Below are 54,182 nucleotides of genomic sequence, written 5' to 3'. Positions count from 1 at the left end.
TCCGGCCCGGCGCCATCCGGCCCGGCGCCATCCGGCCCGGCGCCATCCGGCCCGGCGCCATCCGGCCCGGCGCCATCCGGCCCGGCGCCATCCGGCCCGGCGCCATCCGGCACGTCGGGGGCGGCCTCGGCGTCCAGCCACGCCACGCGCGGGAACCGCTCGGCGAACCCCGGCGCGACCTCCAGCAGCGCCCCGGCCCGCCCGTGCCACCACTGCGCCTCCGACAGGCCCGTCGCCCGCACCGCCTGCCGCGACTCCGCCACCGTCTGCGCCGCGCCCCGCACCACGCTCGACAACGCCGCCACCGCACGCCGCACCTCCCGCGCGTCCAGCCCGGTCACGGCGAGCACCCCCAGCAGCGCCTCCAGCACCCCGTACTCGTTGGGCCCCAGCACCGGACGCGCCTGCGACACCTGCAGCACCCACGGATGCCGCAGATAGAACGCCCAGCCGTCCTCCGCCCACGCCACCAGCGCCGCCCGCCACCCCGCCGACACCTCGTACGACGCGGGCAGCTCCGCGAGCGCCCGGTCGTACATCAGGTCCACCAGCTCGGCCTTGCCCGGCACGTAGGTGTACAGCGACATCGCCGTCCGGCCGAGCCGCTCGCCGACCGCGCGCATCGACAGCGCCGCCATCCCCTCGGCGTCGGCGACCGCGATCGCCGCGTCCACGATGGCCTCCACGCTCAGCCCGGGCCGCGGTCCCGGCCGCGGCACCGGCGGCGCGGGCTCCGGCCGCCGCCACAGCAGGTCCATCGAGCGGCGCGGGTCGCCCTGCCCCGCGAACACGGTCACCGTACAACTCCGTATGCCGTAAACTGATTCGTTCCACGATCTCTTTACGCCATAAGCTATCAAGCCGATGCGAGGACGACGCATGCCCCTCCCGCCCACCACCGGCACCCCCACCACCCCGGCCGGCACCGACTCCGCCAGCACCGACTCCGACTCCGGCAGCGCCGGACGCGGCGCCGCGGCCGCCGACCGGCACGACGTCATCCAGGTCCGCGGCGCCCGCGAGAACAACCTCGCCGGCGTCGACCTGGACATCCCCAAACGCCGCCTCACCGTCTTCACCGGCGTGTCCGGCTCGGGCAAGTCGTCGCTGGTGTTCGGCACCATCGCCGCCGAGTCACGGCGGCTGATCAACGAGACCTACACCGCGTTCCTGCAGTCGTTCATGGGCAGCCCCGCCCGCCCCGACGTCGACGCGCTGCGCAACCTGTCCGCGGCGATCGTCGTCGACCAGGAGCCGATGGGCGCCAACTCGCGCTCCACCGTCGGCACCGCCACCGACGCGCACGCCATGCTGCGGATCGTCTTCTCCCGCCTCGGCGTGCCGAGTGCCGGGACGTCCTCGGCCTACAGCTTCAACAGCGCCGAGGGCATGTGCCCCGAATGCGAGGGCCTCGGCCGCACCACCGCCATCGACCTCGACCAGCTCCTCGACCGCGACCTGTCGCTCAATGAGGGCGCCGTCACCGTCCCGAACTTCGCCGTCGGATCCTGGTACTGGAAGGTGCTGGCCGGCTCCGGGTTCGTCGACCCCGACGTCAAGCTGCGCGACTACACCCCCGCCCAGTGGGACGACCTCCTGCACAAGCCCGCCACCAAGGTCCCCAACAGCGGCCTCAACACCACCTACGAGGGCCTGCTGGTGAAGGTGCGGCGGCTCTACCTCGGCAAGGACCGCGACTCCCTGCAGCCGCACATCCGCGCGTTCGTCGACCGCGCCGTCACCTTCAGCACCTGCCCCGCCTGCGGCGGCGCCCGCCTCAACCCCGCCGCGCTCGCCTCCCGCGTCGGCGGGCTCACCATCGCCGACTGCGCCGCCATGCAGATCAGCGACCTCGCCGGGTTCGTCGCGAAGATCGACGACGAGTCCGTCGCGCCGCTGGTCGCCACCCTGCGCGAGGCCCTCGACTCGCTGGTGGAGATCGGCCTGGGCTACCTCAGCCTGGACCGCGAGTCCCCCAGCCTGTCGGGCGGCGAGGCGCAGCGGGTGAAGATGGTGCGCCACCTCGGCTCCTCCCTCACCGACGTCACCTACGTCTTCGACGAACCCACCGCCGGCCTGCACCCCCGCGACATCGCCCGGATGAACGACCTGCTGCTGCGGCTGCGCGACAAGGGCAACACCGTCCTGGTCGTCGAGCACAAGCCCGAGACGATCGCGATCGCCGACCATGTCGTCGACCTCGGCCCCGGCGCCGGAACCGCCGGCGGGCACGTCTGCTTCGCCGGCGACGTCGCCGGGCTGCGCGCCTCCGGCACCCTCACCGGACGCCACCTGGACCACCGCGCCCGGCTCCGCGAACACCCCCGCACCCCCACCGGGCACCTGCCGATCCGCGGCGCCGACCTGCACAACCTCAAGGGCGTCGACGTCGACGTCCCGCTCGGCGTGCTCACCGTCGTCACCGGCGTCGCCGGATCCGGCAAGAGCTCCCTGATCCACGGGGTGCTGCCCGGACGCGACGGCGTCGTCGTGGTCGACCAGTCCGCCATCCGCGGGTCCCGGCGCAGCAACCCCGCCACCTACACCGGCCTGCTCGACCACGTCCGCGCCGCGTTCGCCAAGGCCAACGGCGTCAAGGCCGCGCTGTTCAGCGCCAACTCCGAAGGCGCCTGCCCCGCCTGCAAGGGCATCGGCCTGATCTACACCGACCTGGCGATGATGGCGGGCGTCGCCGCCGTCTGCGAGAAATGCGAAGGGCGCCGCTACACCGCCGAGGTCCTCACCCACACCCTGCGCGGCAAGGACATCAGCCAGGTCCTGGCGATGCCCGTCGAGCAGGCCCTCGGCTTCTTCCCCACCGGCCAGGCCCACGCGATCCTGGACCGGCTCGCCGCCGTCGGCCTCGGCTACCTCACCCTCGGCCAGCCCCTCACCACCCTGTCCGGCGGGGAACGCCAGCGCCTCAAACTCGCCGTGCACATGGCCGGCAAGGCCGCCGTCTACGTGCTGGACGAACCCACCACCGGCCTGCACCTGGCCGACGTCGACCAGCTCCTCGGCCTGCTGGACCGCCTCGTCGACGACGGCGAGTCGGTCATCGTGATCGAGCACCACCAGGCCGTCATGGCCCACGCCGACCACATCATCGACCTCGGCCCCGGCGCCGGAGCCGACGGCGGACGCGTGGTGTTCACCGGCACCCCCGCCGACCTGGTCGCCACCGCCGACACCCTCACCGCCCGCCACCTGCGCGCCTACATCGGACGCGACTGACGCGGGCGCGCGGCCCTGCGGCGAGCCGGGCGGAGGCGGTCGCGCCGCCCCGCGCCCGGCCCGCCGTCAGCGGCCCGCCGCCAGCATCCGCAGGTAGTGCGGATTGGTCATCACCCCGAGCACGTTGCCGAACGGGTCGACGACCGACGCGGTCGCGAACCCCGTGCCCTCCCCGCGCGCCGTGACCTTCTCGTGGACGCGCGCGCCCATCGACACCAGCCGCTCCACCGCGCCCTCCAGATCGTCGACGTGCCAGTACGCCACCGCCCCGCCCGGCTCGCCCGCCCCCGCCGCGCCGGGCCGGAACCGCGTGTCGATCAGCCCCAGCTCCTGCTGGTGGTCCCCGATCCGGAACTCCAGGTAGACCGCCCGCCCGTCCGGGCCCGGGACGCGGAAGTACGGGCGCGCCCCGAGCAGCTCGGCGTACCACTCGCCGGCCGCCTCCACGTCGTCCGCGAAGAAGCTGATCGTCGCAAGTCCGCGCAGCATGCCGTTCCTCCGTCCACCAGGAGACCGGACGTCCTCCGGTCCCGACGGCCACGACACTAGGACCGCATTAGGTCAGTGAACGTCCTAATGGGACGGCAGGATGGAACCCATGCGCGACCCCTCCGGACGGCTGCTGCGGCTGCTGTCCCTGCTGCAGACACCCCGCGACTGGACCGGCGCCGAACTCGCCGACCGCCTCGGCGTCACCGGACGCACCGTCCGCCGCGACATCGACCGGCTGCGCACCCTCGGCTACCCCGTCCGCGCCGTGCACGGCAGCACCGGCGGCTACCGGCTCACCGCCGGCACCGCGATGCCACCGCTGCTGCTGGATGACGACGAGGCGACCGCCATCGCGATCGGCCTGCGCACCGCCGGCGCCGTCACCGGCATCGAGGACGCCTCCCAGCGCGCCCTGGCCAAACTCGAGCAGGTCCTGCCGAAACGGCTGCGGCACCGCGTCACCGCCCTCGCGCAGGCAGCCGTCCCGCTCCCGCCCCACGGCGACGCGCCGCCGACCCCGCCGTCCTGGCGCTGCTCGCCGGCGCCTGCGTCGCCGGCGAGAACGTCCGCTTCGCCTACACCGCCGCCGACGGCACCGAGACCCGCCGGCACGCCCAGCCGCACCGCCTCGTCACCGCCGCACGCCGCTGGTACCTGGTCGCCCACGACGAGGACCGCGCGGACTGGCGCACCTTCCGCGCCGACCGCATCACCGGCCCGCAGCGCACCGGCGTCCGCGCCCCGGCCCGGCCCCTGCCCGGCGGCGCCGACGCCACGTCCTGGGCGATGGACACCCTCGCCGGCGGATCCGGGACGATCCGCGCCCGACTGCTGCTGCACGCCCCCGCCGAGGAGGCCGCCCGGCACGTCACCGCCTGGCACGGCGTCCTGGAACCGGTCGACGAGCGCACCTGCCGACTGCACACCCGATCGGACTCCCTGCGGTACCTGGCGCACCGCATCGCCCTCCTGGACGTCGACTACACCCTGCTCGACCCGCCCGAACTGGCCGCCCACCTCACCGCCATCGCCGACCGCGCCGCACGCGCGGCCCGGCCCTTCACCGATCCCCCGCCCCGGTGACGAGGCGCGCGGTTCAGGCGCGGGAGGTGTCGCCGAGCGCCTCCAGCAGCATGCGCAGCCGCCCGGCCAGGTCCTCGCGGTCGGACGGGCCGAGCGAGGCCAGCAGCCGCGCCTCGTTCTCCACGTGCGCGCCGACCGCCTCGTCCACGACCGCCAGGCCGTGCGGGGTGAGCCGGATCAGCACCGACCGCCGGTCCGCGGCGTCGCGGACCCGCTCCACCAGCCCCTTGGCCTCCATCCGGTCGATCCGGTTGGTGATCGCCCCCGAGGTGACCATCGCCGCCTTCAGCAGCGCGCCCGCGGTCAGCTCGTAGGGGGCGCCCGACCGCCGCAGCGTGGCGAGGACGTCGAACTCCCAGTTCTCCAGCCCCCGCGCGGCGAAGAACGCGCGCAGCTCCCGGTGCAGCAGCATCTGCAGGCGGGAGATCCGGCCGATGATCCCCATCGGCCACACGTCCAGGTCGGGCCGCTCCCGCGCCCACTGCGCGAGGATGTCGTCCACCGCGTCCGCCATCGCCGCCTCCTTATCTCAACGTTGAGAATATCAACCGGAGGCAGAGCGCGACGGGAACCCGACACCCGCCCGGGACGCGCCGGTCAGCCGCCCCGGGCGGCCTCGCCGACGAACTCCCGGACGATCGCGGCGAACCGGTCCGGCCTGTCGAGGGGGACGAGAGTGCGGGTGCCGTCCACCTCCACCAGCCGCCCGCGCGGCAGCAGCTCCGCCAGGCGGCGCCCGTGCTCGGGCGGCATCACCCGGTCGCCGCTCGCCCACACCACCAGCGCGGGCCCGCCGAATCCGCGCAGCGCCTCCGCGGCGGCGGGCAGCGGGTTGCCGGCCGCGACCGCGCGCAGCAGCGCGACGGTGTCGCGGCGTACGTCGCGGCGCGTCCGGACCGGCTCGGTCCACCGCGCGGCGGTCGCGTCGCCGCGCGCGGTCAGCCACCCGAACGCGATCGGCAGCCGCCGCACCGCCCGCAGCCGCATCTGCTGCATGAACAGGCCGAACAGCCACGGAGGCAGCCGCCCGGACAGCACCAGCGTCCGGCCGGTGAGCCGCGCGGGCAGGTTGTCGAACGCCTCGCAGGACACCAGCACGGCCCGCGCCGCCCACGCCGCGCCGTCCCGCAGCACCAGCTGGACGAGCGCGCCGCCGGTGTCGCTGCCGACGAGCGTGACCTCTCGCAGGCCGAGCCGGTCGACGAACTCGGCGACCAGCCGCGCGACCCCCTCCAGCGACAGGTCGGCGCCGGGACGCATCGCGCGGCGGTGCGCGCCGAGCGGCAGCGTCGGCGCGACGCACCGGTGGTCGCGCGACAGCTCGGCGACCGCCCCGTCCCACAGCGAGGCGTCCATCATCAGCCCGTGCAGCAGCACCAGCACCGGGCCCTCGCCGGCGTCGGTGTACTCGATCGTCCCGGCTTCCAGCTCGACCGTCGCCATCCCGCTCACCGCGCGGCGCCCGGCGCGACGGGCAGGTGGCGGTTCAGGAACTCCAGCTCGGCCTCGACGACCCGCTCGTGCTGCTCCAGGAACGGCGCGTAGTGCGTGCCGGGGACGCGGACCAGCTCCGCGCGGGGCATCCGGTGCGCGGCGCGGATCGCCGCGGGCGGGTAGGCCGCCGTGTCCTGCTCGCACACCACCACCAGCGCCGGGCACCGCACGCGCGGCGCCGCGCGCCCGGGCTCGTAGAGCGCGAACCGCAGTGCCGACCGGGCGGCGATCTCCTGCCGCCAGCCGCCGTACCGGCCGTCCGGGTCCAGCGCCCGCGCGGTGTCCAGGGAGTCGGGCGTGGACAGCACCCCGACCTGCCCGGGCGGCGCCGCGAGCGGCACCGTCCGGGGCGCGCGGCCCGCCAGCGCGCCGGCGGCGTCGGCGATGCCTATGGCGGCCAGGCGCAGCAGCGCGGCCGGCGTCTGGTGACGCGTGGCGCTGCGCGAGGCCGCCCACCCGCCGACCGCGGGGGTCTGCGCGACCACCGCGGCGAGGCCGGGCTCGCGCGCCGCGACGCGCAGCAGGTGGCCGCCCGACAGCGAGAACCCCCACGCGGCGACCGCGCGGGGGTCCACGCCGGGGAGCGACCGCGCGCGGGCGATCGCGGCCCGCCAGTCCGCCAGCTGCTCCCCCACCCGCGCGACCTGGCGCGGCTGCCCGCCGCTCTCCCCCAGGTGCCGGTAGTCGAAGGCCAGGACGCCGAACCCGGCCCGCGCGAACCGCTCCGCGAACCGGTCGGTGCCCGGCTCCTTGGTGACCCCGAAACCGCCGGCCATGACCACGCAGGAGCCGTTCGCGCTCGGATAGTGCCAGGCGGCGCACCGCGCGCCGCCGCTGTCGAACCGGATCTTCTCGCGCCGCACGGACGTCTGCATGACTGCCTCCGGAGGGACGGATTCGCTCCCCACAAGTGAACCACGTGGTTCGCAAACCCGTCCATCGCCCCCGGGGCAGGGCGCTCAGGTGACCGCGACCAGCAATTCCTCCCCGCTGGAGGTCCGCAGGCCGTCCGTCCGTCCGGCGAAGTAGCGCTCGTTGAGCATCGCCGCCGACACGTGCCGCGCCCGCTCGAACCCGGCCTCCAGGGCCATCGCCGTGATCTCCCGCGGTGCAAAGAAGCTGATGAACGGCGTCCCCGACGAGCGGGCGCCGTCCTCGGCGGCCCGCCGCGCCGGGCGCTCAGGCGCATCGATCAGCTCCAGCGGCGGCTGGAACGTCATGACCAGCGTGGAGCCGGGCGCCAGCGACGACAGCAGCCGCAGCGTCGCCGCGTTCGCCTCCCTGGTCAGGTACATCGACACCCCCGCCGAGGCCACCACCGCCGGCGCGCCCGGGTCGAACCCGGCCGCCACCAGCCGCTCCCACCACGACTCCGCCTCGAAGTCGACCGGGACCAGGCGCAGCCCGTCCGGCACCCCGTACCCGAGCTCGGCCAGCCTGCGGCGCTTCCACTCCTGCGGACCCGGCCGGTCCACCTCGAACACCCGCAGGCGGGCGGCCGCCTCCGGGCGGCGCTGGACGAAGGTGTCCAGCCCGGCGCCCAGGACGACGTACTGCCCGACGCCCCGGGCCGCCTCCTCGGCGACCAGGTCCTCAACGAAACGGGCCCGGGCCACGATCCCCGCCCGGTACAGGGAGGTGCCGTCCGGATCCATGTCCGGCCGCCCGCGCCAGCCGTCACCGGGCGCGACCAGCCGCAGCCCGACCTCGTCCTCGATCACGTGCGGGGGCGGATCCACCTGGACGTGCAGGGCCCGCCACAGCGCGACCCGCACCGCCGTGTGCTCCGGCTCCACCTTCTCCTCGACGCTCACGCGGCTCCCTCGCTCACTTGCCCGGGGCCTGCAGCGTCCACAGCCGCCCGTCGGGGTCCCGGACGGTCATCTCCCGCGTCCCGTAGTGCGTGTCCTCGAACGGCGACACCACCTCCACGCCCGCGCCGGGGCGGAACGCCTCCGCGTCCGGCACCCGCAGCACCATCCGCGCCTGCGGCTCCCGGTCCTCGGGGACCTCGGCGATGAAGACGTAGGGGCCGTCGCCGTTGCGGAACTGCCCGGAGCCGTGATCGGTCTCGAACTCCAGCTCGAACCCCAGCGACCGGAAGAACCCGGCCGCCTTCCCCCAGTTGTGCGTCTCCAGGAACACGGCCTCGAAGCCCTCGGTGCTCATGTCAGTCCTCCTCCTCGCCTTCGCCTGCCCGCCGTCGCCCGCCGCCGTCCTCGTCGAGGTAGGCACGCAGCGCCTCCGCGACCAGCGCCGACAGCGACAGCTCCGCCTCGATGGCGCGATGCTTGACCTGCTTGATCAGCCCGATCGGCAGGTACACGTTGAACTGCTTGACGTCCTCGTCGCCCACGGCGAGCATGCTAGCACTCTAGCTTGCTCGCCGCTCGATCGCGCCTTCTGCAGGCGCCGCGGGGTGCCGGGGCGGTCAGGAGCTGACGGCCTTCTTGTACAGACGGGTCGCCAGCGGGACGAACACCACCAGCAGGACCGCGATCCAGAGCAGCGACGCCGGCACGGCGTGCCGGATGGGCCAGACGTCCGCGGTCTTCAGCGCGGAGCTGGTGTTGCCGAACAGCTCGCGCGCCGCCTGCGTGAAGGTCGACACGGGGTTCCACTCGGCGACGACGCGCAGCGGCGCGGGCAGCCCGGAGCTGTCGAGGAAGGCGTTGGACACGAACACCAGCGGGAACGAGACCATCGTGGCGATGTTGTTGAAGCTCTCCGGCGTCCGCAGGGCCAGCGCCACGGTCGCGGTCACCCACGAGAACGCGTAGGCGAACAGCATCAGCAGCCCGAACCCGAGCGCCGCCTCGGCGGGCGAGGTGTGCACCCGCCAGCCGACGGCCAGCCCCACCGCGGCCATCACCACCAGCCCGGCCAGGTTCATCAGCAGGTCGCTGACCGTCTGCCCGATCAGCACCGCCGACGGCGCCATCGGCAGCGAGCGGAACCGGTCGAAGATGCCCTTCCGCAGGTCCAGCGTGAGGGTGTACCCGGTGATCTGCGCGCTCATGATCACCGCCTGGACGAAGACGCCGGGCAGCAGGAACTCCCGGTACGGCATCCCCGGCACGCGGATGGCGCTGCCGAAGACGTAGGCGAACAGCAGCACCAGCACGACCGGGAGCATGACCACGCCGCCGAGCATGTCCGGCGACCGGCGGATCTTCAGGGCGTTGCGCTTGGCGATGGTCCAGCCGTCGGCGACGGGCATGATGACCGCGTTCATCGAAGGGCCTCCTCGGCCTGCCCGGCCTGCCCGGCCTGCTCGCCGGCGCCGGGCGGCCGGTGCCCGGTCAGCGTGAGATAGACGTCGTCGAGGGTCGGGCGCCGCAGCCCGACGTCCCGCACCCGCACGCCGTCCTCGGCGAGGCGGCCGAGGACGCGGCGCAGCGCCTCGGGGCCGTCGGTGACCGGGACGGTGATCCGCAGGGACTCCGGCGCGGTCCGCATCGCGCCGACGGCGACCCAGGCGAGCGCCTGCCGGGCCGGCTCCAGCTCGTCGGCGCGGGTCACGGTCAGCTCGATGCGGTTGCCGCCGACCCGGTCCTTGAGCTCGTCGGCGGTGCCGCGGGCGAGGGCGCGCCCGTGGTCGACCACCATGACCTGGTCGGCGAGGCGGTCCGCCTCCTCCATGTACTGGGTGGTCAGCAGCAGCGTGCCGCCTCCCGCGACGAGGCCGGAGATGGTGTCCCACAGCGCGGCGCGGGCACGGGGGTCAAGGCCGGTGCTCGGCTCGTCCAGGAACAGCACCGGCGGGTCGGCGACCAGCGCGCCCGCCAGGTCGATGCGGCGGCGCATGCCGCCGGAGTAGCCCTTCACCGGACGGTCCGCGGCGTCGGCCAGGTCGAACCGCTCCAGCAGCTCGCGTGCGCGGGCCTTGCTGCGCTTGGCGCCCAGGTGGTACAGGCGCCCGACCATCTCCAGGTTCTCGGCGCCGGTCAGGTGCTCGTCGACGGCGGCGTACTGCCCGGACAGCCCGATGTGGGCGCGCAGCCGCCGGGCATCCTCGACCACGTCGTATCCGGCGACGGTGGCGCGGCCGGCGTCGGGGCGCACCAGCGTGGTCAGCACCCGCACCGCGGTGGTCTTGCCGGCGCCGTTCGGGCCGAGCAGGGCGAGCACCGTCCCCCGCGGGACCGTGAAGCTCAGCCCGTCCAGGGCCGTCACCCCGCCGTATCTCTTGACCAGCCCTTCGGCGGTGATCGCGTCGCTCATGAGGGGTCTCCTTGCTGGTCTTCGGGGTCAGGACCGGTGGACGTCGATGTCGCCCCAGTTGGTGTGCGCGTGCACCTCCACGACCGCGTCGGCGGTGTCGGGGCCGTCCGCCGCGGTGAGGGTGTTGCGCACGACGCCGTTCTTGGAGTGCAGGTCCAGCCAGGCGGCGGTGCCCTCGGCGATCCCGACGCCGACCTTGCCGTGGCCGGTCTCCAGCCGGACGGTGCCGCTCACCGCCTCGCCGATCCGGATCCGGCCGTGCGCGGTCCTGGCGGTGAGCCCGGCCAGCGTGCGGCCCACGGTGACGTCGCCGGTGCCGGTCTTCACCTGCAGGTCCCCGGCCGCCTCGCCGAGCGTGACCGCACCGGTGGAGGCCTTCACGGTGCCGGTGCCGTCGACGGCACCGATCCGGATCGCGCCGGTCGAGGTGACCGCCTCGACCGGGCCGGTCACCCGGTCCACGGTGATGTCGCCGGTGGAGGTCTTGGCCTCCAGCGGCCCCGTCTCCTCCAGGCGCACGTCCCCGATCGAGGTGCGCAGGACGGTCTCGCCGAGCGTCCCGGTGGCGACGATCTCCGCGGCGACCTTGGCCTCCAGGCGGGATCCGGCGGGCAGGTCGACGGTCACCTCGATCGAGCCGCGCCAGGGCAGCACGTACGCCAGCGCCTTGGGCTTGGGCCCCTTGACCAGCAGCCGCCCGCCGGAGAACTCCACGACCGTCCGCTCGGCGGCCTGCACGCTCGCCTCGGTGGACGGGTCGCTCGGCCGCACCTCCACCACGGTGTCGGCGCGGTCGCTCGCGTTGATCAGGATCCGGCCGCTGTAGACGTCGATGTCGGCGGTGATCGGCTCGGGGGTGTCGAAAGCAGGCATGGCGGAGCCCTCCTCATGGGTCCGGTCCGGCATCCCGGCCTGGCGCCGGGCGATGAGAGAAGAAGCGAGGCCGAGGGCGCTAACGCACCCAGCCGGTGTAGCTGCGCCCGCTCTGGGGCTGCTGCGCCCGGTCGGTGGGCCGGCCGCCCGCGCCGGGCTCGAACGCGGCGGAGACGGCGCGGACCAGCCAGGCGTTGACCGAGATCCCCTGCCGGCCCGCCGCCTCCTCCACCCGCAGCTTGAGGTGCTCGGGCAGGCGCAGCGTCATCCGCGCCGTACCGCCCTCCTCCCCGGACGCCGGGACGGCCTCCGGGGCAGGTGCCGCCGCCGGAGCCGGCGCGCCGGCGGGGCTCTCCGGCGACGGCCCCGGCGGCGGGGTCACCACGAACGCCGGATCGCCCCCGCGCAGCCGCACGTCGACCGAGCCCGGTGCGAGATCGCGGGTGATCTCGTCCGCCGCGGCCGACAGCGCCTCCAGGAGCGCGAGCCGCGCGGCCGATTCGAGCGCGCCGGTGAGCCGCTCGGCCAGCGCCCGCGCGTCCGGCCCTCCCGCTTCGGCGGCGACGGCGAGCTGACGGCGCAGGTTCTCGACGTACGGCATCAAGTCCATGCCACAACTATGACGCCATAGTGACGTCAGGTCAAGCCAAAGTGACGTCATATCTCCGGATGCGTGACGCCATTGGTGACATCATCTGCTGCTCAGCCCTTGCCGAAGTGCACTGCGGGGAAGGCGCCCGCCGCGCCGAGAGCCGCGGTGAACCCGCCGGCCAGCTCGGTGAGACGCGCGGTGGCGACCGGACCGAGGTGGTCGTAGGGGGCGGCGTCGAGGCGGTCGGTGAGCATCTCCGCCTCCGACCGCAGGGCCGCGCCGGACTCGGTGAGGTCTCCCGCCTCGTCCAGCAGCCCGCGCCGGCGCAGCCGGTCCCGGGCGGCGGCCCACTGCTCCGCCGACCACCCGCGCGTCCGCATGAACAGCGCCGACGTCGGCGCCGTGCCGGTCGCGTTGTGCAGGACCAGCGCCTCGATCCCCGAAAGGCCCGCGACCGCCAGGGCGGCCAGGTGACCGTCGCCCCGGTGCTCACGCAGCAGCGTCGCGGCATGCCACAGCGCCAGATGCGGCTCTTCGGGCACGGGCAGGTCGGCGTTCGCGGAGTACAGAGGCCGCGCCTCCCGATGGCCCGCCTCGGCCGCGCGCAGCGCTAGCTCCGCCGCCTCGGCCATCTCCTTGGAGACGAGGGCGTCCCGCCCGAGCAGGCGCCGCAGCGTGCGGTCCGCGCCGCGCAACCGGGCCGCGAGCACCGCCCCCGGAGCGGCGACGTCCCACGCGGCGGGGATGTGGCGCCGGACATGCTCGTGGTTGAAGTTGTAGAACGTCGCGGTGACGGTGCCCGCGTCGGCCGTTCCGAGCGGGGCCGCGCGGCCCGCGTAGTACGCCATCGGCCCGCGTTCGAGCCCGAGCGCCGCGTACTCGTCCTGCGGTTCCGGCGCGAAGTACACGCAGGCGTGCAAGGGGCTGACGGCGGCGTGGCAGCGGCGGCCCGCGCCGCCCTTGAGGGAGGTCATGTCGTGGCTTTCATGTCGATGAACGGGTGGAGGCGTCCGGTCGGCGGGTGTCAGGTTCGCTTCGCGGGCCGGGCGTCGTCGTCCTCGTCGGCGAGCACGGCCGCGGTCAGCGTGAGGTGCAGGGTCAGGACCTCGGCCGCGGCGTCGGCGTCGCGGGCCAGCGCCGTCTCCTCCAGCCGGCGGTGCTCGGCGATGCCGTCCCGGTCGGGGTTGTGGTACGCCGACCAGCGCCGGGCCAGCTCGCTCGCGGTCCACAGCCGGTCGAACGTGTCCATCAGGACGGGGTTGCCGCAGCCGTCCAGCAAGGTGCGGTGGAAGACGCGGTGGGCTTCGGACCACTCCTCGGTGTAGTACTCGCCCTCGTCCGGCAGGTAGGGCGGAGTGCGGGCCAGGCGGTGGTGGGCGGCGCGCACCCGGGCCTCCCAGTCGACGTCGCCGCGCTCGATGGACATGCGCAGCACGACCGGCTCGACGGCCCGGCGGGCCTCGGCGATCTCCTGCCAGCGGCGGTCGGAGAAGGCCGGGACGGCGAAGCCGCGGTTGGGCAGCCGGTCGGCGAGGCCCTCGCCGACCAGCCGCACGAGCGCCTCGCGCACCACGGCCAGGCTCACGCCCTGCCGCTTGGCGAGGTCGTGCGGTTTGAGGGCGTCGCCGGGGGCGTGCTCGCCCCGCATGATCGCGTCCCGGAGGCGCGCGTGGACCTGCTCGGAGAGCATCTGCTTCCCCGATCCGCTCTCCGGCGAGGACGGGGTGTGGGCTGTCTGGGGCATGCCGCCAGCATAGACGACGATCCGACAAATAATCGATTTTCCGTGTTACTGTCGATTTGCGGGGTGAGACCGGGGACCGCCGGCGCCGCACGACGACGCCACGGGCCTCCGTCATCCGCCACCCCGCAGGCACAACCTGAAAGGGAAGATTCGATGAGCGCCAACGACCCCTTCGCCCGCCTCCCCGAGGCGGCCGCCTTCTCCGTGACCAGCAGCACCGTCGGCGACGGCGCGGCCTGGCCGGCGGAGCAACTGGCCTCCGGCGTCCCCGGCGGCCGGGACGTCTCCCCGCACCTGTCGTGGAGCGGCGCGCCGGAAGGCACCCGCAGCTACGCCGTCACCGTCTACGACCCCGACGCCCCCACCGGGTCCGGGTTCTGGCACTGGGCCGTCGCCGACATCCCCGCCACCGTCACCGAACTGCCCGAAGGCGCCGGCGACGACACCGGCTCCGGCCTGCCCGACGGCGCGTTCCAGCTGCCCAACGACGCCCGCGCGGCCCGCTACATCGGCGCCGCCCCGCCGCCCGGGCACGGCCCGCACCGCTACTTCGTCGTGGTGCACGCCCTCGACGTCGACTCCATCGGCGTCCCCGAAGACGCGACCCCGGCCCTGCTCGGCTTCACCATGAGCGGCCACATCCTCGGCCGCGCGGTCCTGACCGCCACCGCCGAGACCGCCGCCTGACCGGCACCGACGGCCCTGGCCCGTGATCGCGGGCCAGGGCCGTCCCGGGCCTCAGGCGACGTGTTCGTTTCCCGTGAACATGTCGATCAGGCCGTGCGGCGCGCTGTCGCCGAACATGAGCCCGTGGAGACGGCCCGCGTCGGCGGCCTCCGCGGCGCTGCGCGGGAAGAGCGCCTGCTCGTACCCGGTGAGCGCCGCCTCGACGTCATCGGGGTGTGCGGCGATGGCCTTTCCGAGCTCGGCACCGTCGTGCATGGCCAGGTTGGCGCCCTCACCGGACGGGACCATGAGGTGGGCGGCGTCGCCGACCAGCGTCGCCCCCGGCACGCGCTCCCACCGGTGATCGTCGGGCAGGGCATAGAGCGGACGCAGGACCGGCGCGGTGTCGCCATCGGTGATCAATGCGGTGAGCTCAGGCGCCCAGCCGTCGAACTCGCGCGCGATCCGCGCGGCGGCCGCGCCGGGATCGGTGAAGTCGATGCCGGCGAACCAGTCCCGAGGCTTGCGGAGCGCCACGTAGGTGTGGAGGGTATCGCCGCTCTCCCGGTGGGCCTGGATCCCCTTCCCCGGCGCGAGCGCGAACATCGCCCCGCCCCCGACCGCCTTGGCGGCGGCGGGGTGCCGGGTGTCGGCGTCGAACAGGTACGTCTCGACGAACGACATACCGCTGTACTCGGGCGCGGCGCCGGACAGCAGCGGCCGGACCCGCGACCACGCCCCGTCCGCGCCGACCAGCAGGCTCGTGACGACGGTGGCGCCGTCGGCGAAGGCCACCTCGTGGCGGCCGTCCCCGAGGGTCCGGACGCCGGAGACCTTGCGGTCCCAGCGGACGGTGCCGGCCGGAAGCGCGTCCAGCAGGAGCTTCCGCAGCTCGCCGCGCTGGACCTCGGGCCGGCCGCCGGTGCCGTCGTCGGGTTCGTCGAGCAGGACGGTCCCGTCCGGCGCCAGGGCGCGCGCCGCCTCGCGGCCCTCCAGGACGAGGCCGCGGAACTCCTCGATCAGGCCTGCCGCCCGCAGGGCCGGTTGGCCGTTGTGCTCATGGATGTCGAGCAGCCCGCCCTGCGCGCGCGCCGTCGGGGACGGCTCCGCCTCATAGACCGTGGACGGGATGCCGTGGACGTGCAGGACGCGGGCGAGCGTGAGGCCGCCGAGCCCGGCGCCGATGATCGTGACATGCGTCGTCATGGTGATCTCCTTCGCTTGCGAGGCCGGTGCGGCCCCTCTGGTACGCCGTTCCAATGGAACAACGCTCCATGATGGAACGATGTTCCAGACGTGGCAGGATGGCTGCATGGCAACACGGACACGCCGGTCACAGCGGCGCACGGACGCGCTCTCCCGCGAGCGCATCGTCGAGGCGGCCGTCGAACTGCTCGACACCTCCGGCGAGAGCGGGCTGACGTTCCGGGCCCTGACCGAGCGCCTCGCCACCGGCCCCGGAGCGATCTACTGGCACGTGGCGAACAAGACCGAGCTCCTTGACGCCGTCACCGACGCCGTCGTCGCCGCCGCTCTGGCCGTCCGGCCGTCCGAGTCCCCGGGCTCGCCGCAGGACGAGGTCCGCGCCGTCGCGCTCGGCCTGTTCGAGGCGGCCGAGGAGCACCCCTGGCTCGCCGCGCAGCTCGCCACGCAGCTCTCCCGCAACCCGTCCGGCACGGTGGCACCGCGGATCTTCGAAAGCCTCGGCCGGCAGGTCCGCGCGCTGGGCGTGCCCGAAGGCCACTGGTTCACGGCGACCTCGGCGCTGATGCACTACGTCCTGGGCGCCGCCGGCCAGAACGCCGCGAACACCGGAAGCGCCCGCGCCCTCGGCCCCGGCGCGGACCGCGCCGAGTTCCTCGACGCCGTGTCGACGGCCTGGGAAGGCCTCGACCCCGGCGACTACCCGTTCACCCGGGCCGTCGCCGGCCAAGTGCGCGACCACGACGACCGCGAGCAGTTCCTCGCCGGGATCGACCTCGTCCTCGCCGGCATCACCGCCCTCGCCCCGTCCCGCGAGCAGGCTTCACCCACCGAATGAGCAAGGCCGCCCGCCCTTAGCCGCAAGGCGGTCACCACCGCCCGCACGCTCGCGGGGAACCCCGCGTGGAGCGATGACCTCGACCACGCCGCCGCCAGCCGTCAGGCGTTCACGTGCCGGCTCCTGGCAGGGAGGCGGCGTGCGCCGTCATGACGGCAGGAAGATGGCGGCCGCCTCATCGGCGAGTGCAGCGGAATGCGGGGCGTCCGGATCGGTCTGCGCCAGGTGCGACAGGCCGAGGATGGCCGCGTAGGCGACCCGGGCCCGAGAGGCCGCCCGGTCGGGCGGCAGGCCGAGCTCGCGGTAGGTGCGGACCAGGAGATCCAATCGGGCCTCGTTGACCTGGTGGACCGCGTCCCTGACCCGGGGGTCGCCGCGGTCGCCGAGCAGGCTCAGGTGCACGGACGGCGCCAGCGGCTGGACGGCCCGCACGACCACGGTGAGCAGCTCGCGCAGTCGCCGCGCCGGATCGGCGATCGCGGCGAACTCGGCGAGCCCCTCCTCGCCGTGGCCGCGGGTCCACTCCGCGAGCGCCGCGGTGATCAGTTCGTCCCGGTTCCGGTAGTGCGCGTAGAAACTGCCCTTGGTCACGCCGAGGGTCCGTGCCAGCGGTTCGACCGCGACCGCGGCCAGCCCGCCGTCCGCGATCGCCTTCAGCGCGGCGCGCGCCCAGTCCCGCGCGGACAGCCGGGTCGACTCGTTCACCACGGGGCACAGGATACGCCTGCGTATTGACCCTCCGCGCGACCGAAGATACGGTGGCGTATCAATACGCCACCGTATCCGAGGAGTGATCGTATGGACGGCATGAAGGTGCGCCGCGTGGTCACCGGGCATGACGCCGAGGGCAGGGCCCGCGTGGTCGACGACCGCGAGGTCGCCCCCATCACCTCCGAGCTGATGCCCGGCTGCGCCTTCTTCCCGCTGTGGGGCCGGGACGAGCGCCCCGCGTTCCCCGACGACGGCTCGCCGCGCCCCGCCGAGGCGTGGTACCCGCCGCCCGCCGGATCGCGCTTCATGATCAATACGGTCCCGCCGGGCGAGCCGGCCCCGCCGCCGGATCTGGACACCGCCGCGGCTCTGGAGGAGCTGGAGCGGCGGATGCCGGGCGCGATGGCCGCGAACGAACCCGGCACCCGGGGGATGCACACCACCGACACCCTCGACTACGTCCTGGTCGTCTCGGGCGAGGCCACCCTGGAGCTCGACGACGGCGAGCAGACGGTGCTGAAAGCGGGCGACGTGGTCGTCCAGAACGGCACCCGGCACGCCTGGCACAATCACGGCACCGAGCCCTGCACGATCGTCGGCGTCGCCATCGGCGCGGACCGCACCCGTCCCGTCTAGCCCGGCCGCCCCCAAGGCGGCCCTGGTCGATCGAGGGCGCGGAAAAGCCGTCGCGGCGCGGTGGTGCGGGTCATTACCCTCCGCCGGATGAGTGAGGATCTTCTGGCCGCCTATGACGAGCACCTGCGCGGGACGGGCGTTCCCGCGCAGGGCGCGTGGATCGAGCAGGACGGGCCGCTGCTGCGGGTCGTCGGGGAGCACCGCGGATTCGTCACCGGCCCGCGCGATCTGTCCGGGCACGATGTCGACGCTCTCATCGCCGCGCAGACCGCCTTCTTCGGCGCCCGCGGCGAGGCCGTGGAATGGAAGGCGCGCGGCCACGACCTGCCCTGCGACCTGCCCGAACGGCTGCGAGCCGCCGGATTCGTCGCCGAGCCCACCGAGACGGTCGTGATCGCCCGCATCGCGGACCTGCCGGCCGCGGCGCCCGCGCCCGAGGGCGTGGTGATCAGACGGGTCGGCGGCGAGGCGATCCCCGCCATCGTGGAGATGGAGTCGCAGGTGTGGGGACGCGACTGCGGCTTCATCGGCGACCATCTGGCCGGCGGGCTGGCCGCCGCCGACGACCGGCTGGCGATCTTCACGGCCGAGGCCGCCGGCCGGGTCGTCGCGGCCGGCTGGGCGGCGCTCCGCGAGGACGGGGTGTTCGCGTCCCTGTGGGGCGGGTCCACGCTGCAGGAGTGGCGAGGCCGCGGGATCTACCGGGCGCTCGTGGCCGTCCGGGCGCGCCTGGCCGCCGAACGCGGCTACCGGTACCTGCAGGTCGACGCCTCCGCGGACAGCCGTCCCATCCTGGAGCGCCTCGGCTTCACCGCCGTCACCACCACGACCCCCTACGTCTGGTCGCCGCCGGCCTGATCCCGCCGAAGGCATCTCGCTGACCTGCGGTGATTAGCGGCCGACGGCCTCGGGGAGGCTGCGGTGTGGGAGGGGTGCCGGGTGGGGAGGTCTCGCGCGCGTTCGTGGCCGCGGTCGATCCGCGGCAGGGACACGGTGATCGCCGCGGTCGTGTCCGCGCTGGTCCTCACGGTGCTCGCCGTCGGCATCGACCTGCTCGTCCGGTCCAACGAGCACGACTTCGCGTTCGCGCAGACCGAGCTCGCCGGGCGGCGGATCAGCGCCGCGGTGCGGCAGCGGACGCTGCCCAGCCCGATCCCCCCGGGCGCCGGCGGCGTCCGGTTCATCCAGGTGGTCGGTCCCGACCGGCGGATCCTCAACGCCAGCCCGGCCGCCGCCGGCCGGCCGCTTCTCAGCTCCGTCGTGCCTCCCCCGGCCAACCGGGTCCAAGAGTTCACCCGGTGCCCGGCGCCCGGCGGGGACTGCCTGACGATCGTCGCCATCCGCGTCACCCCCGCCTCGGACTCGGCGGTCGTCTACGCCGGACGCCCCCTCCCGACGATCCTGTCCAGCCCGATCCTGGAGCTGCTCCTCGCCGGCTGCGTGGTCGCGCTCACCGCCCTGGCGTCCTGGACGACCTGGCAGGTCGTCGGCCGCACGCTGCGTCCCGTCGACGACATCCGCACGCAACTGGCCGAGATCACCGTCAGCGACCTGTCCCACCGCGTCCCCGAGCCGCCGGGCGACGACGAGGTCGCACGCCTCGCCCGGACCGCCAACGCCACCCTCGACCGGCTGGAGCGATCCGTCCGCATCCAGCACCAGTTCGCGTCCGACGCCGCGCACGAGCTGCGGACCCCCATCGCGGGGCTGCGCGTCAACCTCGAGGACCTGGCCATGCACCCGCAGGACACCGACGTCGAGACCGCCGCCCAGGCGGCGCTGCGCTCCGCGGACCGGCTGGAGAGCATCGTCGCCGACCTGCTGCTGCTCGCGCAGATCGGCACCGGAGCCGACCTGGCCGAACCGCTCGACCTCACCGGCCTGGTCGAAAGCGGGATACGGGACCACCAGGCGCCCACCGCGCGGAACTCCGCCGTCCCGATCCGGCCGCGGCTCACCCCCCGCGTCCGGGTCCAGGGCGTGCCCGCGCAACTGCAACGCCTCCTGGACGGCCTGCTCGACAACGCCCAGCGCCACGCCACCGCGGCCGTCGAGGTCGAGCTCGTCTCCGACCACGACCACGCCGCCCTCACCGTGGCCGACGACGGCCCCGGAATCCCGCCCGAGGACCGCGAGCGCGTCTTCGAACGCTTCACCCGCGTCGACACCGCGCGCAGCCGCGACGCCGGAGGAACCGGCCTGGGCCTCGCGATCGCCCGCGAGATCGCCTCCGCGCACCGCGGCACCCTCACCATCGACGACAGCCCGTCCGGCGCGCGCTTCACCCTCCGCCTCCCCCTCCTCGCTCCCCCGCCCGACGGCGTCCCCCGGAACAGCGCAGCCTCCTAGGAGCCTGCGGTCACGGTCGCGGCAGCTGCCGCACCCGGGCGGCCTCGCGGGTGAGGTGGTCGCGTTCCGGGACGCTGGTCGCCGCGCGGGAGGCCTCGGCGTACAGCTCGGCGGCCTGCTCGAGGTCACCGGCGCGTTCGAGCAGGTACGCCCTCGCCGCGGCGTAGCGGGGCAGGCCGGGGCTCACCTCGGCCAGGGCCGCCAGGCCGGCCTGCGGCCCGTCGGCCTCGCCGACCGCCACCGCGCGGTTGAGCCGCACCACCGGGCTGCCGGTGAGGAGCAGCAGCTCGTCGTACCACTCCACGATCTGCACCCAGTCCGTCTCGCAGGCCGCCTGGGCGTCGGCGTGCAGGGCGGCGATCGCGGCCTGCGCTTGGTATTCGCCCAGCCGGTCCCGGGCCAGCGCGGCCTGCAGGATCGTCACCCCCTCGGCGATCAGGCCGGTGTCCCAGCGCGACCGGTCCTGCTCGGCGAGCGGCACCAGGCGGCCTCCCGCGCCGGTACGGGACGCGCGCCGCGCATGATGCAGCAGCATGAGCGCGAGCAGCCCCGCCACCTCGGGCTCGTCGGTCAAGCCGGCGAGCTGGCGGGTGAGGCGGATCGCCTCGGCCGCCAGGTCGACGTCCCCGCCGTACCCCTCGTTGAACACCAGGTACAGCACCCGCAGCACGGTGGCGAGGTCACCGGCCTGGTCGAACCGGACGGACGAGACGGTCCGCTTGGCCCTGCTGATGCGCTGGGCCATGGTCGCCTCGGGCACCAGGTAGGCCCGCGCGATCTGCCGCGTGGTCAGCCCGCCGACCGCGCGCAGCGTGAGCGCGACGGCCGAGGCCGGCGTCAGGGACGGGTGCGCGCACAGGAAGTACAGCTGGAGCGTGTCGTCCACCGCGCGGCCCGGGCCGGGCGGCGGCTCGTCCTCGACGCGCATCTCGCGGTCGCGGCGGGAGGCGTCGGCGCGCGCGGCGTCGAGGAACTTGCGCCACGCCACGGTGACCAGCCAGCCCTTGGGGTCGCGCGGCGGATCGTCCGGCCACGCGCGCAGGGCCTCGACCAGGGCTTCCTGCACGGCGTCCTCGGCCGCCGCGAAGTCCGCTCCGCGGCGGCCGAGGACCCCGATCACGGCCGGGGTGAGGGTCCTCAGCAGGGCCTCGTCCACCATGCTCATTCCGTGATGGTCGGCGGCGCGGTCAGGAGCGGGCGCACCTCGAGCCACTCGTGGATCGGCTTCCCGCCCGCCCCCGGAGCCGCGGACAGCTCGCCGGCCAGCTCCAGCGCCCGCTCGTAGGTGTCGACGTCGACGATCATCCACCCGGCGATCAAGTCCTTGGTCTCCGCGAACGGCCCGTCGGTGACCGGCGGCCGCCCCTCGCCGTCATAACGGACGAACGTGCCCTCCGGGGAGAGCGCCTGGCCGTCGACGAACTCGCCGGTCGCCTCGAGCCGCGCGGCGAAGTCCTGCATGAACTGCATGTGGGCCGAGATCTCCTCCGGCGTCCACTGGTCCATCGGCACGTCGTTGACCGGTGCCGGCGCACCCCGGTAGTGCTTGAGCAACAGGTACTTGGCCATCGTGTTCTCCTCGATCCGGTCCGGCCATTGTGGCCGTGGTTCACTGCGGGGACGGAGCCGCACGCGCGTTCTCGACATCCCATCGGGACTTTTTCTGACGGGCTTCGGCTCGCTCGCTCCGCGTGCATCGGGGTCGCCCGGGGGCGCCTCCATGTCGTCGGAGGCGCCCCCGGGCGAGGTGCATCTCGTGCGGAGGCCGCAAGGGAACGCGCCTGCCGCGACTACATCCCCGCTAGTCCGCGGGCATCACGGTGAACCTGAACCCCGAAGTCGTCGGACGGCGCAGTGGGGTGTCGCACTTGATCCGGCGCAGCGCCTCGTTCCTGCTGAGGCCGAGCCTTTGCGCGATGAGCCGGTCCGGGCGCACCGGAACCGGATCCTCGAAGACGACCTCCACGTGGACCGGCCACGCCTCGTCGACCGATGTCGGCGGGGCGTCCAGGCGCCAGGCGCCCGTCCAGTCCAGGGTGAAGCGGTTGCGACGGGCGAGCAGCGGATCCAGCAGCCTGGACGCCACCAGACCCGGATCGTTGACGCGGTAGCCGCGGAGCTCGGCCGGATCGAGGGATCTCACCGGGACGCGCTCGTGCACGGTGACCTTGCTCGTCCGGCCGCAGGACACGCAGCGGACCAGCAGCCACACGTCCAGCAGCTTGCCGTTGGAGTTGACGCGGAACCTGCCGTCGCCGGTGGTGGCGGACTCCGCGCGGCAGTCCGCGCACCGCAGCGACAGCAGAGGCAGCCTGGTCCGGCGGACGACCCAGGGCAGCACGGTATGAGGTTGTGAAGACATGATCTCTCTGGACCTGACACGAGGCCGATTGCGCGCGGCCTCGGACGCTGTACGGCCGGGCGCATCAGGGCAGCCCGGCAGAGCCGACGACGATGCGTCGGCTACAGATGAGCGAAGAAAGTGTCAGGTCTAAAGAGCAGGCGGCGTCACGCGGTTCTGTCCTCTGTCCTCACTGCGATGGGGCCGCGGGCAACCTACGGGAACGCCGAAGGAAGATTCAATAGGTTTTCCGCCCGACGCTCTTTGAAGCTCACCTGGCCCCAGTCGGTCGCAGCGTCATGGCGCCGATCACAAGCCCAGGTGGATGAGCGTCACCTCGGCTCAGTGTCTCGGGGATCGGCGCTGGTCGTACCGGTTGCGGACGAGCCGTCGGCCCGCTCCGGGACGGCCGCTTCGGTTCGGGCGTGCTCGGCGCGGATGGCTCGTTCGAGATGTGCGGTGGCCGCCGTTTGGGCGGCGTCGCGTTCTGCGGTGAGGGCGTCGACCTGCGCCTGCAGCCGCGTGGTCTGGACGAGCAGGTCCTCGCGGGCGGCGTCGCGTTCACCGTCGGCGCGCTCGACGGCCTCCCGGGCACGGACGTCGGCGGCGCGGGCCGCCTCATCGGCGGTGGTGAGCGCGGCGCGCAGCCTTGCGAGTTCGTCGTGGGCGGCGGCCAACTCGGCGATGGTCTCGGTGAGACGGGCTTGGACTTCGCTGAGCCGGGTCTGGGCTTCGGTGAGCCGGCCGGTCTGCTGGTCGAGCCGAGTGCGGGTGTCCTGATGCTCCTGGCGGGCCGAGTCCAGGGCCCGCTGCATCTCGTCGCGGATCTGCTCGACGCGGCGGCTGGCCCGCTCCGCCTCGTCACGAGCCTGCGCGAGTTCGCGTTCGGTGGCCTGCAACCGCGCGTGCGCGGTGTCGTACTGCTTCTGCAGGGTGCGCGCGGCCTCCTCGGCGGACTGGCGGGCCGCGGTCTCGGCCTGGGCGGTGGCGCGCGCGGCGGCGGCGACCTGTTCGGCGGCGAGTGCGCGTTCCTCGGCGCGCTCTTGTGCCTGTCCGGCGGCGGACGCGGCGGCGCGGGCGGCGTCATGGCCCTGTTCGGCGCGGCGCCGCGCGTCCTCCGCGGCACGCGCGCGCTCTTCGGACTGCGCCGCCTGCTGCTCCAGGGCAGTGTTGCGGTCGACGACGGTGGCGATGATCTCCTCGATGCGGTCGGCGGCCTGCGCCTCCCGGTCAGCACGGGCGCGGGCGTCGGCCGCGGCCTGGGTGAGCACCGCGCGCAGCGCGGCGAGGGGCTCCTTGACCGCGGCCGCCGAGAGGCTGCGGCCTGCGGCGTGCGCCTCGGCCTGGCAGTCCTTGAGCGTCCGGCCGTCGGCGTCGCGCTCGACCGGGCAGTACTCCGGCCGTCGCCCCCGGGTCTTGGGCGGGCGGGGCAGCGGGGTGTCGCAGTGCTTGCACCGGCCCCACGGTGCGGACGGATCCGCCCCGGGCGGCAGCCTCCGCCCCTGCGTCTCCTCCTGCTCTTCCGGGTCCGCCGTCCGCGCCGTCTCGGTGTGGCGCGCGCCGGTCGGCGGCCTGCTCGCGGGAACGGCCGGGCCGGGACGGGCGGGGATCTCACGCTCTGCCATGCCGATCATGCTCCCACAAATCTCGAGGCAAGAAATGAAAACACGCTGCATGATTTCTCTGACAAGAAATCAGCCCAGCGCATAATCCGGGTTATGCGCTACGCTGCCGAGGTGATCGACACGCACCGCTCCGCGCCACCGCAGGCGCCTTCGGAGCACCACCCCGTCCTGCCGGCGGACGACGACGAGCGACACAGGCCAGCCGGGCTCGGCCGCCGAGGCGGCTTCGGGGCCCGGTCCGGCGCACCCAGTTCGGTCGCCTGCTCGTGGTGGAAAGAGCGGTCGTGACCTCGAACGATGCGGCGAACGACGCCGTGGACGGCAGCCCGACCGGCGCCGCTGCGGACGGTGCCGTCGCCGAGGAGGCCGCGGTCACCGCCGTGCAGCGGACCGTGCCCGTCTCCGGCGAGCCGCCCGGTGAGCGCCGGGAGGAGACAGGAGAACCGCTGGAAGGCGTCGTTCTGGCCCCCGCCGATCCGGAGTCCGCCGGCGCAGCAACGCGGGGAACACAGGGATCGCCCGGTTCAGGTGAGGCGACCGACGCCGCTCCCCCGGTGGTGGCGGACGCCGGGCCCCTGGCGCGCCCCGCCGCCCCGCTGGCCGCCGACGCGCTGGCCAAACTGGACGCCGACCTCGGGCAGGTGCAGGTCGCCCGGATCGGCGGGCGGCGGATCTACCGGCGTCGGATCGAGCTGCTGGCCGAGGCGTGCACACCGCGGACGTTCGCGCTGGTGCTGGACTGGCTGAGCAGCACCCGCCGCGGCTCGGCCGCCACCAAGCGCACCTACGCCGACGACCTGCGCCGCGTCTGGGCGCCGCTGGCCCGCGAACTCGGCCACGAGGCGTTCTCCGTCGGCTGCCTCACCCGCGAGCATGTCCGGATGTGGCGGCTACGGCAGGAGGCCGCAGGTGTCGCGTCGCGCAGCATCGGCCGCTACGTCGCGTGCCTGTCGTCGCTGCACGTCTACGCCGCCGGGCGGATGGACCCGCCTCCAGTCAATCCGGTCACGCAGGACGACCGGCCCCGCGTCACCGCCGAGCGCACCGCGGGCTCCACCCCGGTACTGGAGGTGGACCAGGTCCGCGCGGTGGCCGCGTGCGCGTCCGGCGAGCTGGACCTGCTGGTGGTGCTCCTGCTGTACAGCCTGGCCGGCCGTGTCACCGAACTGTGCGCAGCCGATGTGACCGACCTCGTCCGCGACGGCGACCGTACCGCCCTCACCGTCACCCGCAAGGGCGGCAAGCGCCGGACGATGCCGTTGCCGCACCGCTGCGCGGACCTGCTGCGCCGGCACGTCGGCGACCGCACGCGCGGGCCGCTGCTGCTGGACGCCAAGGGGGATCGGCTGGACCGGCACGACGTCGACCGCATCACCACGCGGCTCGGGCGCGCCGCCGGCGTGCTGCCCGGCCGGGACCTCACCCCGCATGTCTGGCGCGCGTCCCGCATCACGCACATGCTCGACGCCGGGGTCCCGCTCGCCGAAGTGCAGGAGTTCGCCGACCACGTCGATCCCGCCACCACCGTCGGCTACTGGGAACGCCGCACCAAGCGTCAGCGCGCCACCGCTCACGCCGACCAGGCCGCCGGAATCTTCGACGATCTGTTCCCGTCCGACGCCCCTCCGGTCGGGTAGCCCGAAACGCTCCGCTCGTTACTGCCTGCGGGCGTGGCCGAGGTAGGTGACGATCGGCTTGCCGTCCGGCTCGAGGACGAACCGCGTCATCCCCGGGATCGCCTCGTCGTCGATCCTTCCCTTGCGGCGTGCGACGGTGGCCCGGACCAGGTCGAGGACGTTGGCGGGCTTGAAGGAGCAGACGTCCTCGTTCCGCAGGCCGTGTGCGGCGAGCGTGGCCGCGACCTCCTCCGGTGGGCGCAGCCGCGCGGCGCTGTAGCGGCCGCGCGGCATGATGCGGGTCTGCGGCAGCGTCTGGAAGGCGCCCAGGTAGATCAGCCGGGACACCGGCGTCCGGTTGACGGTGTCGTAGAACAGGACGCCGCCGGGCCGCAGGAGCCTGGCCGCATGCGCGACGACCCGGTCGAGGTCGCCGGTGATCTCGAAGGTGTCGGCGTAGAAGACGACGTCGAAGGACGAGCCGGCCAGCCCGGGATCCTCGGCGGGCGCGGTCGCGTACTCGACGGCCTCTCCGCTGCCCGCCTCCTGCGCCATCGCGGTCGCTTCAGCGGACGGGTCCAGCGCGACGACGTTCAGGCCGAGCCCGGCCAGCCCTCGAGCGAGCAGGCCTCGCCCGCTGCCGACGACCAGTGCGGACCGCCCGGCCGGCTCGATCCCGAGCCGGCGGAGGGTGGAGCTCACGTACTCCAGCCGCACATCTTGGAACGTGAGGGCCCGGATGTGGCGTCCGTCGATCGCGCCGGGCGCCCGCGAGTCCAGTTCGATGGTCGGTCCCATGCCACCCCTCCTGAGTTCCCTTAGGAGACTCATCTTAGTCCCCTAAGGGAACTCAAGTAGGCTCAGGGGGTGACCAGGACCCCGCTTACCGACGTTGCGTGCTCGATCGCACGTGCCACCGACCTGTTCGCGGACGCGTGGACGGCGCTCATCATGCGGGACGTCCTGGTCGGCGTCACCCGCTTCGACGACCTGGCCCGCGACCTGGGCGTCTCGCGCAAGGTCCTTGCCGCCCGGCTCGCCCGGCTGGTGGAGGAGGGCGTTCTCGTCCGCGAGCGCTACCAGGACCATCCGCCTCGCGAGCACTACCTGGCAACGGAGAAGGGCAAGGAGCTGTATCCCGTCCTGCTCGCCCTGATGCGATGGGGCGACCGCTGGTACGGGGAATCCGGCCCGCCCGTGCGCATCCACCACCTGGAGTGCGGCCACGACACCGAAGCCGTCACCACGTGCGTCCATTGCGGACACGAACTCACCGCCGACAACACCACCCAACTCCCCGGCCCCGGCGGCCGCGTCGGCCCCGGAACCCAGGTCATCGGCCCGCTGATCGCCCGCCGCGCCCCCTCGCCCTGACGCGTTCGCATCGACGTCAAGGTGTCCGGAGCGCCACGGCGGCGCGGGACGCCTGCGCGACGACGCCGGCGATGCTCGAGGTGATGAACGAGCCGCCGCCCGCCAGGTCGCCGACCACGTGCACGCGCGGGTCGGTGGGAACCACGCCGCCGGACGGGTGGAGGGTGGCCAGACCGACGCGCTCCAGCGATCGGACCAGAGGTTGGGCCGCGCCCGGGACCGCGTGCGCGGGCGCGTTCACGGCGTTGACGACGACGTGCGCGGTGTGCTGGCCCCGGGCGTCCCGCACCCGGAACCGCCCGTTCACCGGCTCGACCGCAGTGACGCCGGAGGAGACGGTGAGCTGGCCGGAGTCCAGGAGCCGCATCAGGATGGACGCGTTCACCGGAACCATGGGCGAGGCGACGCTCGTGGCCGTGCGGTGATGGCGCCGCAGCCATGCGCGGTCGGGTGCGCAGCAGACGCCAGGCGTAAGGGCCGACGGTGTGCGCCGTCTCCTGCAACACGCGGCGGCCGATCCGGGGGTCGTCGACTGCGGCGATCTGCTGCCGGAGGCGCCGGACCGGGTCGTCCGTCCGCGTGCTGCGGAGCTGTGCGGCGAGTTCGTCGAAGTCCTCTCCCGCGTCGGCCAGTTCCTTGCGCAGCAGGCCGGCGAGGTCGTCGAGCGCGAGGTGTCCCTGTGCGTCGTGGAGCTTCGCCACCTGCTCGACGGTCACGTGCACGGGACGCCGACCGTCCGGGCGCTGCCAGACGTACGGGAGCACCCCGCTGCGCGACAGCAGCGTGATCCGTCCCGGGTACCGGCGCGCGGCGAGCGCCACGACGACATCGACGGCCGTCAGGCCGCTGCCGATGACCGCCACATCGTCGCCGGCGGCGACGTGGTCGAGCGTGCCGGCGAGCGGATAGGGATCGGCAGTGAAACCCGCTTGGCCGGTAAGCCCGTACGGGTCCGGGGGCGCTCCCCCGCCCAGGCACAGCGCCACGCGGTCGGCCTCGTGCTCCTGCCCGTCGTCGGTGCGCAGGACCAGACGCGTACCGGACCGGACGGCGGCGTCGGTCACCCGCGCGGCCACGACGCGCACGGGCCAGCCCTTTTCGCCCAGAGCCGCCACGGCCTTCTCCGCCGAGTGGACCAGGTACTCGCCGTAGACGGCGCGCGGGACCAGCGGTTGGCCGAGGAGCGGGTCGATGTGGTCGGCACCGCGCTTTCCGAGCCAGGCTGCGAAGTGGCCGAAGTCGCCGCCCCGGACCGACATGAGCGCGGGTGGCGTGTTGACCAGAACCGCCTCCAGGTCCGGGACGTACGGTCGTCCCCGCCACAGGTGCGGTGACGGCTCGAAGACCGTGATGGTGCCGGTCCCGCCCACGGCGGCGGGGCCTTCGGTGGCGGCGAGCGCGTCCAACAGGCCGACGGCCGCCGCGCCTCCCCCGACGATCGCGATGTCCATGTTCTCCCTCTCCGGTGGTCGTGTGCCACCGACCCTGCCGGTCCTCGCCGGGGCGCCCCATCCCCGGTTTCCGGGAGATCGGCGACGCACGACCCCCTCAAACGAGGGGGTCCGTGCCGTGCCGCCGCAGGGCAGGCTGGGGTGTGGACGGTGCGATGATCCGGGCAGGCGGGCCGGCCGATCAGTTGAGGAGACGTGCATGACCGATCGACATCGACCGGTGCTGGCAGCCGCCGGACAGGCCGCCGACGCTCTGGAACTGTTCGGCCGCGTCTCGGCCCGGCTGCGGCGGCTGGTGCCGTTCCACTCGGCCGTGTGGACCGCCGCCGACCCGGAGACCGGCCTGATCACCGCACCGATGCTGGTGGAGAACCTCGGCTCCGGCGAGGGCTGCGCCGCCTACTGGCGAAGCGAACTGCTGGAGGAGAACGTCCTGCCGTTCCGCGACCTGGCCCGCGCCTCCGTACCGGCGGCAGGGTTGCGCGCGGCCACAGGTGATCTGCCCGCCCGCAGCGCCCGGTTCCGGCGGCTGCTGCTCGGCCAGGGCGTGCACGACGAGTTGCGCGCCGTGCTCCGAATCGGCGACCGGCCGTGGGGCCTGGTGAGCCTGTTCCGCACCACTGACGCCTTCCGTCCGCACGAGACCGACCTCGTCGCCGGCCTGTCCCGTCCGCTGGCCGAGCGGCTGCGCACGTTCGCCCGTCCGCCCGCGTCCGCGCCCGGCACCGATTCCCCGGCGTCCGGCCTGATCCTCTTCGACTGGGCCGGCGAGGCCATATCGGCCAACGACGAGGCGCGGCACCACCTCGCGCGGCTGCCGAAGGGACCGTCGTTCCCCACACCGCTGGGGCTGGAGCTGCCGATCTGGGTGATCGGCACGGTGCTCCAGGCGCGCGCCGTCGCCGACGGCTGGGACCGCGGCAGCGCCCGCGCGCGCATCCGGACCACCGACGGCCGCTGGCTGACCTGCCACGCCTCGGGCCTCACCGGACCCGGCGGCCGGTCCGGCCCGGTGGCCCTCGTCATCGAGCCCGCCACACCCGCCGACCTGGCGGTCCTGGTCGCCGAGGCGTACGGCCTGACCTCGCGGGAGCTGCAGATCACCCAGCTCACCGCGCGCGGGATGAGCACCGCCGAGATCGCCGCGGCACTGTTCATCTCGCCGCACACCGTCCGCGACCACCTCAAGACGATCTTCATCAAGGCCGGCGTCTCCAGCCGGGGCGCGCTGGTCGCCCGCTTGTTCACCGACCACTACTGGCCCGCGCTGTCAGAACCGGCGTCCTCCCCCCGAACCTGACCCGGCCGCAGCGTGCCCGGCGCCGGGGATGCTGGCTGCTTTTCCCGGCTGGTCGGTCGGGTCAGTGAGCGGGAGTGGTCGTGTTGCGCATGGACAGGTAGTGGCTCAACTGGACGGACGCGTCGAGCATGGCGAGGCCTTGCGCGGTGAGTTTGCGCTGCCAGCCGTCCAGGGCGGCGGCGAGGGCACTCGTGCCGCCGGCTTGCCGGACCTGCTGGACCACGGTGCGGATGTGGCTCAGCGGGTAGCCGCCGCGTCTGAGGAGATGGGTGAGTTCGGCGTCGCGGATGTCGCCGGCGTGGAAGACGCGGTAGCCGGTGGCCCGGTCCCGGGCGGGGGTGAGGATGCCGGCCGCTTCCCAGTTGCGCAGGGTCGCGGGCGTGATGTCGAGCCGGTGCGCCAGTTCGCCGATGGTGCGGCTCTCCGCGCGGCCTGCCGGGCCCGGGCCGGTACCGGAGTCCGCGATCAGGTGGCCGACCGCGTCGCGCACCGCGCGGAGGGTGTCCCGGTCGCGGAGCAGCCGTCCGTGGCCGCGGTCGATGGTCTGGAGGGCGCCGTCGAGGTCGTCGCCGTGGACGGCGTTCATGATCCGGCCCGCCGCCGCGTGCCCGTACGCGGGGACGAGCGCGAGGTAGGCGCGCAGCGCCGCCGCGTGCGCCTCGGTGTAGATCCGGTATCCGGTCGGCGTGCGCTCGGCGGGCGGGAGGAACCCGTCCTGCTCGTAGTTGCGGACCGCCTGGGTCGAGATGCCGTGCTCGCGGGCGAGGTCAGCTGGTCGCAAGGGTCATCACCGATTTGAGACTTTACAGAGCCTACCGAGCATTATTGCGGTCTAAGTTTCAACCGACTTTTCAAAGTTACGATTGTGGCACATGACCCAGGACATCTGCGGGTTCGTACCCGCGTCATGCGAACTGCTCGGGCTCGGTGAGCCGACGCATCTGGAACCGGCCTTCGGACGGGTCCGCAACGAACTGTTCCCCCGGCTGGTCGAGCGCGGCTTCCGGTCGATCGCCCTCGAGACCGACCGGGTGGCCGCGCTCGCCGTGGACGACTTCGTCCAGCACGGCACCGGAAGCCTCGACGCCGCGATGCGCGAGGGCTTCTCGCACGGCTTCGGGGACCTGGACGCCAACAGGCGGCTGGTCGCCTGGATGCGCGAGTACAACCAGGGCCGTCCCGCAGCGGAGCGTGTCGCCTTCCATGGCTTCGACGCGCCGATGGAGACGACCAGCGCGCCCAGCCCGCGGGCCTACCTCGAGCACGCCCGCGACTACCTGGCGCTCGATCTCGACATCGCTGGCCTGGCCGGCGAGGACGGACGCTGGAGCCGCATGGAGGCGGTCATGGACCCGGCCATGTCGGTCGGGGAGACACCTGAGGCGGTGAGGCTGCGGTCGATCGCCGACGACATGCTCACCGCGCTGTACGCACGCGCACCGGAGCTGATCGCGGCGACTTCACGCGCCGAGTGGCACAGGGCCAAGACGCACCTCACCGCCGGTCTCGGCCTGCTGCGGTATCACAAGCAGGCGGCCCAGCGCCTGGAGCAGGCGGCACGCATTTCCCTCCTGGGAGGCATCCGGGACGCGCTGATGGCGCAGAACCTGCTCGACATCCGCGGCATCGAGGCCAGGCGAGGACCGACGCTCGTCTTCTCTCATAACCGCCATCTGCAGCGGAACATCTGCGTCATTCCCATGGGGAACCTGGAGCTCACCTGGATCGGCGTGGGCGCCATTCTCGCGTCCTTGGTGGACGAGCAGTACGCCTTCATCGCCGGCAGCCTGGGCCGCAGCGAGATCATCGGCCTCCAGGAACCGGATCCGGACACCTACGAGGGCTCCCTGCAGAGCCGCATCGGCACGTGGGGCCTGGTGGAGGCCGCCTCGGTCGCCGCCGCCGGCACCCGCGCCGACGCCGCCCGGCAGCAGGCCTACTTCCCCCTCGACCGGGAGACCATCGACGGAGCGGACGCCGTCCTGCACATCACCGACGCCTCGGCGGCCGCCCCGAACCCGTAGCAGGGCCGGCACGGGGAACGGCGATAGGTTCTCGGGTGTGAACGACACCCCGGACGGCGCCCCGGACGCCTCGGACGCCTCGGACGACGCCTTGGACGTGGACGCCTTCACCACCGCGATCGAGAGCTTCAACCGGTTCTACATCCGGATCCCGATGCTGGAGAAGCTGCCGTTCACGACGCTGTCGGTGCTGGACACGCTCGCGGCCGGCGGGCCGATGCGGATGACCGACCTGACCCGGACCGAGCAGGTGAGCCAGCCCGGCATCACCCAGCTGGTGTCCCGGCTGGAGCGCGACGGGCTGGTGGCGCGCCGTCCCGACCCGGACGACGGGCGCGCCGTCCTCGTCCACATCACCGAGGCGGGCCGCCGGATCATGCGGTCGCGCCGTGAGGACCGGACGCGGCACCTGGCGCCGCTGGTCGACCGGCTGACCGGCGAGCAGCGGCGGGCCCTCGCGGACGCGCTGCCCGTGCTGGCCCGCCTCGCCGAACTCGGCCGCGCCGAGACGGGGCGCGGCGAAGCAGGGCGCGGCGAAGCAGGGCGCGGCGAAGCAGGGCGCGGCGAAGCAGGGCGCGGCGAAGCAGGGCGCGGCGAAGCAGGGCGCGGCGAAGCAGGGTCCGGCGCGGCCGGGCGCTAGCCGGATGCCTTGGCCTTGGGGCGGGCGCGCAGGTGGGCGCGCTCGCCCTGGCTGCCGAACAGGACGAGGAACTCGACCGGGTCGGCGTCGACGGCGCCGAACCAGTGCGGCAGCCGCGTGTCGAACTCGGCGGCCTCGCCGGGTGACAGGACCAGGTCGTGCTCGCCGAGGAGGATCCGCAGCCGTCCATTGAGGACGTAGAGCCATTCGTAGCCCTCGTGGGTCTGCGGCGTGGGCTCCCTGCGCTCGCTGCCCGCGGGGATGACGAGCTTGTAGGCCTGGATGCCGCCGGCGCGGCGGGTCAGCGGCAGCATCGTCATGCCGTTGCGGACGACGGGCCGCAGGTGGATGCGCGGGTCGCCGGTGGGCGGCGCGTCGACGAGTTCGTCGAGGGTGACGCCGTAGGCCTTGGCCAGCGGGAACAGCAGTTCCAGGGTGGGGCGGCGGGCGCCGGACTCCAGCCGCGACAGCGTGCTCACCGACACGCCGGTCGCCGCCGACAGGTCGCTCAGCGTGATCTCGCGCTCGGTGCGCAGGGCGCGCAGGCGGGGGCCGACCGCGTCGAGCGCCTGGCCGAGTTCGTCGTCCATGCGGCCAGTTTGCCATATCGGCAACGAGGTTTGCGGTTCTCGGGCCCCGGTCCGCATAGTGGCCGCGGAGGTGGTCGAGATGACCGAACGGCTGAGGGACGCCTATGACGTGGTGGTGGTCGGCGGCGGCGCCGCGGGCCTGAACGGGGCGATGATGCTGGCGCGGTCGCGGCGGTCGGTCGTGGTGGTCGACGCGGGCGCCCCGCGCAACGCGCCCGCCGAGGGCGTGCACGGGCTGCTGGCCCGCGACGGGATGCCGCCGGCCGAGCTGCTGGAGCGCGGCCGGGCCGAGGTCCGCCGCTACGGCGGGCAGGTGGTGGCCGGGACGGTCACCGAGGCGGCGCGCGTCGGCGGCGGTTTCACCGTCGGCCTCGCGGACGGGCGGACCGTCCGGGCGCGGCGGCTGCTGGTGACCACCGGCCTGGCCGACGAGCTGCCGGACGTGCCGGGCCTGCGCGAACGCTGGGGCCGGGACGTGCTGCACTGCCCGTACTGCCACGGCTGGGAGGTCCGCGACCAGGCGATCGGCGTGCTGGCGACCGGTCCGATGTCGGTGCACCAGGCGTTGCTGTTCCGGCAGCTCAGCGACGACGTCGTGGTCTTCGCGCACACCGCGCCGCGTCCGTCGGACGAGCAGGCCGAGCAACTGGCGGCTCGGGGCGTCCGTGTGGTGGACGGCGAGGTGGCCGGCCTGGAGATCGCCGACGACCGGCTCGTGGGCGTCCAGCTGGCGGACGGGACGGTGGTCGCCCGCGACGCGCTGGTGGTGGCGACCCGGATGACCGCCCGCGCCGGCTTTCTCGCGGGTCTCGGGTTGCGTCCGGTGGAGCATCCGTCCGGCATGGGCGAGCACATCCCGGCCGACGCGGTGGGCCGCACCGACGTGCCCGGGGCGTGGGTCGCGGGCAACGTGACGGACCTGTCCGCGCAGGTCGGTGCCGCGGCGGCGGCGGGCGCGATGGCGGGGGCGCAGATCAACGCCGACCTGGTCGCCGAGGAGGTCCGGGACGCGGTCGCGGCGCGCCGGGCCCCGTTCTCGGCCGAGTCCGAGGCGCGCGCCGCCGAGGCGGTGATGAGCGACAGCCGCCACGGCCTGTGAGCGGGGCCGAAGCGAGACGGTTGCGCGGAAGGCCTCCTCCGTGTCATCTTGGAATGGTTGTTCCAAGATGACACGGAGGCCGGAGCGGATGCCCGACGTCAAGCATTTCGACCCGGACGCGGTGCTGGAGCAGGTGGTGCGGCTGTTCTGGCGGCGCGGCGCCGCGTCCACCGGCATCGCCGAGGTGGTGGCGGAGACGGGGATCAGCCGGTCCAGCCTGTACGCGACGTTCGGCGGCAAGCGCGAGCTGTACCTGGCGGCGCTGCGCGGCTACGTGGAGCGCCATTCGCGGCCGGTGTTCGACCGCCTCGCGGCCGACGGCCGGGGTCTGCCCGCGATCGCGGGCTTCTTCGCGGGGCTGATCGCCGCCCGCTGCTCGGGCGAGCACGCCCGCTGGGGATGCATGGTGTCCAACGCGCACGCGAGCCTGGACGGCGCCGAGGACGACGACGTCCGGCGGATCCTGGACGCCCACCACGACGGGTTGTACGCGGCGATGCACGCCGCCTTGCGGGCCGCCGACCGGCAAGGCCAGTTGCGTCCCGGCCTGGACGTCGACGGCACCGCGCAGACCCTGGCGCTGCTGGCCTACGGCGTGAACCTGCGCTCGCGGGCGGGCGCGCCGGCCGCCGCCCTGACCGCGTCCGTCGACGCCGCGCTCGCCTCCCTGACCCCCGATGAGGAGAACCGATGACCGAGTTCGCCGTGTACGACGAGACCGACGCCCCCGAAGCAGCCCGCCCGCACCTGGAGGCGGCGAAGAAGCGGATGGGGTTCGTCACCACCCTCAACGGGGTGATGGCCGAATCGCCCGAACTGCTGGCCGGATACAACGCGCTGTCGGAGCTGTTCGGCAAGTCGTCGCTGCCCAGGAACGCCAAGCACGTCGTGTGGATCACCGCGAGCGTGCTGAACGGCTGCGAGTACTGCGTTGCGGCCCATTCCACGCTCGCGCTGCGGTCGCGCGTCCCGGCCGAGGTCGTCGAGGCGCTGCGCGGCGGGCGCGCGCTGGACGACTCGGCGCTGGAGGCGGTCCGCGTGTTCACCGGCGCGATGGTCGAGCAGCGCGGCTGGGTGGACGACGCGCAGATCGAGGCGTTCCTGGCCGCCGGTCACACCCGCCGCCACGTCCTGGACATCGTCCTCGGGATCGGCATGAAGACGCTGTCGAACTACACCAACCACATCGCGCACACCCCGCTCGACCCCGCCTGGCAGGACCAGGAATGGACGGCGCCCGCACCCGCGTGACGCGGCACCGCCCTGGTGGGTGACGCGGCGTCCCGCCGGGTACGCCGGACATCGTCGCGGCCCCGTGCCGAAATGCCGCCGGGGTGTCGAAGCGCCGCCGGCGGCTCCGACGTTCCCGGTGAGAGGCGCCCGGAGCGGGGCGCCGGGCACGAGGGAGAGCGGACATGAAGTACATGATCATGCTGTACGCGTCGCAGCGGGACTACGACGCGATGGCCGGGAACGTCCCGGAAGGCGGCACGGCGTGGACGCCGGAGGACTTCGCCGCGATGGGCGCGTTCATGGAGGCGTTCAACGACGACCTGGTCGAGTCCGGCGAGTTCGTCGACGCGCAGGCCCTCGCGGCGCCGGTGCACACCCGCCGCTTCCACACCGAGAACGGGGTCCCGGTCGTGACGGACGGCCCGTACCCCGAGACGGCGGAGGTGCTCGCCGGGTACACGGTCGTGGAGTGCGCGAGCTTCGACCGGGCGAGCGAGATCGCGGCGCGGCTGGCGGACTGTCCCGGTCCGGCGGACGTGCGGGCCCGCGCGTTCGCCGACCTGCGGCCGCTGGTGGACGGCCGCGCCGACCTGGAGCCGTGACCGACCCCGAATTCGAGGGCCTGCTGCGCCGGCTGGCGCCGCAGGTCCTCGGTGCGGTCGTCCGCCGGTACGGGCATTTCGGCACCGCGGAGGACGCCGTGCAGGAGGCGCTGATCGCGGCGGCGGCGCAGTGGCCGCGCGACGGCGTCCCCGATGATCCGCGCGCCTGGCTGATCCGGGTCGCGTCGCGGAAGCTGACGGACCTGCTGCGCGCGGAGCAGGCGCGGCGCCGCCGCGAGGACGCCGTCGCCGCGTGGGCGCTGCCGGAGGAGTGGCTGTCGCCCGCGGCCGACAGCGTCGCGCCGGACGCCGACGACACGCTCGTGCTGCTGTTCCTGTGCTGCCATCCGTCGCTGCCGCCGGAGGGGCAGATCGCGCTGGCGCTCCGGTCGGTCGGCGGGCTGACCACCGCGGAGATCGCCCGCGCGTTCTTCGTGCCGGAGCCGACGATGGCGCAGCGGATCAGCCGCGCCAAGCGCCGGATCCGCGACGGGCGCGTCCCGTTCCGGCTGCCCGACGCGGCCGAGCGGCCCGCGCGGCTCGCCGCCGTCCTGCACGTGCTGTACCTGGTGTTCACCGAGGGGTACGCGAGCACGTCCGGGCCGGGCTTGTACCGCGGGGAGCTGTCGGCGGAGGCGATCCGGCTGGCGCGGATCGTGCACCGGCTGCTGCCCGATGACCCGGAGGTCGCGGGGCTGCTGGCGCTGATGCTGCTCACCGACGCGCGCCGTCCCGCCCGGACGGCGCCGGACGGGAGCCTGGTCCCGCTCGCCGAGCAGGACCGCGGGCGGTGGGACGCCGCGCGCATCGCGGAGGGCACCGCGCTGATCGACGCGGCGCTCCCCCGCGGCCCGGCGGGCCCGTACCAGCTGCAGGCCGCGATCGCCGCGCTGCACGACGCGGCCGGGGCGGCGGAGGAGACCGACTGGCCGCAGATCGCCGCGCTCTACGACGTGCTGGTGGAGATCTCGGCGAACCCGATGGCGGCGCTCAACCGCGCCGTCGCGGTGGCGATGGCGCGGGGCCCGCACGCCGGCCTCGCCCTGGTGGACGGCCTGGAAGGGGACGAGCGGATCGGCGGCCACCACCGGCTGCACGCGGTCCGCGCGCACCTGCTGGAGATGTCCGGCGACACCGCCGCCGCGCGCGCGTCCTACCTGGACGCCGCGCGCCGCACGCACAGCCTGCCCGAGCAGCGCTACCTCAACGGCCGGGCCGCGCGCCTCGCGTGACGCTCACCGCACCGGCACGCTCTGCCGCGTGGCGGCCAGCAGCCGCAGCGCGGTCTGGGACGGGGAGTCCTGCTCGACGGTGTGCGCGATCAGCGCCTGGTCGGGGTCGTCGGGCAGCCGGAGGGTCTCGAAGCCGAGGTCGAGGGTGCCGACGACGGGGTGCCGGTAGAGGTAGCGGCCGTGCGTCTTCTCCTTGAGGCCGTGCTCGGCCCAGATCTCGCGGAACTCGGGGCTGGCCGCCGACAGCTCCCCCACCAGCGCGGCGGCGGCCGGGTCGCCGGGGTGGCGCCCGACGTCCAGCCGCAGGTAGCCGACGATGTCGGCGGCCTTGCCGCGCCAGTCGGCGTACAGGCTGCGCATGCCCTCGTCGAGGAACACCAGGCGGGCGAAGTTGCGCTCCTCGGGCGGCAGGGCGCCGAAGTCGGTGATCAGCGCGGCGGCCAGGTCGTTCCAGGCCAGCACGTTGGTGTAGCGGCCGACGACGTAGACGGGCACGTCGGTGGTGGAGTCCAGCAGGCGCCGCAGTCCGGGCCGGACCTGCTGGGGCTGCGGCGCGGGCGCGCCGGCGGGCTCGGTGTAGGGGCGCGCCAGGCGGTACAGGTGGCCGCGCTCGACGTCGTCGAGCTGCAGGGCGCGGGCGACCGCGTCCAGGACGGCCTCGGAGAAGTGCAGGGTGCGGCCCTGCTCCAGCCGGACGTAGTGGTCGACGCTGACGCCCGCGAGCCGGGCCAGCTCCTCGCGGCGCAGGCCGGGGACGCGGCGCCGGCCGCCGTAGTCGGGCAGTCCGAGTTCCTCGGGCTTGAGCCGGGCCCGGCGTGAGCGCAGGAACTCCCCGAGTTCCGCTCGCCTGTCGAGTGCCATGCACCGATTATCCCGTGCCGTCCCGCCGTTCCGGGGCCGCGGACCCTGGTCACGCGGTGCCTAGGCAACGGCCGCCACTGGGTGGGGCCGCGCCCGCCGACGACAGTGATCACCACGAACTCCCGCAACCGGAGGAGCAAGGGAAATGATCACTACGCGTCCGCTCGGCGGCACCGGCATGGACATCACCACGGTCGGGTTCGGCTCCTGGGCGGTGTCGGGGCCGGGGTGGCGGTTCACCTGGGGCGACACCGACGACGCCGAGTCCGTCGCGGCGATCCGGCACGCGATCGGCTCGGGCGTCAACTGGATCGACACCGCCGCGGTGTACGGGCTCGGCCACTCCGAGGAGCTGGTCGGCAAGGCGATCGCCGGGATGCCCGAGGGCGAGCGGCCCTTCGTCTTCACCAAGGCGGGCCTGGTCTGGGATCCCGCCGACCCGCAGGCGGCGCCGCGGCGGATCATGAGGCCGGCGAGCGTCCGCCGCGAGGTGGAGGACTCGCTGCGCCGCCTCGGGGTGGAGCGCATCGACCTGTACCAGGTGCACTACCCCGACACCGGCGAGTCGCTGGAGTACGCCGGCGACGGCCACGGGGCGGTGTCGCCGAACGCGACGCCGCTGGAGGAGTACTGGCAGGTGATGGCCGATCTGAAGGCCGAGGGGAAGGTCCGGGCGATCGGGCTGTCCAACCACTCCCCCGACCTGCTGGACCGGGCCGAGAAGGTCGCGCACGTGGACGCGGTCCAGCCGCCGTTCTCGGCGATCAACCGGTCCGCGGCCGCCGAGGTCGCCTGGGCGCGCGAGCACGGCACCGGCGTGATCGCGTACTCGCCGCTGCAGTCGGGGCTGCTGACCGGCGCGTTCTCGGCCGAGCGGGTCGCGTCGCTGCCCGCCGACGACTGGCGCACCGCGCACCGCGACTTCACCACCGGGCTGGCGGCGAACCTGCGGCTGGCGGGCGCGCTGCGGCCGGTCGCGGAGCGGCACGGCACGACGGTCGCCGAGGTGGCGATCGCGTGGGTGCTGGCCTGGCCCGGCGTCACCGGAGCGATCGTCGGCGCCCGCCGGCCGGAGCAGGTGGACGGCTGGATCGGCGCCGGGTCGGTCGAGCTGACGGCCGCCGACCTGGACGAGATCGCCGCGGCGATCACCGCGTCCGGCGCGGGCGGCGGCCCCGCCCGTCCCTGACACCGTCCCGTCTTTCAGAAGGAGAAACGCCATGTCGTTGACCGTCGTCGCCGAATGCCTCGCCTCGCCCGGCCAGGAGGACCGGCTCCGCACCGCCCTGGAGGCGATGATCGAACCGTCCCTGGACGAACCGGGGTGCCTGGCCTACCGCCCCTACGCCGACCCGAACCGCCCGGCCCGGATGGTGGTCGTCGAGGAGTGGACGAGCCCCGCCGCGCTGGACGAGCACTTCGCCACGCCGCACTTCCGGCACGTCGAGCAGGTGCTCGGGGAGATCCTCGCCGAGCCGATGACGATCCGGCGGCTCGTCCCGGCCCCCTGACGGCCCTGAAGCGTCCGCGCCGGTCAGGTCACCGGCAGGCCGGCGCGGGCTCGGGGACGGGCCGCGGACGCGCGCGGTGCGGCCGCCGTTAGTCTCGCCTTCGCGCGGAAAGAAGTGGGACGAGGGGGGACTATTCATGCCGCAGGGTTCGCATGCCACGATCAGGGAGTTCACCGTCACCGACCCCCAAGCGGGGCCATACGGAGTAACCACCGGCCCGGACGGGGCCCTGTGGTTCACGCTGGTCCATCAAGGACGGATCGGACGCATCGCCCCCGGAGGCACGGCGGAGTTCCATCCCGCCGACCCCGTCGAAGCGGGACCGATGAACATCACCGCGGGCCCGGACGGCGCGCTGTGGTTCACCGGCTTCCGCGGCGACCGCGTCGGCCGGATCGACACCGGCGGACGGGTCACGCTGTTCGACGTCCCCGCCGGCGGCCCCTGCGGCATCGCCGCCGGGCCGGACGGCGCGCTCTGGTTCACCCTCATGCGCACCGACCGGATCGGCCGCATCACCCCGGCCGGGGAGGTCACCGAGTTCCCGGTGCCGGTGACGGGCGCCATGCCGTCCATGATCACCGCGGGGCCGGACGGCGCGCTGTGGTTCACCCTCAACCAGGGAAACGCGGTCGGGCGGATCGCGCCCGGCGGCGACGTCGCCGTGCACGCCCTGCCGACCGAGGGCGCCGCGCCGGTCGGGATCACCGCGGGGCCGGACGGCGCGCTGTGGTTCGCCGCGATCGGCACCGGGCACATCGGCCGGATCACCACCGACGGGAAGGTCACCGAGTTCCCGCTGCCCGACCCGGCTGCGCGCCCGCACGCGATCGTCACCGGCCCGGACGAGGCGCTGTGGTTCACCGAGTGGGGCACCGCGCACGTCGGCCGGATCACCCCCGAGGGCCGCATCGACGAGCATCCGCTGCCGAGTCCCGGCTGCGAGCCGCACGGCATCGCGCTCGGCCCGGACGGCGCCCTGTGGGTCGCTCTGGAGACCGGCGCGCTCGCCCAGGTCGTGCCCGGCTGACGGGCCCGCCCGCTCAGGGCCGCGGAAAGGTTCCAGCGCGGGCGAAACGTCCGCGGGTCACCGTGGACGCATGAGATCGCCGACCGACACCACCGCCCACGACGGCACCAAGAGCACCGGGCCCGTACGGGTCCCGCGCCGCGGCGCGATGCTCGCGATCCTGTGCGCCGGGATGTTCCTGGTGCTGCTGGACGTCACGATCGTCAACGTCGCCCTCCCCGGCATCGGCCGCGCGCTCGGCACCGGGCTGCCCGGCCTGCAGGGCGTCGTCGACGGGTACGCCGTCGCGATCGCCGGGCTGCTGCTCGGCGGCGGCGCGCTCGGCGACCGGATCGGGCACCGCCGGATGCTGCTGATCGGCCTCGGGCTGTTCGGGCTGGCGTCGCTGGCCTGCGGCAGCGCGCCCGGCCCGGGGCCGCTGATCGCGGCGCGGGTCGTCCAGGGGGCGGGGGCGGCGCTGCTGCTGCCCGGCAGCCTCGCGGTCATCACCGCGGCCTACCCGGGCCGCGCCGAGCAGGCCCGCGCGCTCGGGGTGTGGGCGGGCATCTCCTCCACGGCGCTGCCCGCCGGGCCGCTGCTGGGCGGCGCGCTGGTCGACTCCGCCGGCTGGCGGTGGATCTTCCTGCTGAACGTGCCGATCGTCGCCGCCGCGATCGCGGGGATCCTCGCCGTCGTCCGCGAGCCGCACCGGGACCGTCCGGAGGGCGGGCGGCCGCCGCTGGACCGGGCCGGGATGGCGCTGGCGCCGCTGACCCTCGGCGGGCTGGTGTGGACGGTCATCGCCGCCGGCCACGGCCACGGCGAGGAGGCGGCCGTGACGGCGGCCGTCACGATCGCCGCGGCGGCCGCGTTCGTGCGGGCCGAGCGCCGCGCGGCGGCGCCGATGGTGCCGGGCGGGCTGCTGCGCGCGCCCGCGTTCCTCGGCGCCAACGGCATCGCGCTGGCGATGAACCTGGTCACCAACGGCGTGCTGTTCGTCGCGACGCTGAAGCTGCAGCAGGGCGAGCACCACTCGGCGTTCACCGCCGGGATGCTGCTGCTGCCGATGGCGGTGCCGCTGGCGCTGCTGGCGCCGGTCAGCGGCCGGCTCACCGCCCGGTTCGGCACCCGCCTCCCGCTCGGCACGGGCACCGCGCTGGCCGCCGCCGGATGCCTCAGCCTGCTGCGGGTCGGCGCCGGCGGGTCCTACCCGGTGCTGCTGCCGACGCTGCTGGCCATCGGGATCGGCGACGGCCTGATCGTGACGGCGGTGGTCGCGGCGGCGATGCGCGCCGTCCCGCCCGCGCACGCCGGGCTGGCCGGCGGCTTCAACAACACGGCCCGGCAGGTCGGCACGGCCCTCGGCGTCGCGGTGTACGGGGCGGTCGCCGGACCGGCGCTGGACGCGGCGCGCTTCACCGCGGGCCTGCACGCGCTGGCGTGGGTGAGCGCCGGGCTGTGGCTCGCCGCGTTCGCGCTCACCCGGATCGTCCCGAACCGCTGAAATTCGGTTGGCACGGCCGGCCGGGTTCGTTAGAACGGTCGGCATGCTCCGCAAATACCCCCGCACCCGGCACATCGAGGGCTCCCGGCTGCAGCCGGGGGACCACGACCTGGCCGCGCGCCCGTTCTCGGCGATCGCCGGACGGTACCTGGTGGTGGAGGAGAAGCTCGACGGCGCCAACTGCGGCATCAGCTTCTCCTCCGACGGGGAGCTGCGGCTGCAGAGCCGCGGCCACTACCTGACCGGCGGGCCCCGCGAGCGGCAGTTCGGGCCGCTGAAGGCGTGGGCCGCGTCCGTCCAGCACGTCCTGCGGGAACGCCTCGGCGACCGGTACGTGATGTACGGGGAATGGCTGTACGCCAAGCACACCGTCTTCTACGACGCGCTGCCCCACTACTTCTGCGAGTTCGACGTCCTCGACCAGCGCGACGGGACGTTCCTGTCGACCGCGCGGCGCCGCGAGCTGCTGGCCGGGACGCCGGTGGTGTCGGTGCCCGTCCTGCACGAGGGGACGCTTCCGGACCTGGCGGCGCTGACGGCGTTCGTCGGCCCGTCCACCTGCCGCACCCCCGCCTGGCGGGACGCGCTCCGCACCGCGGCTCAGGCGGGCGGCGCCGATCCCGACCGGGTCGCCGCCGAGACCGACAAGTCCGACGAGATGGAAGGCCTCTACATCAAGGTGGAGGAGGACGGGGAGACGGTCGACCGCTACAAGTGGGTCCGGCCGAGCTTCCTGACCGCGATCCTGGACTCGGGGACGCACTGGCAGGAGCGTCCGATCGTCGCCAACGGCCTGGCCGACCCGGAGGTGCTGTATGCGGGTGTTCGCTGACCTGTGCCCGGCGCCGCCGCACTGGGACCTGCGCTGGGACGAGGTCCGCGAGGCGTTCGGGTGGGTGCGCGAGATGGCGGGCGTCCCGCAGGACGCGGTGTTCCACGGCGAGGGCGACGTCGAGGTCCACACCCGGATGGCGTGCGAGGCGCTCGCGGCGCTGCCGCAGTGGCGGGCGCGTCCGGCCGACGAGCGGGTGCGGCTGTTCGCGACGGTGCTGATGCACGACATCGCCAAGCCGCACTGCACCCGCATCGAGGACGACGGCCGCATCACCGCGCGCGGTCATTCGCGCCGCGGCGACCTGATGGTGCGGCGCATCCTGTGGGAGATGGGCGCGCCGGTCGCCTGGCGCGAGCACGTCGCCGCGCTGATCCGCCACCACCAGGTGCCGTTCTGGGCGCTGGAGCGCCCCGACCTGCAGAAGATCGCGTTCCGGGTGAGCCTGCTGGCCCGCAACGACGACCTGGTGCTGCTGGCGTCGGCCGACATCCTCGGCCGGATCTGCCCCGACACCGACGAGCTGCTGGACAACGTCGCCCTGTACGGGGAGTACTGCGCCGAGCAGCGGTGCCTGGACGGGCCGCGCGCGTTCCCGTCCGACCACGCGCGGTTCTGGTACTTCCGCAAGGACGACCGCGATCCCGACTACGCCGCCTACGACGACACGCGCTGCACGGTGACGGTGGTGTCGGGCCTGCCGGGCGTCGGCAAGGACCACTGGATCGCCGCGAACCGCCCGGACCTGCCGGTGGTGAGCCTGGACCGGCTGCGCGCGGAGATGGGCGTGTCCCCCGCCGGGGACCAGCACGCGGTCGCCGCCGCTGCGCACGACCTGGCCCGCGAGCATCTGCGCGCCGGGCGGTCGTTCGTGTGGAACGCCACGAACGTGTCGCGGACGCAGCGCGAGCAGTGCACCGGGCTCATCGCCGGCTACCGCGGACGGGTGGAGTTGGTCGCGCTGGAGGTGCCTCCGGCGGTGCTGCGCGACCGCAACCGCGGCCGGGCCGCTCCGGTGCCGGACGCGGTGATCGACCGGCTCGTCCGCCGCTGGGAGACGCCCGACCCGACCGAGGGCCACCGCGTCGAGTGGGTCAGCACGGCCTGACCCGTTCGGCACGGCCCAGCGGTTCTGCGCGGCCCGACCAATAGAGTCCTCGGGTGCGCTTGTATCTGTCGTCCTTCCGGATGGGCGGGCACGCCGACCGGCTGCTCGCCCTGCTGCGGGCACCGGCCGGGGCCGGGGCCGCGGTGATCGGCAACGCTCTGGACGCGGAGTCCGAGGACGACCGGCGGGCCGGGGTCCGCAGCGAGGTCGCCGCGCTGACCGCGCTGGGGCTGCGCCCGACGGAGGTCGACCTGCGGCGGTACTTCGGCCGTCCCGCCTGCGAGGTCGCCGCGGAGCTGGCGCGCTTCCCGCTGGTGTGGGCGCGGGGCGGCAACGCGTTCGTGCTGCGCCACGCGCTGGCCCGCAGCGGCGCCGACGCCGCGCTCACCGGCCTGCTCGGCCGCGACGCGCTCGTCTACGCCGGGTACAGCGCGGGCGGCTGCGTGCTGGCGCCGAGCCTGCGCGGCCTGGAGGCGTGCGACGACCCGGACGCGGTGACCCGCGTCCACGGGGAGCCGCCGGTCTGGGACGGCCTGGGCGTCCTCGACCACGCGCTGGTCCCCCACGTCGACTCCCCCGGGCATCCGGAGTCGGAGGTCCTGACGGGCGTCGCCGCCCGCTACCGCGGCGAGGGCGTCCCTCATCGTGCGCTGCGCGACGGCCAGGTCCTGGTGGTCGACGGCCCGCAGACCGCGATCTTCTGAAACCTGCGAAAGGGGCCGCCGGGCGTTGCCGGCGGCCCCTTGGCTCAGTGCTGGGTGCGGTGGGCGTGCAGATGGCGGGCGGTGGTCGCGTGCGGTGCGGGGCTCGCCGTCGCCGCACCGGCCGCCGCGGGACCGGCACCGAAGATCCCGGTGAACAGGTCGGTGCTGTTGACGGCGGGTCCGGTGTCGTTGGTCTCGATCACCGCGGGCTGGAACCTCTGCCCGGCGGCCGCGACGCTCTCGTAGTCGCCGAGGAAGTGGCCCCACCCGGCGTACGGCGCCTTCAGCCAGTCGAAGACGCGGGAGATGCGGCGTTCGGACGCGCGGTTCTCGCCGCCGCGCGGGAAGGTGACGGCCCACATGGCGGTCGGCAGCGTGGCGGTGTCGCCGGGTCGCAGGTAGCGCAGGTCGACGTAGGTGATGGCGACCGTGCCGCGGTCGTTCACCGCGATGGACGGGGTGAACGCGGGCGCGTTCGGCGCCTGGTTGACGCGCACCGGAGCCGACCAGGTGCGGCCGCCGTCGGTGGAGTGGACGAGCTGGATCTGGTCGTAGGAGCCGGTGGGGTCGGCGCCCTCGAACGTCGCGTACAGCTCGCCCGTCTGCGGGTCGGCGGCGGCGCTGATGAGGTTGGCGCCGCCGCGCAGCGCCTTGGACGGGTCGTCGGGGGCGTTGGGGTCGACCTCCGGCACGGAGGTGTCGGGCGCGACCGTGACGGGCTTGCTCCACGTCCGGCCCTGGTCCTTGGAGGTGACGACGGCGAAGTGCAGGTCGACCAGCTGGGTGGCGTCGACGTCGCTGTAGGTCTGCCACTCGAAGAAGTCGTAGAGCACGTCGCGGCGGGCGTCGGCGACGATGACGTTGCCGATGGTCTGGGAGTTGGGGACGACGCCGGTGTCCACGAACGGGTGCGCGGGCGTCCAGGTGCGGCCGTGGTCGCGGGTGATGGCGATGTAGGAGGGCCCTGTGAAGTGGGCGCCGGGTCCCGTGGTGACCTGGTCGAGGCGGTCCCACACCTGGTAAGCGGTGCCGGGGTGGCGGGGGTCGGCGGTGACGGAGTTCTTGTCGTCGACGATGGACGGGTCGGTGTCGTCGATGAGCTGGGTGGTGCGGGTCCAGGTGCGCCCGCCGTCGAAGGAGGTGGCGGCGCCGACGCCGTTGCGGGCCGTGGACACGTCGAAGTCCAGGCCGCTGGCATAGGCGACGCCGTCGGGGCCGAAGTCCACCCAGGCGTCGGAGGCGCGTTCGTAGTTCAGGCCGCCGGGGGCGCACTTGCTGAACGGCAGCGTGGTCTTGGTGAAGTGCCGCCCGTCGCGGCTGTAGGAGGCCGCGATGCCCTTGGCGCCGCCGTCGGACCAGCGGTCCTGCTGGTAGACGGCGATGACGCGGCCGGGGCGGTGCCGGTCGGCGGCGATCCAGGGTTCCACTTCGGAGCCCGGATAGACCGTCCCGTCCGGGGTGGCGCCGACCGTGCAGGCCGCGTAGGGGTCGCCGGGCGAGATCGGGTGGACGGGCTGCGCGGCCGGGCCGGGCGCCGCGTGGGCGGCGGGTGCGGCGGCGAGCGCGGAGCCGAGCAGCAGCGCGGCCGCGGCCGCGATCGTCGTGCGGGTCGTCATCGGAGGGAGCTCCTCGGGGGTCAGTGGAGCCGGACGGCGGTGGTGAAGATCTGCTCGTCGTTGGCGACCGAGGCGTTGGACGCCGCGGCGGTGCACAGCGCCGGCGGATGGCCGGGCGTGCCGGTGCCCGGGCACAGGAACAGCGCCGCGGCGCGGGTGTCGGACCAGGCCGGGTAGGCGGTCGTGGCGGTCGCGTCGAGCATGATGTAGTCGCCGTAGAACTGGCCGTTGAACTGCGACGGCGGCGGCATGCTGGAGGAGGTGGCGCGCGTGCTGGTGAAGTGCGCCAGGTCCTTGGTGGCGGCCACGGTGATGTCGGAGAAGCCGGTCGTCTCGTCCGAGCCGTACTGCCGGTCGTAGTAAGCGGTGACCAGTTCCCCCCGCGGGTTGAACACGGTCCCCTGCCAGTACTGGTCGGTGCGGGCCTGCGCGGCGCCGGAGCCGACGAGGGGCAGCTTGCGGACGTCGGTGGTGGTGCCGGTGAAGGTGGCCGCGCCGTCGGTGGACGACGACAGCACGATGCCGTTGTTGCAGCCGCCGGTCTTCACGCCGGTGTAGAGGGCGCCGAGTCCCTCGTCGGCGGGGGTGAGCCCGGCGGGGGTGCAGCCGCTGCCCTCGTTGGAGTCGCGGTTGAGGTAGGAGCCGGTGGTCACCACGACCCGCTTGGGGTCGGCGGGGTCGACGGCGATGTTCGGGTAGTTGGTGGCCCGGAAGACCGAGTTGGTGCCGGTGCCCTTCTCCGGGACGCAGGCGCGTCCGGGGTCCTTGCCCTCGCCCTGGTAGGTGTCGCAGTCGGGCAGCTCGTAGTAGTCGGCGGCCTTCACCGGCGCCGAGAACGTCGCCCCGCCGTCCTTGGACGCGGCGACCAGGACCTGGAAGCGGTTGTCGGAGCCGGTCTCGGCGACGTTGTAGTTCGCCCACGCGACGTACAGGGTGCCGTCGGGCGCGGTGACGGGCTGGGAGAACTGGTTGTTGTTGCAGCGGCCGTGCGGGGTGGGGATCCCGTCGGGCTGCGCGCACAGCGCCGAGTCGGAGCTGATCAGCACGGGTGCGCTGAAGTGCTCGCCGTAGTCGGCGGAGTAGGCGCCGTAGATGTAGCCGGTGCCGTCGGCGGCGAACGTCGTCCAGGTGACGTAGACGCGGTCGCGGTAGGGGCTGCGGGCGTGCGCGTCCACCGTCATCAGCTGCTTGTCGAGCAGGAAGTTCCCGGCGCCGGCGGTGTCGTCGTGCTCGGCGACGGGCCGTCCGGGGAAGTTGAACGACGCGCCGGCGTTCCCGGTCGAGCGGTACACGTAGAAGCCGCTGGACTGGTCGGCGTCGGGCGAGACGGCGCTGCCGCGCTTGAACTCCTGGCAGGACAGGTAGGCGTTGCCGCGGCTGTCCCAGGCGACGGAGGTGTCGCCGCCGCTCTGGAAGTACTCGCGGGGCTTGCCGCCGAACGCGGCGCCGGACACGAACCCGTTGGGCGCGGTGGTGTCGGACCAGGTGCGGCCGCCGTCCGCCGACCGCGACACCCCGCAGGTCCCGTCGCCGCGGCGGTAGTCGTTGTAGCTGGCCAGCAGGTGGCGGGGGTCGTTCGGGTCGGCGGCGATCCACGTCTCGTTCTGGGCCTGCCCGCGTCCGGCGAGGGGCTGGTCGGTGACGGTGAGGCAGTCCTGGTCGACCTTCACGTTCGCGCCGTGCCGGCCGCCGCAGGGCGGGGCGGACGCGGCGCGGGCGCCGGTGACCGCGCGCGCCGCGGCCCTCGGGCCGAGCGCCTCGGCCAGCGCGCCGGAGACGTGCCGTTTCTGGATCGCGGTGAGCCGGTCGTAGCCGAACCCTTCGGCGTGCGCTCCGGGCGCCGTCGCGCTCAGGGCGGTGAGCAGGAGCGTCCCTGCCGCCGCCGAGCCCAGTGTTCTGCGCATCCGCATCGGAACCTCCCTGCAGGCGTCGTCGCCTGGGACAGGGCGCTGGGAGCAACGCCCTGGCGGAACGTAGATCCGCCTCAGCGGGCCCACAAGACCCGGTGGCCGACCCTGGACACCCGCGCCGGGTCCGGAACCGGCCAGTCGGGAACAATGAGGCGAGGCCGATCGTCGCTCGCGCCCGCCCCGCCCGATGCGCCGGTCCGGCCGAGATCATCCGTATCGTGAGCACCGGTCTTGTCATATGGGACGCCGGAGAGGGAGGCTCGACCCGTGTCCGATCAGGAAACCGGCCCCGGCCCGCAGGGCGGCGGGGAACGGGTCGCGCTCGTCACCGGGGCGGGCTCGGGCATCGGCGCCGCCGTCGCGGCCGCGCTGTTGGACGCCGGATGGCGGGTAGTCCTCGCCGGACGCCGCGCCGGAAGGCTCCAGGAGACCGCCGCCCGCGCCCGCGACGCCGCGGACCGGGCGCTGCCCGTCCCCGCCGACGTCACCGACCCCGCGTCCGTGGGGGCGCTGTTCGGCGCCGTCGCCCAGCGATGGGGCCGGCTGGACCTGCTGGTCAACAACGCCGGGGTGTTCGGGGCACCGCAACCGGTCGAGGAGTTCTCGCTCCAGGAGTGGCGGGCCGTCCTGGACACCAACCTCACCGGCGCGCTGCTGTGCGCCCAGCACGCGTTCCGCATGATGAAGGACCAGGACCCGCAGGGCGGCCGGATCATCAACAACGGGTCGCTGTCCGCGCACACCCCGCGCCCCCTGTCGGCCGCCTACACCGCCAGCAAGCACGCGATCACCGGGCTCACCAAGACGCTGTCGCTGGAGGGCCGCCCGCACCGCATCGCCTGCGGGCAGATCGACGTCGGCAACGCCGCGACGGAGATGACCGGCCGGTTCGGGTCCGGCACCCTGCAGGCCGACGGGTCGGTGAAGCCCGAACCGGTGATGGACGTCCGGCACGTCGCCGACGCCGTGCTGTACATGGCAGGGCTGCCGCTGGAGGCCAACGTCCAGTTCATGACGGTGCTGGCCACCGCGATGCCCTCGTTCGTCGGCCGCGGCTGAGAGTCCCCCGGCCGCACCCCACGTTTAGCTCCCGAGCAGGGGGAACGGGTCTGCCAGGCTTCGCAAACGACGGCACGCGGAGGGGGCCTGAGGCCATGAGCACCCTGCGGACACACGACGGCCGGAGCGCCGCCGAGATCACCGGGGCGTCCCGGCAGGACGCCGGACGCGCCCCCGAGTTCCTCGATGGGAACAGGCGCGACGCCGGGACGGGCGAGCTCGTCCGGCAGGCGACGCAGCAGGTCTCGGAGCTGATGCGCGCGGAACTGCGGCTCGCCGTGGCGGAACTGAAGGACAAGGGCCGGCACGCCGGCACCGGCGCCGGCATGTTCGGCGGCGCGGCGCTGGTCGGCCTGTTCGGGGCGGCGGTGCTGCTCGCGGCCGCGGTCGCCGCGATCGCGCTGGTGCTGCCGGTGTGGGCGGCCGCCCTCATCGTCGGCGGCTTCCTGGTGCTGGTCGCGGGCGTGCTGGGGCTGCTCGGCATGGCGCAGACCAAGCGGGCGACGCCCGCCAAACCCGAACGGGCGATGGACGAGGCGCGCCTGACCGTCCACGACCTGAAGGAGAGGGCGACGCACCGATGACCACCCAGGGCAGGCACGGCGCCGACGCCGGCACCGAGGAGCTGCGCCAGGAGGTCGACCGGGCCCGCCAGGAGCTCGGGGAGACCGTCGAGGCGCTGGCGGCCAAGGCCGACGTCAAGGCGATGGCCCGCGACAAGGCCGACCAGGCCAGGGAGATGGCCCGCGAGCGCGCGCAGCGCGCCCGGCAGGTCGTCGCGTCCCGGCAGGCCCGCACCAGGGCCGCGCAGGGCGGCGCCGCCGTCGCCGCGGCGGGCGCCGTCGCGGCGCTGACGGTGTGGATGCGGCGCCGCCGCACCGCGCAGGCGCGGCTGCGCCGCCGGATCCGCAACGCGCCGGTCCAGGTCCGGGTGCGGCGCGCGCAGCGCGCCCCGATCCGGGTGCGCCGCACCGGCCGCGGACCGCTGAACCTCTGACCTCCGGAGAGGACGACCGGCATGCGCACGCCCTCCGCGCCCACCGATCTGCCCGCCACCTCGTGGGGGCGCGCCGCCAGGCGCGCCGCCGGCGAGTTCCAGCGCGACAACCTGTCGGACTGGGCGGCGGCCCTCACCTACTACGCCATCCTGTCGATCTTCCCGGCGATGCTGGTGGTGGTGTCGCTCATCGGGCTCGGCGGCAAATCGGTCACCAACGACCTCATCGACAACCTCAACGGGATCGCGCCGGGCGCGGTGAAGACCGTCCTGGTCAACGCGATCACCCAGCTGCAGAACAACCGCGCCGGCGCCGGCGTCATCGCGATCGTCGGCATCCTCGCCGCGATCTGGTCGGCGTCGGGGTACGTGGGCGCGTTCATGCGCGCGTCCAACGCCATCTACGACATCCCCGAGGGCCGGCCGGTGTGGAAGACGGTGCCGCTGCGCGTCGGCGTCACGGTCGTCACGCTGGTGCTGCTGTCGGCGTCGGTCATCGCGGTGATCGTCTCCGGGCCGCTCGCCCGCAAGGCCGGCGACCTGCTCGGACTCGGCTCGACGGCCGTGACGGTGTGGGACATCGTCAAATGGCCGGTGATGCTGATCATCGTCAGTTTCCTGTTCGCGCTGCTGTACTGGGCGGCGCCGAACGCCAAGCGCGGTTTCCGCTGGGTCACCCCGGGCGGGGTGCTCGCCATCGTGCTGTGGCTGGCGGCGTCCGGGGTGTTCGCGGCCTACGTGACGAACTTCTCCAATTACAACAAGACCTATGGCAGCCTCGCCGGGATCATCATCTTCCTGGTGTGGCTGTGGATCACGAATCTGGCGATCCTGCTGGGCGCGGAGATGAACGCCGAGCTCGAGCGCGGGCGGGCCATCGCCGCCGGCGGGCGCCGCGCCGGCCGCGAACCCTATGTCGAATTCCGCGACACCCGCGGGTTCAGCGACGAGGAGAAACGCGAGACCGGCGTCGCGGGCGGCCGGAACGCCGACGAGAACGCGGGCGGCGGAGAGGGCCGGCACGGCGCGACGCGGTCCTGACCGGAGGTGACGCCGGTGCGGCCGCCGTGCGGACGGTCGGTTACCGGGGAACCACGGGTCGCCGAACGGCGAGCGGGGTGAATAGGATCGGCGGGTGCTTCGTCCCACCTTTCCCATCGAGACCGGGCGGCTGACCCTGCGTCCGTTCCGAGAAGACGATCTGGAGAGCCTCTACGCCTACCAATCCCTTCCGGAGGTGGCGCGTTTCCTCTATTGGGAGCCGCGGGACCGGGAGGAATCGCGGTCGTTCCTGCGCGAGAAAATGGCCGCCGCGACCCTGGAGAAGGAGGGCGACTGGCTCGTGCTGGCGGTCGAGTGGCGCGAGACCGGCGATCTGGTCGGCGAGGTCAATCTGCAGTGGCGCAGCCGCGAGCACCGGCAGGGCGAGATCGGCTACATCCTCAATCCGAGCTTCCACGGCAAGGGGTTCGCGACGGAGGCGGCCGAGGTGGTGCTGCGGCTGGGGTTCGAGGGGCTGGGGCTGCACCGGATCGTGGGCCGGCTGGACGGCCGCAACGCCGCGTCCGCGCGGGTGCTGGAGCGGCTCGGGATGCGGCGCGAGGCGCACCTGGTGCAGAACGAGCTCGTCAAGGGCGAGTGGACCGACGAGGTCATCTACGCGATGCTGCGCGACGAGTGGGACGCCCGCGCCGCGAACGCCGCTGACAGCGCTGACAGCGCGGACGGCGCTGATGGTTCCGGCGGCGAGGCCGAGCGGGACTGACCGGCGACCGGCCGCGGCCCCGGCGAGCGGCCCCGGTCAGCGGCCGGCCTGCTCGTCCAGCCTGCGGGCGAGGTCGCGGACGTGCCCGCGCAGTTCGTCGGGCCGCCGGATCACGAACGGCCAGCCGAGCCCGGCGAGCATCCGCGCCATGCCGTCCAGGTGCTCGGCGCGGGTCGTCATCACCACTCCCCCGGCGGACTCGGTGAGGGTCGCGACGGTGGCGGGGATCCTTCGGCGCGCCTGCTCGAGGGTGGTCTGCAGCAGCACCTCGACCTCGTGCGCGTACGGGACGCCGGCCAGGGACCGCGTCACGTGCCCGACGGGGTCGACGCCGGCGGGGATCTCGTAGGCGGCGGTGCCGGGCTCGGCGGAGGCGATCCGGTCGACGCGGAAGGTGCGGACCTCGCCGCTGCGGTGGTCGTGGCCGGTGGCGTACCAGCGTCCGGAGTGGAACACCAGGCCGTAGGGGTCCAGGTCGCGTTCGGAGTCGGCGCCCTGCCAGGACCGGTACCGCAGCCGGACGCGGCGGCGCTCCCGGACGGCGGCGGCGAGGGTGAGCAGCACGCCGGTGGAGGGCGCGGCGGCGTCGCGGGCGGCGAGGGTGAACCCGAGGGTCTCGCGCAGCGCCTGGACGCGGTCGCGCAGCGCGGCGGGCAGCACCCGCTGCACCTTCGCCAGCGCGCTCTCGGTCGCCTGCCCGGGCAGGCCGAGACGGCGGCCGGCCAGCAGGCCGAGCACGACCGCGACCGCCTCGTCGTCGGTGAGCATCAGCGGCGGCAGCTTGTAGCCGGGCATCAGCCGGTAGCCGCCGTACCGGCCGCGTTCGGCGACGACGGGCACGCCGAGGTCGTCGAGCCGGGCGGCGTAGCGGCGGACGGTGCGCTCGTCGACGCCGAGCCGCCGCGCGAGGTCCGCCCCGGTCATGCGGTGGTGGGCCTGGAGCAGTTCGAGCATCGCCAGGACGCGGGTCGTCGGGTGCGACCGGCCGGGGTCCGGTGCCGGATGTGACACGGGCCACTCCCCCAATCCGGGCGGGTTCTGTCCGGTATTGACCCTAGCGTGGTTCTCATCGACGAGGGAAAGGGCGCTGACATGGCGACGTTCGTTCTGGTTCCGGGGTTCTGGCTGGGCGCGTGGGCGTGGGAGGAGGTCGCGGCGGGGCTGCGGAGTGCGGGCCACGAGGCGCGCCCGGTGACGCTGAAGGGGCTGGCCGAGCGGGCGGGCGAGCTGGCGCCGGAGGTGGGCCTGGACGACCACATCGCCGACGTCGTCGCCGCCGTCGAGGACGCCGGGCCCGGGCCGGTGGTCCTCGTCGCGCACAGCGGCGCGAACATGGCGGTCACCGGCGCCGCCGACCGGCTCGGGGACCGCGTCTCGCGCGTGGTCTACGTCGACAGCGGGCCGATGCCGTCCGGGATGGCGGGGATCGACTTCCGCGCCCCCGACGAGCGGGCGGAGCTGGAGAAGACCGTCGCCGAGGAGGGCGACGGCTGGACGATCCCGGTGCCGGCGTTCGACGCCGGCGCCGACCCGGTCAACCTCGAGGGCCTGAGCGCGGAGCGGCTCGCCGAGATGCGCCGGCGCGGCACCCCGCAGCCGTTCGCGACCGCGGCGCAGCCGCTGGAGCGGCCCGAGCCGCTGCCGGACACGCCGCGCACGCTGGTCCTGTGCACCATCCCGCTGCCGGCGGTGAAGCAGATGGCCGCCAGCGGCAATCCGGTGTTCGCGCCGATGGCCGGGCCGGGCTGGACGTACCGGGAGCTGCCGACCGGGCACTGGCCGATGTTCTCCAAGCCCCGCGAGCTGGCCGCGCTGCTCGCCGAGTCCGCCGCGCAGGAGTGAGGCCCGGGCCCGCCGCCGGACGGGGGTGAGGCGGGCGCGGGTCAGGCGTCGTCGGCGGGGGTGGCGGTGGCCGCCCCGGCGCGGCGCCGGCCGTCGCGGGCGGGCTCGCCCGGCACGACCAGGACGCGGGCGGCGCAGGCCAGCAGCGTGCCGATCCCCCAGCCGGCGAGCGCGTCGGTCGGCCAGTGGTAGCCGAGC

58 protein-coding genes and 2 pseudogenes (1 of these 60 cut by a window edge) are annotated in these 54,182 nt (G+C 74.2%); 30 read left to right on the top strand and 30 right to left on the bottom strand.

Annotated features, from left to right (window positions below):
- On the bottom strand, positions 1-797 hold a 797-nt coding region (locus tag AB0C78_RS04565; RefSeq protein WP_360741598.1), incomplete at its 3' end, for a TetR/AcrR family transcriptional regulator C-terminal domain-containing protein.
- Between the two features lie 82 nt (positions 798-879).
- Between AB0C78_RS04565 and AB0C78_RS04560 the strand changes: the two genes are divergently transcribed.
- Positions 880-3,234, top strand: a complete 2,355-nt coding sequence (locus tag AB0C78_RS04560) for an excinuclease ABC subunit UvrA (RefSeq protein WP_360741596.1) — start codon at positions 880-882, stop codon at positions 3,232-3,234.
- A 66-nt stretch (positions 3,235-3,300) separates the two neighbouring features.
- On the opposite strand, the gene AB0C78_RS04555 is transcribed toward AB0C78_RS04560, so the two are convergent.
- Positions 3,301-3,723 carry a VOC family protein gene (locus AB0C78_RS04555; RefSeq protein ID WP_360741594.1) on the bottom strand — a complete coding sequence of 141 codons (423 nt, stop codon included), beginning with the start codon at positions 3,721-3,723 and terminating at the stop codon, positions 3,301-3,303.
- Positions 3,724-3,832: 109 nt separating this feature from the next.
- Here AB0C78_RS04555 and AB0C78_RS04550 point away from each other — a divergent pair.
- Positions 3,833-4,809: pseudogene (locus AB0C78_RS04550) on the top strand (YafY family protein).
- Between the two features lie 13 nt (positions 4,810-4,822).
- Here AB0C78_RS04550 and AB0C78_RS04545 read toward each other — a convergent pair.
- The 12 genes from AB0C78_RS04545 to AB0C78_RS04490 all read right to left on the bottom strand — a co-directional run bounded on the left by AB0C78_RS04545 (position 4,823) and on the right by AB0C78_RS04490 (position 13,736).
- Positions 4,823-5,323, bottom strand: coding sequence for a MarR family transcriptional regulator (locus AB0C78_RS04545; protein WP_360741592.1), 501 nt, complete (start codon positions 5,321-5,323; stop codon positions 4,823-4,825).
- A gap of 83 nt (positions 5,324-5,406) precedes the next feature.
- The gene (locus AB0C78_RS04540) at positions 5,407-6,252 is read right to left on the bottom strand and encodes an alpha/beta hydrolase (RefSeq protein ID WP_360741590.1); all 846 of its coding nucleotides are present in this window, start codon (positions 6,250-6,252) and stop codon (positions 5,407-5,409) included.
- Positions 6,253-6,257: 5 nt separating this feature from the next.
- A complete protein-coding gene (locus AB0C78_RS04535) occupies positions 6,258-7,178 on the bottom strand; it encodes an alpha/beta hydrolase (RefSeq protein ID WP_360741588.1) in 921 nt (306 codons plus the stop codon).
- Between the two features lie 84 nt (positions 7,179-7,262).
- Positions 7,263-8,117: a class I SAM-dependent methyltransferase gene (locus AB0C78_RS04530; protein WP_360741586.1), complete on the bottom strand. Its 855-nt coding sequence runs from the start codon at positions 8,115-8,117 to the stop codon at positions 7,263-7,265.
- Positions 8,118-8,130: 13 nt separating this feature from the next.
- Positions 8,131-8,472: a VOC family protein gene (locus tag AB0C78_RS04525; RefSeq protein WP_360741584.1), complete on the bottom strand. Its 342-nt coding sequence runs from the start codon at positions 8,470-8,472 to the stop codon at positions 8,131-8,133.
- Position 8,473: 1 nt separating this feature from the next.
- A complete protein-coding gene (locus tag AB0C78_RS04520) occupies positions 8,474-8,668 on the bottom strand; it encodes a hypothetical protein (RefSeq protein ID WP_360741582.1) in 195 nt (64 codons plus the stop codon).
- Positions 8,669-8,734: 66 nt separating this feature from the next.
- Complete coding sequence (locus AB0C78_RS04515; protein ID WP_360741580.1) at positions 8,735-9,538, bottom strand: ABC transporter permease; 804 nt, start codon at positions 9,536-9,538, stop codon at positions 8,735-8,737.
- Entirely contained in the window at positions 9,535-10,527 is a 993-nt protein-coding gene (locus AB0C78_RS04510) for an ATP-binding cassette domain-containing protein (protein WP_360741578.1), read from the bottom strand. Before AB0C78_RS04510 ends, AB0C78_RS04515 begins: the two co-directional genes overlap by 4 nt.
- Before the next feature lie 27 nt (positions 10,528-10,554).
- On the bottom strand, positions 10,555-11,400 hold the full coding sequence (locus AB0C78_RS04505; protein ID WP_360741576.1) for a DUF4097 family beta strand repeat-containing protein: 846 nt from the start codon (positions 11,398-11,400) through the stop codon (positions 10,555-10,557).
- 79 nt (positions 11,401-11,479) lie between these two features.
- On the bottom strand, positions 11,480-12,010 hold the full coding sequence (locus AB0C78_RS04500) for a toxin-antitoxin system HicB family antitoxin (RefSeq protein ID WP_360741574.1): 531 nt from the start codon (positions 12,008-12,010) through the stop codon (positions 11,480-11,482).
- A gap of 92 nt (positions 12,011-12,102) precedes the next feature.
- Complete coding sequence (locus tag AB0C78_RS04495; protein ID WP_360741572.1) at positions 12,103-12,966, bottom strand: hypothetical protein; 864 nt, start codon at positions 12,964-12,966, stop codon at positions 12,103-12,105.
- 50 nt (positions 12,967-13,016) lie between these two features.
- Positions 13,017-13,736, bottom strand: coding sequence for a GntR family transcriptional regulator (locus AB0C78_RS04490; RefSeq protein ID WP_360741570.1), 720 nt, complete (start codon positions 13,734-13,736; stop codon positions 13,017-13,019).
- A 153-nt stretch (positions 13,737-13,889) separates the two neighbouring features.
- Between AB0C78_RS04490 and AB0C78_RS04485 the strand changes: the two genes are divergently transcribed.
- Entirely contained in the window at positions 13,890-14,423 is a 534-nt protein-coding gene (locus tag AB0C78_RS04485; protein WP_360741568.1) for a YbhB/YbcL family Raf kinase inhibitor-like protein, read from the top strand.
- Positions 14,424-14,474: 51 nt separating this feature from the next.
- On the opposite strand, the gene AB0C78_RS04480 is transcribed toward AB0C78_RS04485, so the two are convergent.
- Positions 14,475-15,608 (bottom strand): NAD(P)/FAD-dependent oxidoreductase, encoded by a 1,134-nt coding sequence (locus AB0C78_RS04480; RefSeq protein WP_360741566.1) that lies wholly within the window; start codon positions 15,606-15,608, stop codon positions 14,475-14,477.
- A 106-nt stretch (positions 15,609-15,714) separates the two neighbouring features.
- On the opposite strand from AB0C78_RS04480, the gene AB0C78_RS04475 reads away from it, so the two are divergent.
- Entirely contained in the window at positions 15,715-16,443 is a 729-nt protein-coding gene (locus AB0C78_RS04475) for a TetR/AcrR family transcriptional regulator C-terminal domain-containing protein (RefSeq protein ID WP_360741564.1), read from the top strand.
- A 147-nt stretch (positions 16,444-16,590) separates the two neighbouring features.
- On the opposite strand, the gene AB0C78_RS04470 is transcribed toward AB0C78_RS04475, so the two are convergent.
- Positions 16,591-17,151 carry a TetR/AcrR family transcriptional regulator gene (locus tag AB0C78_RS04470; protein ID WP_360741562.1) on the bottom strand — a complete coding sequence of 187 codons (561 nt, stop codon included), beginning with the start codon at positions 17,149-17,151 and terminating at the stop codon, positions 16,591-16,593.
- 90 nt (positions 17,152-17,241) lie between these two features.
- Between AB0C78_RS04470 and AB0C78_RS04465 the strand changes: the two genes are divergently transcribed.
- The 3 genes from AB0C78_RS04465 to AB0C78_RS04455 all read left to right on the top strand — a co-directional run bounded on the left by AB0C78_RS04465 (position 17,242) and on the right by AB0C78_RS04455 (position 20,139).
- On the top strand, positions 17,242-17,790 hold the full coding sequence (locus tag AB0C78_RS04465; protein WP_360741560.1) for a cupin domain-containing protein: 549 nt from the start codon (positions 17,242-17,244) through the stop codon (positions 17,788-17,790).
- Positions 17,791-17,877: 87 nt separating this feature from the next.
- Complete coding sequence (locus AB0C78_RS04460; RefSeq protein WP_360741558.1) at positions 17,878-18,648, top strand: GNAT family N-acetyltransferase; 771 nt, start codon at positions 17,878-17,880, stop codon at positions 18,646-18,648.
- Positions 18,649-18,783: 135 nt separating this feature from the next.
- Positions 18,784-20,139: a HAMP domain-containing sensor histidine kinase gene (locus tag AB0C78_RS04455; protein WP_360741556.1), complete on the top strand. Its 1,356-nt coding sequence runs from the start codon at positions 18,784-18,786 to the stop codon at positions 20,137-20,139.
- A 10-nt stretch (positions 20,140-20,149) separates the two neighbouring features.
- Here AB0C78_RS04455 and AB0C78_RS04450 read toward each other — a convergent pair whose 3' ends face one another.
- The 4 genes from AB0C78_RS04450 to AB0C78_RS04435 all read right to left on the bottom strand — a co-directional run bounded on the left by AB0C78_RS04450 (position 20,150) and on the right by AB0C78_RS04435 (position 24,105).
- A complete protein-coding gene (locus AB0C78_RS04450; protein WP_360741830.1) occupies positions 20,150-21,295 on the bottom strand; it encodes a sigma-70 family RNA polymerase sigma factor in 1,146 nt (381 codons plus the stop codon).
- Positions 21,296-21,300: 5 nt separating this feature from the next.
- Positions 21,301-21,708, bottom strand: a complete 408-nt coding sequence (locus AB0C78_RS04445) for a YciI family protein (RefSeq protein ID WP_360741554.1) — start codon at positions 21,706-21,708, stop codon at positions 21,301-21,303.
- A gap of 232 nt (positions 21,709-21,940) precedes the next feature.
- The gene (locus tag AB0C78_RS04440) at positions 21,941-22,480 is read right to left on the bottom strand and encodes a DUF1062 domain-containing protein (protein ID WP_360741552.1); all 540 of its coding nucleotides are present in this window, start codon (positions 22,478-22,480) and stop codon (positions 21,941-21,943) included.
- A 332-nt stretch (positions 22,481-22,812) separates the two neighbouring features.
- Positions 22,813-24,105: a hypothetical protein gene (locus tag AB0C78_RS04435; RefSeq protein ID WP_360741550.1), complete on the bottom strand. Its 1,293-nt coding sequence runs from the start codon at positions 24,103-24,105 to the stop codon at positions 22,813-22,815.
- A 284-nt stretch (positions 24,106-24,389) separates the two neighbouring features.
- On the opposite strand from AB0C78_RS04435, the gene AB0C78_RS04430 reads away from it, so the two are divergent.
- On the top strand, positions 24,390-25,742 hold the full coding sequence (locus AB0C78_RS04430) for a tyrosine-type recombinase/integrase (RefSeq protein ID WP_360741548.1): 1,353 nt from the start codon (positions 24,390-24,392) through the stop codon (positions 25,740-25,742).
- A gap of 18 nt (positions 25,743-25,760) precedes the next feature.
- Here AB0C78_RS04430 and AB0C78_RS04425 read toward each other — a convergent pair whose 3' ends face one another.
- Positions 25,761-26,519 carry a methyltransferase domain-containing protein gene (locus AB0C78_RS04425; protein ID WP_360741546.1) on the bottom strand — a complete coding sequence of 253 codons (759 nt, stop codon included), beginning with the start codon at positions 26,517-26,519 and terminating at the stop codon, positions 25,761-25,763.
- A gap of 69 nt (positions 26,520-26,588) precedes the next feature.
- On the opposite strand from AB0C78_RS04425, the gene AB0C78_RS04420 reads away from it, so the two are divergent.
- Positions 26,589-27,095, top strand: coding sequence for a helix-turn-helix domain-containing protein (locus AB0C78_RS04420; protein ID WP_360741544.1), 507 nt, complete (start codon positions 26,589-26,591; stop codon positions 27,093-27,095).
- 16 nt (positions 27,096-27,111) lie between these two features.
- On the opposite strand, the gene AB0C78_RS04415 is transcribed toward AB0C78_RS04420, so the two are convergent.
- Both AB0C78_RS04415 and AB0C78_RS04410 read right to left on the bottom strand, forming a co-directional pair.
- A complete protein-coding gene (locus tag AB0C78_RS04415; RefSeq protein ID WP_360741542.1) occupies positions 27,112-27,480 on the bottom strand; it encodes a hypothetical protein in 369 nt (122 codons plus the stop codon).
- A gap of 445 nt (positions 27,481-27,925) precedes the next feature.
- Positions 27,926-28,546: pseudogene (locus AB0C78_RS04410) on the bottom strand (FAD/NAD(P)-binding protein); the annotation flags it as partial.
- Between the two features lie 199 nt (positions 28,547-28,745).
- On the opposite strand from AB0C78_RS04410, the gene AB0C78_RS04405 reads away from it, so the two are divergent.
- Complete coding sequence (locus AB0C78_RS04405) at positions 28,746-29,846, top strand: helix-turn-helix transcriptional regulator (protein ID WP_360741540.1); 1,101 nt, start codon at positions 28,746-28,748, stop codon at positions 29,844-29,846.
- Between the two features lie 61 nt (positions 29,847-29,907).
- Here AB0C78_RS04405 and AB0C78_RS04400 read toward each other — a convergent pair whose 3' ends face one another.
- Complete coding sequence (locus AB0C78_RS04400; protein ID WP_360741538.1) at positions 29,908-30,627, bottom strand: TioE family transcriptional regulator; 720 nt, start codon at positions 30,625-30,627, stop codon at positions 29,908-29,910.
- 91 nt (positions 30,628-30,718) lie between these two features.
- Between AB0C78_RS04400 and AB0C78_RS04395 the strand changes: the two genes are divergently transcribed.
- Positions 30,719-31,870 (top strand): erythromycin esterase family protein, encoded by a 1,152-nt coding sequence (locus AB0C78_RS04395; protein ID WP_360741536.1) that lies wholly within the window; start codon positions 30,719-30,721, stop codon positions 31,868-31,870.
- A gap of 37 nt (positions 31,871-31,907) precedes the next feature.
- On the top strand, positions 31,908-32,510 hold the full coding sequence (locus AB0C78_RS04390) for a MarR family transcriptional regulator (protein WP_360741534.1): 603 nt from the start codon (positions 31,908-31,910) through the stop codon (positions 32,508-32,510).
- Here the strand turns inward: AB0C78_RS04390 and AB0C78_RS04385 are convergent.
- On the bottom strand, positions 32,507-33,100 hold the full coding sequence (locus AB0C78_RS04385; RefSeq protein ID WP_360741532.1) for an XRE family transcriptional regulator: 594 nt from the start codon (positions 33,098-33,100) through the stop codon (positions 32,507-32,509). The two genes, AB0C78_RS04390 and AB0C78_RS04385, sit on opposite strands and share 4 nt — an antisense overlap.
- Positions 33,101-33,179: 79 nt before the next feature.
- Here AB0C78_RS04385 and AB0C78_RS04380 point away from each other — a divergent pair, with 79 nt between their 5' ends.
- The 5 genes from AB0C78_RS04380 (at position 33,180) to AB0C78_RS04360 (ending at position 37,266) form a co-directional block, all read left to right on the top strand.
- A complete protein-coding gene (locus AB0C78_RS04380; protein ID WP_360741530.1) occupies positions 33,180-34,199 on the top strand; it encodes an NAD(P)/FAD-dependent oxidoreductase in 1,020 nt (339 codons plus the stop codon).
- A gap of 67 nt (positions 34,200-34,266) precedes the next feature.
- Positions 34,267-34,893 carry a helix-turn-helix domain-containing protein gene (locus AB0C78_RS04375; protein WP_360741528.1) on the top strand — a complete coding sequence of 209 codons (627 nt, stop codon included), beginning with the start codon at positions 34,267-34,269 and terminating at the stop codon, positions 34,891-34,893.
- Positions 34,890-35,450: a carboxymuconolactone decarboxylase family protein gene (locus AB0C78_RS04370; RefSeq protein ID WP_360741526.1), complete on the top strand. Its 561-nt coding sequence runs from the start codon at positions 34,890-34,892 to the stop codon at positions 35,448-35,450. The genes AB0C78_RS04375 and AB0C78_RS04370 overlap by 4 nt, the downstream gene beginning before the upstream one ends.
- Before the next feature lie 164 nt (positions 35,451-35,614).
- Complete coding sequence (locus AB0C78_RS04365; RefSeq protein ID WP_360741524.1) at positions 35,615-36,034, top strand: YciI family protein; 420 nt, start codon at positions 35,615-35,617, stop codon at positions 36,032-36,034.
- Positions 36,031-37,266, top strand: coding sequence for a sigma-70 family RNA polymerase sigma factor (locus AB0C78_RS04360; protein WP_360741522.1), 1,236 nt, complete (start codon positions 36,031-36,033; stop codon positions 37,264-37,266). The genes AB0C78_RS04365 and AB0C78_RS04360 overlap by 4 nt, the downstream gene beginning before the upstream one ends.
- 3 nt (positions 37,267-37,269) lie before the next feature.
- Here the strand turns inward: AB0C78_RS04360 and AB0C78_RS04355 are convergent, their stop codons facing one another.
- Entirely contained in the window at positions 37,270-38,127 is an 858-nt protein-coding gene (locus tag AB0C78_RS04355) for a helix-turn-helix transcriptional regulator (protein WP_360741520.1), read from the bottom strand.
- A gap of 145 nt (positions 38,128-38,272) precedes the next feature.
- Here AB0C78_RS04355 and AB0C78_RS04350 point away from each other — a divergent pair, with 145 nt between their 5' ends.
- From AB0C78_RS04350 to AB0C78_RS04320, 7 genes are all read left to right on the top strand, one after another.
- Complete coding sequence (locus AB0C78_RS04350) at positions 38,273-39,316, top strand: aldo/keto reductase (RefSeq protein ID WP_360741518.1); 1,044 nt, start codon at positions 38,273-38,275, stop codon at positions 39,314-39,316.
- Between the two features lie 31 nt (positions 39,317-39,347).
- Positions 39,348-39,638, top strand: a complete 291-nt coding sequence (locus tag AB0C78_RS04345) for a putative quinol monooxygenase (RefSeq protein WP_151542256.1) — start codon at positions 39,348-39,350, stop codon at positions 39,636-39,638.
- A 136-nt stretch (positions 39,639-39,774) separates the two neighbouring features.
- Positions 39,775-40,668, top strand: coding sequence for a virginiamycin B lyase (locus tag AB0C78_RS04340; protein WP_360741516.1), 894 nt, complete (start codon positions 39,775-39,777; stop codon positions 40,666-40,668).
- 70 nt (positions 40,669-40,738) lie between these two features.
- Positions 40,739-42,151, top strand: a complete 1,413-nt coding sequence (locus AB0C78_RS04335) for an MFS transporter (RefSeq protein WP_360741514.1) — start codon at positions 40,739-40,741, stop codon at positions 42,149-42,151.
- 43 nt (positions 42,152-42,194) lie between these two features.
- The gene (locus AB0C78_RS04330; RefSeq protein ID WP_360741512.1) at positions 42,195-42,983 is read left to right on the top strand and encodes an RNA ligase family protein; all 789 of its coding nucleotides are present in this window, start codon (positions 42,195-42,197) and stop codon (positions 42,981-42,983) included.
- The gene (locus AB0C78_RS04325) at positions 42,967-44,091 is read left to right on the top strand and encodes an AAA family ATPase (protein ID WP_360741510.1); all 1,125 of its coding nucleotides are present in this window, start codon (positions 42,967-42,969) and stop codon (positions 44,089-44,091) included. The genes AB0C78_RS04330 and AB0C78_RS04325 overlap by 17 nt, the downstream gene beginning before the upstream one ends.
- A 53-nt stretch (positions 44,092-44,144) precedes the next feature.
- The gene (locus tag AB0C78_RS04320; protein WP_360741508.1) at positions 44,145-44,795 is read left to right on the top strand and encodes a Type 1 glutamine amidotransferase-like domain-containing protein; all 651 of its coding nucleotides are present in this window, start codon (positions 44,145-44,147) and stop codon (positions 44,793-44,795) included.
- Positions 44,796-44,839: 44 nt separating this feature from the next.
- On the opposite strand, the gene AB0C78_RS04315 is transcribed toward AB0C78_RS04320, so the two are convergent.
- Positions 44,840-46,411 carry a sialidase family protein gene (locus AB0C78_RS04315; RefSeq protein ID WP_360741506.1) on the bottom strand — a complete coding sequence of 524 codons (1,572 nt, stop codon included), beginning with the start codon at positions 46,409-46,411 and terminating at the stop codon, positions 44,840-44,842.
- A gap of 20 nt (positions 46,412-46,431) precedes the next feature.
- Positions 46,432-48,321: a sialidase family protein gene (locus AB0C78_RS04310; RefSeq protein WP_360741504.1), complete on the bottom strand. Its 1,890-nt coding sequence runs from the start codon at positions 48,319-48,321 to the stop codon at positions 46,432-46,434.
- A 267-nt stretch (positions 48,322-48,588) separates the two neighbouring features.
- Here AB0C78_RS04310 and AB0C78_RS04305 point away from each other — a divergent pair, with 267 nt between their 5' ends.
- From AB0C78_RS04305 to AB0C78_RS04285, 5 genes are all read left to right on the top strand, one after another.
- Complete coding sequence (locus AB0C78_RS04305) at positions 48,589-49,380, top strand: SDR family oxidoreductase (RefSeq protein WP_360741502.1); 792 nt, start codon at positions 48,589-48,591, stop codon at positions 49,378-49,380.
- A gap of 95 nt (positions 49,381-49,475) precedes the next feature.
- Positions 49,476-49,964: a phage holin family protein gene (locus AB0C78_RS04300; RefSeq protein ID WP_360741500.1), complete on the top strand. Its 489-nt coding sequence runs from the start codon at positions 49,476-49,478 to the stop codon at positions 49,962-49,964.
- Entirely contained in the window at positions 49,961-50,377 is a 417-nt protein-coding gene (locus AB0C78_RS04295) for a DUF3618 domain-containing protein (RefSeq protein ID WP_360741498.1), read from the top strand. Before AB0C78_RS04300 ends, AB0C78_RS04295 begins: the two co-directional genes overlap by 4 nt.
- A gap of 21 nt (positions 50,378-50,398) precedes the next feature.
- Positions 50,399-51,418, top strand: coding sequence for a YihY/virulence factor BrkB family protein (locus AB0C78_RS04290; RefSeq protein WP_360741496.1), 1,020 nt, complete (start codon positions 50,399-50,401; stop codon positions 51,416-51,418).
- Positions 51,419-51,512: 94 nt separating this feature from the next.
- Positions 51,513-52,142 (top strand): GNAT family N-acetyltransferase, encoded by a 630-nt coding sequence (locus AB0C78_RS04285; RefSeq protein WP_360741494.1) that lies wholly within the window; start codon positions 51,513-51,515, stop codon positions 52,140-52,142.
- A gap of 36 nt (positions 52,143-52,178) precedes the next feature.
- On the opposite strand, the gene AB0C78_RS04280 is transcribed toward AB0C78_RS04285, so the two are convergent.
- Positions 52,179-53,153, bottom strand: coding sequence for a YafY family protein (locus tag AB0C78_RS04280; protein WP_360741492.1), 975 nt, complete (start codon positions 53,151-53,153; stop codon positions 52,179-52,181).
- Between the two features lie 81 nt (positions 53,154-53,234).
- On the opposite strand from AB0C78_RS04280, the gene AB0C78_RS04275 reads away from it, so the two are divergent.
- The gene (locus tag AB0C78_RS04275) at positions 53,235-53,984 is read left to right on the top strand and encodes an alpha/beta hydrolase (RefSeq protein WP_360741490.1); all 750 of its coding nucleotides are present in this window, start codon (positions 53,235-53,237) and stop codon (positions 53,982-53,984) included.
- 41 nt (positions 53,985-54,025) lie between these two features.
- Here AB0C78_RS04275 and AB0C78_RS04270 read toward each other — a convergent pair whose 3' ends face one another.
- Positions 54,026-54,182, bottom strand: the 3' end of a protein-coding gene (locus AB0C78_RS04270; RefSeq protein ID WP_360741488.1) for a phosphatase PAP2 family protein. The gene runs 536 nt beyond the window's last position; 157 of the gene's 693 nt are visible here — the last part of the coding sequence; its start codon lies beyond the right edge, outside the window; it ends in the stop codon at positions 54,026-54,028.

It is taken from the genome of Actinomadura sp. NPDC048394, assembly GCF_040651755.1.
GTDB classification, from domain to species: domain Bacteria; phylum Actinomycetota; class Actinomycetes; order Streptosporangiales; family Streptosporangiaceae; genus Spirillospora; species Spirillospora montaniterrae.
This window is presented reverse-complemented; position numbering and strand designations above follow the sequence as displayed.

Excerpts from the sequence above, each read along its gene's own strand:
- AB0C78_RS04525 (WP_360741584.1), bottom strand. The coding sequence starts at position 8,472 with ATGAGCACCGAGGGCTTCGAGGCCGTGTTCCTGGAGACGCACAACTGG.
- AB0C78_RS04395 (WP_360741536.1), top strand. The coding sequence starts at position 30,719 with ATGACCCAGGACATCTGCGGGTTCGTACCCGCGTCATGCGAACTGCTC.
- AB0C78_RS04535 (WP_360741588.1), bottom strand. The coding sequence starts at position 7,178 with ATGCAGACGTCCGTGCGGCGCGAGAAGATCCGGTTCGACAGCGGCGGC.
- AB0C78_RS04465 (WP_360741560.1), top strand. The coding sequence starts at position 17,242 with ATGGACGGCATGAAGGTGCGCCGCGTGGTCACCGGGCATGACGCCGAG.
- AB0C78_RS04370 (WP_360741526.1), top strand. The coding sequence starts at position 34,890 with ATGACCGAGTTCGCCGTGTACGACGAGACCGACGCCCCCGAAGCAGCC.
- AB0C78_RS04340 (WP_360741516.1), top strand. The coding sequence starts at position 39,775 with ATGCCGCAGGGTTCGCATGCCACGATCAGGGAGTTCACCGTCACCGAC.
- AB0C78_RS04555 (WP_360741594.1), bottom strand. The coding sequence starts at position 3,723 with ATGCTGCGCGGACTTGCGACGATCAGCTTCTTCGCGGACGACGTGGAG.
- AB0C78_RS04485 (WP_360741568.1), top strand. The coding sequence starts at position 13,890 with ATGAGCGCCAACGACCCCTTCGCCCGCCTCCCCGAGGCGGCCGCCTTC.
- AB0C78_RS04495 (WP_360741572.1), bottom strand. The coding sequence starts at position 12,966 with ATGACCTCCCTCAAGGGCGGCGCGGGCCGCCGCTGCCACGCCGCCGTC.
- AB0C78_RS04480 (WP_360741566.1), bottom strand. The coding sequence starts at position 15,608 with ATGACGACGCATGTCACGATCATCGGCGCCGGGCTCGGCGGCCTCACG.
- AB0C78_RS04490 (WP_360741570.1), bottom strand. The coding sequence starts at position 13,736 with ATGCCCCAGACAGCCCACACCCCGTCCTCGCCGGAGAGCGGATCGGGG.
- AB0C78_RS04290 (WP_360741496.1), top strand. The coding sequence starts at position 50,399 with ATGCGCACGCCCTCCGCGCCCACCGATCTGCCCGCCACCTCGTGGGGG.
- AB0C78_RS04445 (WP_360741554.1), bottom strand. The coding sequence starts at position 21,708 with ATGGCCAAGTACCTGTTGCTCAAGCACTACCGGGGTGCGCCGGCACCG.
- AB0C78_RS04315 (WP_360741506.1), bottom strand. The coding sequence starts at position 46,411 with ATGACGACCCGCACGACGATCGCGGCCGCGGCCGCGCTGCTGCTCGGC.
- AB0C78_RS04335 (WP_360741514.1), top strand. The coding sequence starts at position 40,739 with ATGAGATCGCCGACCGACACCACCGCCCACGACGGCACCAAGAGCACC.
- AB0C78_RS04295 (WP_360741498.1), top strand. The coding sequence starts at position 49,961 with ATGACCACCCAGGGCAGGCACGGCGCCGACGCCGGCACCGAGGAGCTG.
- AB0C78_RS04475 (WP_360741564.1), top strand. The coding sequence starts at position 15,715 with ATGGCAACACGGACACGCCGGTCACAGCGGCGCACGGACGCGCTCTCC.
- AB0C78_RS04330 (WP_360741512.1), top strand. The coding sequence starts at position 42,195 with ATGCTCCGCAAATACCCCCGCACCCGGCACATCGAGGGCTCCCGGCTG.
- AB0C78_RS04300 (WP_360741500.1), top strand. The coding sequence starts at position 49,476 with ATGAGCACCCTGCGGACACACGACGGCCGGAGCGCCGCCGAGATCACC.
- AB0C78_RS04500 (WP_360741574.1), bottom strand. The coding sequence starts at position 12,010 with ATGGACTTGATGCCGTACGTCGAGAACCTGCGCCGTCAGCTCGCCGTC.
- AB0C78_RS04310 (WP_360741504.1), bottom strand. The coding sequence starts at position 48,321 with ATGCGGATGCGCAGAACACTGGGCTCGGCGGCGGCAGGGACGCTCCTG.
- AB0C78_RS04435 (WP_360741550.1), bottom strand. The coding sequence starts at position 24,105 with ATGGCAGAGCGTGAGATCCCCGCCCGTCCCGGCCCGGCCGTTCCCGCG.
- AB0C78_RS04385 (WP_360741532.1), bottom strand. The coding sequence starts at position 33,100 with ATGGACGACGAACTCGGCCAGGCGCTCGACGCGGTCGGCCCCCGCCTG.
- AB0C78_RS04325 (WP_360741510.1), top strand. The coding sequence starts at position 42,967 with ATGCGGGTGTTCGCTGACCTGTGCCCGGCGCCGCCGCACTGGGACCTG.
- AB0C78_RS04540 (WP_360741590.1), bottom strand. The coding sequence starts at position 6,252 with ATGGCGACGGTCGAGCTGGAAGCCGGGACGATCGAGTACACCGACGCC.
- AB0C78_RS04380 (WP_360741530.1), top strand. The coding sequence starts at position 33,180 with ATGACCGAACGGCTGAGGGACGCCTATGACGTGGTGGTGGTCGGCGGC.
- AB0C78_RS04425 (WP_360741546.1), bottom strand. The coding sequence starts at position 26,519 with ATGGGACCGACCATCGAACTGGACTCGCGGGCGCCCGGCGCGATCGAC.
- AB0C78_RS04505 (WP_360741576.1), bottom strand. The coding sequence starts at position 11,400 with ATGCCTGCTTTCGACACCCCCGAGCCGATCACCGCCGACATCGACGTC.
- AB0C78_RS04365 (WP_360741524.1), top strand. The coding sequence starts at position 35,615 with ATGAAGTACATGATCATGCTGTACGCGTCGCAGCGGGACTACGACGCG.
- AB0C78_RS04560 (WP_360741596.1), top strand. The coding sequence starts at position 880 with ATGCCCCTCCCGCCCACCACCGGCACCCCCACCACCCCGGCCGGCACC.
- AB0C78_RS04520 (WP_360741582.1), bottom strand. The coding sequence starts at position 8,668 with ATGCTCGCCGTGGGCGACGAGGACGTCAAGCAGTTCAACGTGTACCTG.
- AB0C78_RS04350 (WP_360741518.1), top strand. The coding sequence starts at position 38,273 with ATGATCACTACGCGTCCGCTCGGCGGCACCGGCATGGACATCACCACG.
- AB0C78_RS04345 (WP_151542256.1), top strand. The coding sequence starts at position 39,348 with ATGTCGTTGACCGTCGTCGCCGAATGCCTCGCCTCGCCCGGCCAGGAG.
- AB0C78_RS04405 (WP_360741540.1), top strand. The coding sequence starts at position 28,746 with ATGACCGATCGACATCGACCGGTGCTGGCAGCCGCCGGACAGGCCGCC.
- AB0C78_RS04510 (WP_360741578.1), bottom strand. The coding sequence starts at position 10,527 with ATGAGCGACGCGATCACCGCCGAAGGGCTGGTCAAGAGATACGGCGGG.
- AB0C78_RS04375 (WP_360741528.1), top strand. The coding sequence starts at position 34,267 with ATGACACGGAGGCCGGAGCGGATGCCCGACGTCAAGCATTTCGACCCG.
- AB0C78_RS04275 (WP_360741490.1), top strand. The coding sequence starts at position 53,235 with ATGGCGACGTTCGTTCTGGTTCCGGGGTTCTGGCTGGGCGCGTGGGCG.
- AB0C78_RS04460 (WP_360741558.1), top strand. The coding sequence starts at position 17,878 with ATGAGTGAGGATCTTCTGGCCGCCTATGACGAGCACCTGCGCGGGACG.
- AB0C78_RS04515 (WP_360741580.1), bottom strand. The coding sequence starts at position 9,538 with ATGAACGCGGTCATCATGCCCGTCGCCGACGGCTGGACCATCGCCAAG.
- AB0C78_RS04355 (WP_360741520.1), bottom strand. The coding sequence starts at position 38,127 with ATGGCACTCGACAGGCGAGCGGAACTCGGGGAGTTCCTGCGCTCACGC.
- AB0C78_RS04545 (WP_360741592.1), bottom strand. The coding sequence starts at position 5,323 with ATGGCGGACGCGGTGGACGACATCCTCGCGCAGTGGGCGCGGGAGCGG.